The following is a 57,671-nucleotide window of genomic DNA, read 5'->3' on the forward strand; positions in this document are numbered from 1 at the left end:
GCTCTGGCTTTTGATCTGGCTTTTAACACTCAGGTCGGCTCTCAGGCCGCCGTGCTAATGCCGGAGTGAGGGAACGCCGAGCCACAGCGAGGCGCCGACAGGCGGGGCAGAGCGCTTTGGTTACTTTGCCGCTTTTGTACGGACCGCAACAACGGATATGTACACAAAGTGCTTCACCTACAGCACCCACTGCTGACCCAGTGTTGCTACAGACGCACCCCCACCCCCAAAAAACCCACAACCCCCTGCCCCCGTTGGCCCAAGCCCCCATGGCATGCCCGTTGCAGTCCCAATCCCCAAAGGTCCCCGCACCCAACACGACTGAACCGGAGCACCCATGACCACTGAATTCTTCTGGCGCCTGCCGCTGGGCACCGACGGCCCCCAACTCACCACCGACAAACACAACCGCGGCAACCCCACCTACCGCCCCGGCAACATAGCACCAGGCCGCCTGCCCAACGGCCAACCCGACGACTTCACCTACATCGACTACATCGCTCAGGTCGCCAAAGCCGCCGAACTCGCCGGCTTCGAAGGCGCCCTGCTGCCCACCGGCCCCGAACCATGGATCGTCGCCGCCGCCCTGGCCCGAGAAACCCGGCGCATCAAATTCCTGATCGCCTTCCAGGCCACCTGGACCCTGCCCGCCTACGCCGCCCAACAAGCTGCGATCCTGCAAAACCTCAGCCGTGGCCGCGTAGAGTGGAACATCATCACCGGCGGCAACCCCGCCAGCCAGCGCGCCAACGGTGACTTCCTCGAACACGACCTGCGCTACAAGCGCACCGGCGAATTCCTCGACATCATCCAGGGCCTCTGGGAGCACGAAAAATTCTCCTACAACGGTGATATCTACCAACTGGAAAACGGCGCTCTGCCCCACGGCCTGCACCACGAACGCAAGCCCGGCGTGTACTTCTCCGGTTTCTCCGACGCCGCCCTCGACGTCGCCGCCAAACACGCCGACGTGTACCTGAACTGGGCCGAACCCATCGACAAGCTCAAGCCACACATCGAGCGCGTACGCGAATTGGCCGACAAACAAGGCCGCACCGTGCGCTTCGGCCTGCGGGTAGACCTGTTCGCCCGGGAGACCGAGGAGCAAGCCTGGAAAGACCTGCGTCGCCAGTTCGACAAGCTCGAAGGCAAGAGCAGCCAGGTCGCCAAGGGCTTTACCAGCGGCTCGGATTCGGTCGGCGGCGCGCGCCAGACCGCGTACCACCAGAACGTCGACCGCTTCGACGACCTGATCATCGGTCCCAACCTGTGGGCCGGTTTCGCCAAAGCCAAACCGGGTCCGACCGTGGGCCTGGTCGGCAGCCACCAGAACATCGCCGAGCGCCTGGTGGAATACCGCGACGCCGGCTTCTCGACCTTCATCCTCGCCGGCAATCCACACCTGGAAGAAGCGTTGCGCATTGGCCAGGAAGTCCTGCCGCTTGTGCACCAACGCCCGGCGATCCAACCTCTGAAAGCCAGCGCCTGAACGCTGTGGGAGAACTCCTGATGACCCAACCTCTCGATACGCTCTGGTACACCCGCTGCCCCGTGCCCACCGGCCTGGGCATTGCAGTGCAAAAAGGCTGGCTGCAAGACACCGTCGGTGCCCTGGGCACCGAGGTGCAGTCGCTGCGCGAGTCCGATGACAAGGCGGTGCGCGAATCGCACTTCGATCACACCCTGCGCAATTCGGTACGCCATGGCGGCAATATCCCGGCGATCTGGGCCCGCGCCCAGGGCCGGGAAACCCGAGTGATCGGCCTGTCGTGGGCAGATGAAGTGCAACTGATCCTGACCCGCCAGGACAGCGGCATCAAAACCGTCAAGGACCTCAAGGGCCGTACTTTCGGCTTGCCGGACTGGGCCGGCGCACAGATCGACTTCACCCGCGCCCAGGCCCTGCGCGGGCTGGAAAACGCGTTGTCACTGGAAGGCCTGAAAGTCGGCGACGTGAAGCTGAAGAACTTCCGCTACGGCGGCACCTTCAGCGATACCCCGGTGCGCAATATCGCCGGTACGCCAGTCACGCAAAAAGTAAGCGAACGCAACCTGGAGCTGATAGGCCTGCTGCGCGGTGAAGTCGATGCGATCTTCCTCAAGGGCGCCCACGCCGCCCAACAGGCTCATGATTTCGGCCTGCACACGGTGATCGACACCGGCTCGCACCCGGACCCGCTGATCCGCAGCAACAACGGCACGCCGCGCACCCTGGCGGTGGACCTGAACCTGCTGGAATACCACTTCGACGTAGCCACCGGCATTCTTGACTCGGTCCTGCGCGCCGAGCAATGGGCCCACACCCACTCGGAGGAAACCCGGCGCTACCTGGCCCAGGAAACCAACAGCAGTGAGTATTGGGTCACCGCCGCCTACGGCAACGACGCCCACTTGCGCCTGCGCACCGAACTGGATGAACAGGCAATTGCCGCGCTGCAGGACTTCACGCATTTCCTGCACCGCTGGCGCTTTATCCCGAAAAGCTTCGACGTGCGTGAATGGATTGATGCACGGCCGCTGGAAGCACTCTTGAACGGCAAAACCGCGCTGGCAGGCTAACCCCTGTAGGAGCCGGCTTGCCGGCGATGACGGCCTTCAATGGGGTATTGACCTTTCGGGCCTCATCGCCGGCAAGCCGGGCTCCTGCAAAGGTTTCCTATTTCATGGATTTGAACGAAGACCCTTATGAGCAAACCACTCGATACTCTCTGGTACACCCACAGCCCGGTTCCCACCGGTCTTGGCATTGCTGTGCAGTCCGGTCGCCTGGCCGAGGCGTTCCTGCCTTTTGGCACCAATATCCAGTCGTTGCGCGAGTCCACGGAACGGGAAGTTCGCGAGGCGCATTACGACCATCACCTGAAAAACTCGGTGCGCCACGGCGGTAATATCCCGGCGATCTGGGCCTACGCCAGTGGCGTGGAAACCCGGGTGTTGGGTTTGTCGTGGAGCGACGAGGTGCAGTTGATCCTGACCACCGCCGAGAGCGGTGTGCGCAGCGTGCGCGACTTGAAAAACCGGCGCTTCGGCCTGCCGAAATGGGCCAACGTGCAGATCGACTTCACCCGTGCCCAGGCCCTGCGCGGCCTGGAAAACGCCCTCAAGCTCGAAGGCCTGGAAGTCTCGGACGTAGAGCTGGTGGACTACCCGTACGGCGGCACCTACAGCGACAACCAGGTGCAATACGTCTACGGCTCCCCGGCGAGCCTGGGGGTGAGCCGCTTCAGCCGCCGCAACAACGAACTGATCGGCCTGCTGCGCGGTGATATCGACGCGATCTTCCTCAAGGGTGCCCACGCCGTGCACCTGGCCAACGAGTTCGGCCTGCATGTAGTGGTGGACACCGGTTCGCACCCGGACCCGCTGATCCGCTCCAACAACGGCACGCCACGCACCCTGACGGTGGACATCAACCTGCTGCAGGAGCACTTCGACGCCAGCGTGAAAATCGTCGACACCGTGCTGCGCACCGAGCAATGGGCCTGGGCCAATCCGGACGAGACCCGGCGCTTCCTGGCACAGGAACTCAACACCAGCGAGTACTGGGTAACCGCGGCCTACGGCGAAGATGCCCATCGTCGGCTGCGTACCACGCTCGATTCGCGCTCCATCGAAGCCTTGCAGGATTTCACCGATTTCCTGCATCGCTGGAACTTCATTCCACGGCGCTTCGATGTGCGCGACTGGATTGATTTCAGCGTGCTGGAAAAGGTCATCGGCTCCACCTCCCGCGTGGCTGTTTGACCTCCCCCACGTAGCAGCTGTCGAGCCCAGGCGAGGCTGCGTTTGCGGTGTGTCAGATACACCGTTTACGCAGCCTCGCCGGGGCTCGACAGCTGCTACGGCAACACCTCCCCTGCTGCTCCAGCAGCACCCTCCAAGCAACTTCTGCTGAATCTTCGACAGGCTTTTCAAGCGGCCTTCGGCTGCGCTTTCAATTGTTCGAAAACGTCCTCTTCTTGAATTTTTTATTCGTTATATATCAATATCTTACAACCATGTATCGTCCCTGAAATCTGCTTGGCACGATCTCTGCTCTAGCCCCTTCAAGGAAACTTTTCCGGGGGAGATTTCATGCACACACTTAATCCAATCACCAAGGGCCTGTGGCTCGCTTTACTGCTGGCAGGCGGCACCGCCAGCGAACATCTGCTGGCCGCCGACGCTGCCGAAAACGACGCCGGCAAAACCGAACCGTCGCTGAAGACCGTGACCGTGACCGCACAACACCGGGAAGAAACCCTGCAAGAGGTTCCGGTCGCGGTGTCGGCGGTACAAGGCACCAGCATCATTGCCGACGGCGTGCGGTCGATGGGCGATATCACCACCTTCATTCCCAACGCCTCGGCGAAAAACCCCGACGGCGACGGGCGCCCGCGCTGGTACATCCGTGGCCTGGGCACCGGCGACACCGGCGCGGCCACTGTGTACCCGGTGGGCATCTACGCCGATGACGTGTACCTGAACGCACCGATTGCCGGTGGCGGTCCGCTCTTTGACCTCGAACGCATCGAGATCCTGCGCGGTCCCCAAGGCACGCTGTATGGCAAGAACACCACGGCCGGCGCGGTGAATATCATCTCGAAGAAACCGACCTTCGACACCGACGGCTATGGCACGATCGGTTTTGGCAGCAAGAACGAACGCATCGTCAACGGCGCCATCGGCGGCACCCTGGTTCCGGAAAAACTCGCGGCGCGGATCTCGCTGTACTCCGAGGAACGCGACGGTTTCCAGAAAAACCTGATCGACGATCACACCTACGGCGACGTCAACAAAAAGGCCGTGCGCCTGCAATTCTTCGCCCAGCTCAACCCGGACCTAGACGCGCTGTGGAAGATCCACAGCCGCGAGTTCAAGGGCGACGGCGCCAACGGTGCGCTGACCCTCGGCCGCTACTACAACGTGGGCTACACCCGCCCCGCCGGGCGCAATATTGCGCTGAACGTGGACGACGACTCCAAGCTCAACCATGACGGTACTTCGCTGACCCTCAACTGGCACCTGGGCGACTACACCCTCACGTCCATCAGCGCCTACGACTACATCCGCGGCCAGTCCAGTGGCGATGCCGACTACACGCCCTACGAGGTCAACGGCACCTCTACCGCCGACAACAAATACACCCAGTACTCCCAGGAAATCCGCCTGGCCTCGCCCCAGCAGGAAACCCTGCGCTGGTTGGCCGGCGCGCACTATTTCCATGAAGACCTGGACAGCAGCGCCGGACGCTTTATCGCCCCGGGCCCGACACCCAATGGCACCGGCTCGAACCAGGTCAACGGCGCGACGGACTTTCGCGACCTCAATTACAACCACACCACCGACAGCTACGCGCTGTTCGGCAACCTGACCTACGACCTCACCGACAACTTCAGCGTGACCGGTGGCCTGCGCTGGACCCAGGAAAAGAAAGACATCGACCTCAACCTCACTCAGTTGACGCGCGCCACCGCCAATGGCCCGCTGATTCCCCTGGGCGGCGTCGGTACCAACGGCAACCGCCAGGAAGACAAGACCTGGGAAGCCTGGACCTATGACCTGACCCCGGAATACCGGATCAACGACAACGTGCGGGTGTTCTTCCGCTATGCCCACGGCTTCCGCTCGGGCGGCTTCAACACCGGGCTGTCCACCAGCCTGTCGCAGCTGACCACGGTGGACCCGGAACAACTCGATGCCTACGAATTCGGCGTGAAGTCCGAGTGGTTCAACCATCGCCTGACGGCCAACGCGAACATCTTCTACTACGACTACTCGGACATTCAGGTCAACCTGCTGACCGTCAACAACGGCGTACTGACCACCGCGCTGACCAACGGCGCCAAGGGCAAGGTCAAGGGCGCCGAGCTGGAACTGGAAGGCCAACCCACCGACTACCTGCACCTGCGGGCGGCGATTTCGTTCCTGGATACCGAATACACCGACTTCAAAAACACCAACCCCAACACCGGTGCGGTCACGGGTGACTACAGCGGCAACAGCTTCGTGCGCTCGCCGCGCAACGTGGTGTCGCTGGGTGGCGACTACACCATCCCGCTGGAAATCGGCGGCAAGCTGGTGGCCGGTGCCGACGTGAGTTTTCGCGACAAGGAATACTTCCTCGCCGACCGCCAGAGCAGCGCCGACAAGGACTTGAGCCAGCCGCACTACACCTTGGCCAACAGCCGCCTGACCTGGTACAGCGCCGACGAAAAACTCAGCGTCACCGGGTTTGTGAACAACCTCACCGACCGCCGCTATCAGGTGCATGGCCGGCCGAACGGCGGGCTGGGGCAGTACGTGATCACTTACGGCGACCCACGCACCGTGGGGCTGAGCGTGACCAGCCGCTTCTAACTTCAGCCGCCGGACACTATTCACCAAACGCCGGAGATCAAATGTGGGAGCTGGCTTGCCTGCGATAGCGGTGGGTCAGCCAACCATTATGTGGCTGTGCCGCCATCATCGCAGGCAAGCCCGCTCCCACAGTTGACCTTCTTTGTTTGAGCCATAGCACCCGGCCGCCCTCGTCAACACGCTTCGAAAGGACCTTTCTATGTTCCAACGTACTCCGTTGGCCGGCGCTATCGCGCTGGTCATGGGCAGCCTTGCCGTGCCTGCTGTAGCCGCCGATGCGCAGCCCACTGCCAAGACCGACAAGCTCGACACCGTGGTGGTACTCGGCACCCGCCGCAGCGACGTCACCGCGCTGCAAAGCGCCGCACCGGTAGATGTGCTGAGCGGCGAGCAATTGCAGCAAACCGGCGCTGCCGACCTGTCCGGCGCACTGACCGCACTGTCGCCGTCCTTCAGCTTCCCGCAGTCGCCCCAGGGTGCATTTGCCGGTTCCATCGCCCAGGGCGCCTCGCTGCGCGGCCTGGCTTCCGACCAGGTGCTGGTATTGGTGGATGGCAAGCGCCGCCACACCAGCGCCAACATCACCCGCCAGAGCCTGGCCAACGGTCGTGGCGCGGCAGCGGTGGACTTGAGCCTGATCCCGTTGAGCGCGATCGACCACGTGGAGATCCTGCGTGACGGCGCCGCCGCTCAATACGGCTCCGATGCGATTGCCGGGGTGATCAACATCGTGCTCAAGCAAAAGGACGACGGCGGCAACGTCGGCTACCGTTTCGGTGGCTACAACAAGGGCGATGGCATGCAGCGCAAGTACAGCGGCTGGAAAGGCTTCGAACTGCCGAATGACGGTTTCCTGACTTTGAGTTTCGATGCCGGCAGCCAGGACCCGGCCAGCGACACCAACCCGGACAACCGAATCTTTTATCGCGGCGACACCAGCGTGAACACGCCGCGCGAGCAGAACAACCGCTATCGCACCTGGAACTGGGGCTCCAACAGTGTCTCCGACCAGTACAACTTCCTGGCCAACGGCGAGATGGGTGTGGGCGAAGGATTGACCGCCTACGGGTTCGCCACCTATTCCCACAAGAACACCGACTCCACCGGTTTTTTTGACCCGCCCACCGCGCTGTACAACAACTACGGCAGCGTTTCCTTGCAGCGTTATCCGGACGGCCGTTTGCCGATCACGCGCTACACCCTGGAAGACTATGCCGCCACCGGTGGCCTGCGGTACGAAAACGAGCAACTGGGCAAGTTCGACCTGGCGCTTAACCACGGCACCAACATCGTCAAGTCCACCGACTACAACGCGATCAACCCCAGTTGGGGCACCAACAGCCCGGCGACGATCTACACCGGCGAGCGCAAGAACGACCAGACCAACGTGACCCTGGATTGGGTGCGGGACTTCCCCACCGACTTGCTGTTCAAGCCGCTGACCGTCTCCGCAGGCCTGGCCTGGCGCCAGGAAAATTACCAGTTGAGCGCAGGCGCGCCGGCCGCCTCGCAGAACGGCCCGCTGTTCAACACCGTTGACCCGGTGACCGGACGCCGGCTCACCGGGTATTACTCGGGTATCACCCCGGTGGATGCCGACTCGCTGCAACGCAAGGTGCTGGGCGCGTATCTGGATGTCGAAGGCCAGGTCACCGAGAAGTTCCAGGCCGGTGTCGCAGTGCGTACCGAGCACTATTCGGACTTTGGCGACACCACCAACGGCAAGCTGTCGCTGCGCTACGACTTCACCCCGCAGATCGCGGCACGGGCCAGCGCCAGCACCGGCTATCGCGCACCGTCCCTGGCGCAGAGCGGCATGTCGTCGTTCAGTGTGCAGGTAGTGGAACAGCCGCCGGGCAGCGGCAACTACGTCGAGGTGCAGCAGCGCACCTTGCGCGCCAACAGCCCGGAAGCCCAGGCCCTGGGCGGCACACAGCTCAAGCCCGAGGAGTCGACCAACTACTCGCTGGGCCTGGTCTGGCAACCGCTGGACAACGCATCGGTGACGGTGGATGCCTACCGCATCAACATCAACAACCGCATTACCCTTTCCGACCAATTGCCGGCCTCGGTGGTCTCGCCGATCTTCGCCGGGACGCCTTACGCCAATATCCAGAGCGCGGCGTTCTACACCAACATCGCCGACACCCGCACCGACGGTATCGAACTGACCGGCAACTACAAACTCGACCTGCAGCAATGGGGCCGGGTGAACTTCAACGCCGGCTATGCGCGTAATCGCACGCAAATCACCGACCTGCGCAACGTCGGCAACATCGCGGGCAACCAGATCATCGGCCGCACCACCCAAGGCCTGATCGAGCACGGCACCCCGGACTACAAGCTGACCCTCAGCGCCAACTGGGCCTATGAAAAGTGGGGAGTCACCGTGGCCCAGCGCCGTTATGGCGAATGGAAAAGCCTCAACGCCGCCAACCCGAACCTCGACCAGACCTTCAGCCCGCAATGGGTCACCGACCTGGACGTGTCCTACAACCTTGGCAAGGGGATCAAGCTTTCAGCCGGTGCGACGAACCTGTTCAACACTCACCCGGACAAGGCTTCCGGCGCGCAGTTGTACGGTGTGCCGATCTACTCGATCACCAGTCCTGAAGGCGCCCAGGGTGCGTTCTACTACACCAGTGTGAGCTACGACTTCTGAGGTAATTGCTGATGGGGTGTTGCTGCAGCAGCACCCCATTGTTGGCCAGGCATCATTCGGGCATTCGGATGTACACCCATCCATTGTGGGAGCTGGCTTGCCTGCGATGACGGTGGATCAGCCAGCTTCAATGTTTACTGGCCACCGTCATCGCAGGCACGCCAGCTCCCACATTTGGCCTTCATTGTTCTCCCCTGTTGTGTTCACTGGCACATGTCTTGCGATAGCCCCCGGGTACTTCGCTGAAATAAGACCCGCCATGCGCCCTTACCGATTGCTCACTGCCCTGACCTGGCTCATCTCGCCGCTGGCCCTGCTCGCCACCTGGACGCTGGTGGCGCACCTCGGGATCTTCCCGCGCAACCTGCTGGTACCGCCGGCCCAGGTCCTGCAAACCTTTGAAGAACTGCTCGCCAGCGGCGAACTCGCTGAACACCTGGGCAACAGCCTGTCCCGGCTCGGTCTGGGCTTTGGCATTGGCTCGCTGTGCGGCCTGGCCTTCGGGGTGCTGATGGCCCTGTCAAAGAACGTCGAGGTGTATTGCGCCCCGCTGTTCCACACCTTGCGCCAGATCCCCAGCATCGCGCTGATCCCGATGTTCGTGCTGCTGTTCGGCATTGATGAAACCTTCAAGATCATCATCGTCGCCAAGACCGCATTTTTCCCGGTGGCCCTGGCCGCCAGCGAAGGCGTCAAGGGCATTCCCCGCAGCTACTTCGAAGTGGCCGACGTGTATCGCCTGCGCTGGCCGACCTTCGTCTGGCGCATCGCCCTGCCCGCTGCCGCGCCGCCGATCATCACCGGTTTTCGTATCAGCCTGACCCGCGCCTGGGTGGTGCTGGTGGCCACCGAACTGCTGGCGGCCGACAGCGGCCTGGGGCAGATGATCGAGATGGCCCGGCAGATGCTGCGCATCGACGTGGTGATGGTGGGTGTGGTGGTCACCGGGCTGATTGGTTTTGCCCTCGACTTTGGCTTTCGTTCACTGGAACAGCGGCTGTTTCGCTGGCAGACCCGCTAGGAGCCCGGCATGACCCTCTTGAAAAAATCCCGCGGCCTGTTGCTGCCGCTGCTGTTGATCCTCGCCTGGGAATACGCCTCGCGCCAGGACGCGGCCGGCGCCTACGCCTTTGTGCCGCTGTCGGCGATCGGCTCGGCGTTGCTGGAAATGCTCGGTAACGGCGAGTTGCTGGTCAACCTGCTGGCCAGCCTGGCCCGCACCAGTGGCGGCCTGGCCCTGGGCATCCTGTTCGGCGTGGTGCTGGGGGTGCTGATGGCGCTGTCGAGTGTGGCCAACCGTTTGATCGGCCCGCTGTTCCATTCGATTCGCCAGGTGCCGATGCTGGGCTGGATCCCGTTGATTGCCATGTGGTTCGGCAACGGCGAGTTCTCCAAGGTGCTGATCGTCAGCCTCGCGGCGTTCTACCCGATGGTGCTCAACACCTACCAGGGCTTCAGCCATGTGGAGCGGCGTTATCGTGAAGTCGGCCAGGTGCTGGTGCTCAGCCCGGTGCAGCAGTTCGTGCACGTGCTGTTGCCGGCGGCGTTGCCGAGCATCGCCACCGGCGTGTTGCATGCCCTCGCCTTCGCCTGGGTTACGGCGATCGGCAGTGAGCTGTTCCTGTCCTCCGGCGCCGGCCTGGGCAACCTGATGATGAATGCCGAGGCTGGCTCGCGCATGGAAGTGATCGTGCTCAGCGTGCTGTGCATCGGCCTGCTGGGCTACCTGATGAACCTGCTGTTTACCCGCCTCAGCCGCCACGTGCTGCGCTGGCGCAATATTCGTTGAAGGCCATGAACATGAACGCAATCGCCCACCACGCCCTCCACACCGCCGTGCAGACCGGCGCCCTGCAGATTCGCGGCCTGAACAAGGCCTATCGGATCGAAGGCAAGCCGCTGCCGGTGTTGCACAACATCAACCTCGACGTGCGGCCAGGGGAGTTTGTTAGCATCGTCGGCGCCAGCGGCTGCGGCAAATCCACCTTGCTGCGCCTGATTGTCGGGCTGGAGGCCGAGTACGAAGGCGATATCCTGCTGGACGGCCAGCGCATCGCCGCCACCAGCCTGGAGCGCGGCATTGTGTTCCAGGATCACCGCCTGTTCCCGTGGATGACCGTCAGCCAGAACATCGCCCTGGCCCTGAAAAACCACAACCTGCCCCAGTCCGAAAAGGATCGGCAAGTGGCCGAACATATCGCTCTGGTCAACCTCACCGGCTTTGAAAACGCCTACCCGCACCAGCTCTCCGGCGGCATGGCGCAACGTGCTGCAATCGCCCGGGCACTGATCAATAAACCCAAGGTACTGTTGCTCGATGAACCACTGGGCGCCCTCGACGCCCTGACCCGTGTGCACCTGCAGCGGGAGCTGCAACGGATCTGGGTGCAACAGCGCTGCACGGTGATCATGGTCACCCATGACATCGAAGAGGCGCTGTACCTGGGTGACCGGGTGATCGTGATGGACGCCCACCCGGGGCGGATCAAGCATGAAATCCGGGTGGACTTGCCACATCCGAGGGAGCGCAGTTCGCCGGTCTTGCAGGGCTACAAGGACCGGTTGCTGGAAGAGCTGGTCGGGCACTGAAGACAGTGGGCATGCCGAGCTTTACATTTTGTATAGTTATGGATATTTTATCCAAACAGCAAATGCAATGCGCTCGTGCACGGTTCATTTTCAGAGGTCCTTTCCATGCAACTGTCTTCGTACCATGACGTGATCAAAGCCGCCGAACGCCTGGAGGGCTTCGCCAACCGCACGCCGGTGTTCACCTCGCGCACCCTCGATGCCGAGACCGGCGCCCAGGTGTTCATCAAATGCGAAAACCTGCAACGCACCGGTTCATTCAAGTTTCGCGGTGCGTTCAATGCGCTTTCCCGGTTTGACGAGGCGCAGCGCAAGGCCGGTGTAGTGGCGTTTTCCTCGGGCAATCACGCCCAAGGCATCGCACTGGCCGCCCGCCTGTTGCAGATGCCGGCCACCATCGTAATGCCCACCGACGCCCCGGCTGCCAAGGTCGCCGCCACCCGGGAATACGGCGCGACCGTGGTGTTCTACGACCGTATCACCGAAGACCGCGAGCAGATCGGCCGCACCCTGGCCGAGCAGCACGGCATGACGTTGATCCCCTCCTACGACCACCCGGACGTGCTGGCCGGCCAGGGCACTGCCGCCAAGGAGTTGCTGGAATTCACCGGCCCACTGGATGCCTTGTTTGTCGGCCTGGGCGGTGGCGGTATGCTCTCCGGTACGGCATTGGCCACCCGTGCCTTGTCACCTGATTGCCTGCTGTACGGGGTCGAGCCCGAAGCCGGGAATGACGGTCAGCGCTCCTTCCAGACCGGCAGCATCGTGCACATCGACACGCCCGCGACCATCGCAGACGGCGCCCAGACCCAGCACCTTGGCAATCACACCTTCCCGATCATCCGCGAGAACGTGAATGACATCCTTACGGTCTCGGACGCCGAGTTAGTGGAGTCGATGAGGTTCTTCATGCAACGCATGAAGATGGTCGTGGAGCCCACCGGTTGCCTCGGCCTTGCGGCCTTGCGCAACCTCAAGCAGCAGTTCCGGGGCCAGCGCGTGGGCATCATCGTGACCGGTGGCAACGTCGATATCGAGAAGTACGCGAGCCTGCTAAAGGGCTAAAACCTCTAACAAGAAAATACTGTGGCGAGCGTGCTTGCCACATGGCTTCCTGCTGCCTGCAATTTCTGCCGCCTATAAAAAATGCCCGGGTGTTCCCTGAGCGTTAACAACAAGAGGTGCTTATGAAAAATCGTTACCTGGCCCGGGCCATTGTGATTGCGATCATCCTTGGCGTGCTGGTGGGGGCCGTGCTGCATGCCCAACTGGACGCCGACACCGCCAAGACCATCGCGGGTTACTTCAGCATGGTCACCGACGTGTTTTTGCGCCTGATCAAGATGGTCATCGCGCCGCTGGTGCTGGCGACGTTGATCAGTGGCGTGGCGAGCATGGCCGACAGCGGTTCCATCGGCCGTGTCGGGTTGAAGGCGATGACCTGGTTTTTGATTGCGTCCGTGGTATCGCTGCTGATCGGTTTGACATTGGCCAATCTGTTTCAGCCAGGCGCGGGGCTCAACCTGAGTGTGGCGGCCAACGGCAACAGCGGTTTGAACACCGCCAGCTTCAACCTGTCGGGTTTTTTGTCCCATGTATTCCCCCGCAGCATCGTCGAGGCCATGGGCAACAATGAGGTGCTGCAAATCGTGGTGTTTTCGTTGTTCTTCGGCGCAGCGCTGGCGTTCGTCAAGGGCAGCGCCAGGTCGCCGATCCTGCACGTGCTGGAAGAACTGACCCAGGTGATGTTCCGCATCACCGAATACGTGATGGTGATCGCGCCGCTGGCGGTGTTTGCCGCAATTGCCGCCACCATCAGCCTGTACGGGCTGGGGATGGTGGGCAGCTTTGGCAAGTTGATCGCGCAATTCTACCTGGGCCTGGCGGTACTGTGGCTGGTGATCAGCGGCGTGGGTTACCTGGCGCTGGGCGCACGTTTCAAACAGCTGTTGCAGTTGCTGCGCAGCCCGGTTTTGCTGGCGTTCTCCACCGCCAGCAGCGAGGCGGCCTACCCCAAGACCATCGCCGCCCTGGACAGCTTCGGCTCGCCCAAGCGCATCAACAGTTTTGTGCTGCCCCTGGGTTACTCGTTCAACCTCGACGGTTCGATGATGTACCAGGCGTTTATCGTGATGTTCATCGCCCAGGCCTATGGCATCGAAATGAGCTTCGGCCATCAGGTAATGATCCTGCTGACCTTGCTCGTCATCAGCAAAGGCACCGCCGGCGTGGCGCGCGGCTCACTGGTGGTGCTCGCGGCGGGCCTGCCGATGGTCGGCCTGCCGGAAGCCGGTTTGCTGCTGATCCTCGCCGTGGACCCGATCCTCGACATGGGCCGTACCGCCACCAACGTGTTCGGCTGCGGCGTGGCCACGGCGGTGATTGGCCACGGTGCCACCGATGAACAACCTGCTCCCCTTCCCTCCCTTGCTTGAGAACTGCCGATCATGAAGATTCACCACACAGCCACTGCCTCCCAGCCTGCCGGGCACTACTCCCAGGCCGTGAGCCATCAGGGCACGCTGTACATCTCCGGTCAATTGCCGGTGAGCCCTGACGGGCGTCATAACCTCGAGGCTTCGTTTGCCGAACAGGCTCAAGTGGCCCTGGACAATCTGTTGGCGATTTTGAAGGCCGCAGGCGGCTCACCCGCAGACCTGGTGAAAGTCACGGTGTACGTGGTGGGGGTAAAACACTGGCCTGAATTTGATGGCTTGTACGCCGCTGCGCTGGGGGATCACCGCCCCGCCCGCGCGGTGGTGCCGGTGCCGGAACTGCACCACGGCTATCTGATTGAAATCGAAGCCGTGGCGCGCTCGGCATAGGTCATTTGGCGTAGGTGTAGACCGCCGCCCGCGAGACCCCAAGGTGTGAGGCAACCGTTTCCATGGCACGCCGGATGTCCATCACGCCGGCTTCTTTCAGCTCTTGCATCAGCAGGCGCCGGTCGGCGGCCTTGAGGGCACGTGGGGTGGTCGCCAGGCGTGCGGCGAACTGGTCGATGCGCGCACGTATGGCGTCGGCACCGGACGGGTCGAGAGACTCGGCGGGCCGGTCGCCGCTGACCGAGCCGAACTGTTCCAGCATGCCCTGCAAGCCACGGAACAACGAGAGGTCGACGTTCATGCACAAGGCCGCCACGTACTTGCCGGTGGAGTCCTTGATGCCGATGGAAGTGCTCTTGACCTGACGCCCGTCGGCGAACTGGTTCTGGTAGTTGGCGATCACCTGCGGGTACTCGGGATCGGCAATCCGCGCCAGGCCCAGCTCGGTGGCCGGGTCACCCGGCTGGCGCCCGGAGAGGTTGTTGTGGATGGCCATGATTGCGTGCTGCGGGTCGCGCAGGTCGTGCAGCACGACCTCGCAAAACGGGCTGAAGGTCTTGCTCAGGCCTTCGGCAATCTGTTCGAGTTGGCTGATCAAGGCCGCTTGTTCGGGAGTGTGTTTTTTCATTCAGACAACATATCCAGTACTGGATAGACCGTCAATTTACCTTTTGGAGTGTGCACGATGGAAACCCCGACAGCTTTGCTGGATGTGACCCGGATGCAGCGCAATATCCTGCGTATGCAGCAGCGTGCCGATGACTTGGGTGTGAGCTTGCGGCCCCATGTGAAGACCCATAAATGTGCCGAGGTGGTGGCGGCGCAAATCGCTGCCGGGGCCACGGGGATTACGGTTTCGACGTTGAAGGAGGCCGAGTATTTTTTCGACCTCGGCATTCGGGACGTTCTGTATGCGGTGGCGATGGCGCCGCATAAATTGCCTCAGGCGTTGGCGTTGCGTCGTCAGGGGTGTGCGCTGACGCTGATCACCGACAGCCTTGCCGGGGCCCGGGCGATTGTCGAGTTTGGTGCGCTGCAGGGTGAGGTTTTTGCGGTGCTGATTGAGATTGACTGTGATGGGCACCGGTCCGGGGTGAAGCCTCAGGATCCGCTGTTGCTGGAGATCGCCAGGCTGCTGTATGGCGGCGGGATGCTTGCCGGGGTGTTGACTCATGCCGGGGAAAGTTACGGGCTGGATACGCCTGAGGCGTTGCGGGCGATTGCCGAGCAGGAACGGGCGCGCTGTGTTGCAGCGGCCGAGGTGATTCGGGGGGCGGGGTTGCCTTGCTTGCAGGTGAGTGTGGGTTCGACGCCCACGGCGCTGTCGGCGGTGAGCCTGGAGGGTGTGACTGAGCTGCGGGCTGGGGTTTATGCGTTTTTTGATTTGGTGATGCATAACGTTGGGGTGTGCCGCATTAATGAGCTGGCGTTGAGTGTGCTGACTACGGTGATCGGGCATCAGGTGGAAAAGGGCTGGATCATTACCGACGCGGGGTGGATGGCGATGAGTCGGGATCGTGGGACGCAGTCGCAGAAGCGGGATTTTGGTTATGGGCAGGTGTGTACCGAGGGTGGCGAGGTGATTGAGGGGTTGCTGGTGGGCAGCGCGAATCAGGAGCATGGGGTGGCTTGGTTCGACGGGGTGGCGGTGGATGTGGTTGAGCGGTTTCCGCTGGGGACGCGGCTGAGGGTTTTGCCTAACCATGCGTGTGCTACGGGGACGCAGTTCGGCAGCTATGGCGCGCTGCTGGAGAATGGTGAGGTGCAGGTTTGGGAGCGGTTGCGGGGGTGGTAGATCCAAGGCCTCAAACGAGAGCGGGAAAAGTCTTCGTTGTCAGAATGTCGGATCAGCGTCAGGACTTGCGCAGATCGAAGAGGTCTTAAACGCTGGTATTGTGGTTACTGGACCTCAGTGTGTGAAGTGATAGCCGGTCCCAACAGGCCATGAAGCAATTCGCCCAGCGTATTGAGGTCCTCCCCAACACCCAGCGCCACGACGCCAACCCCGTATGTATCCCTGTACTGTGTGGTTTCCAATGAAGGTACTCCGCCCTTTTTTGGTACGAGTAACAACGTGCAATCAGGACCCCGGTCTTGCCAGCGCAAACTGTCCCGATAGATATGCGCGGATTGCATTGCATCCAGTACGCCATAGCGGCTGGCTCGATACTTCGCATCCAGCACCAAAAAACGCTTCTGACCATGGGCCTCAAGGGTGATGACAATATCCGGGAAACGCTGCCGCGAAATACTGGCGAAGCCCCGGTTGGGTTTTTTATCGAATGCCGGGCAGCGGACCTGAAGCCATACATTGAGCTCGATATTGGGTGCGATTGCGTTGAAGGCAATGCATTCAGCTTTGTTCGAAACGCAATCCCTTTGCCAGACCATGTGTGAATAGCGCGCTTGCAAGGTTTTGACCACTTGGAGGTAACACCACCGTTCGTAGACTTCCCAGGTAGGACTCATCCAATGCCTTTCTTCGCTCAACTCACCACCCACCCCATTACGCAGAGCGTGCCAGCCCACCCGATAAGCGCTTGCGTACAGTGGGTGCGCCGAAATAGCGTTCAACCCGGCCGATGAAATATGCGCCGTCTTTATTGATGTAAAGGGCTCACTGCGCGCAATTCGTCGCAGGTCATGCTGTAGGCGATTCAGGTACGCCATACGGCGCGCGAGCCTTGGCACCAGTAACGAACGAGCACCGTCCTGTTCCTTCTGCTCACTGAGCCGACTTAACCCCGCGATCACTTGCCCCGCGCGCCGAGCCACAGCGCGCAGAACCGCGCAGAGCGTCTGGTTCGCAGCATTATCAAGGTCGTTGAATACCGTCGAAACGTCAAAGGCAATGGGCCCGGGAGTACCGAAGTTGCTGGATTGCCCGTTCAACACCGGCAACATTGCAGGATTGCGCATAGCCTTGTGCACAGAGTATCGGTCCAGCCGTCTGACCTTGTTCAACCCCTGAATTGTCCGCTCTCGGCGCAGCCTCGTCAGTGGGCTTTTGGTCACCCTACGCATAGCCTTCAAAAATGCGTCGCCATAACAACGCAAGCGCGCGTATTGCAGATGCACATTCGTCACTTCACCTTGCACGCCGATCTGGCTTTTCGTGTATTCGGTACCCATCAACAAACTTGGGTCGAAAGCCTGGATGTCGGCGATCATCCGCTCAAACGAAGCCTGTTCGAGTTTTTCGCCTTGTGGCGCTACAGACAGGCGATAAAGAGCGACAACGTTGCCGCTGACATCTGTGAGCTCAGCAGCGACTTCCCCCGCATAGAAGCCTGGCTCCCACACCCAGGCCATCTGTTGCTCATGCCGGCCGGCCGCCAGAGCGACGTCATCGACAAATAACTGGCCTGCCCCTTCGGGGATCAGAAAGACATAACGACCCTGCTCATGGAACCCTGAACACAGCTGATCCGGGCTGATGCTGAATAAGCGACCTGAGTGGTCAACGCAGACAATCTGCCCCATGCTTAACGCCAGAACCGGGCAGAACCCAGGTACTGGAGGTCTTCCAGCAACTCATGCATCTTGGCCTGCGATTGCGTAAGTTCATTCTGTTTGAGTACTACCTGCACTGCAGCAAACGCCCGTTGGATACGGGGCGAGTCCTCACCGCGCAGTTTGGGTAATACTTTGGAATAGATAGCCTGGTCCAACGCACTTTCAAAGTCGATAACGTTCCAGCGCAACGCCTCGCGGATATAGCCCATTACATCGCTGATCGTGCGCCAGCCGAAATGCAGCCTGACGGGACGAAGTGCTGCGACCAGATCCTTGAGTGCCTGCTGGACTTTGTGGGTCTGCTCGCTGGAAAGCGGACTATTTTTCCAACCAGGAAAGGCGTCCACGTCAATATCCCAGAACTCAATCACGCAGGCACGATCAAGCACCTTGTCGCTGAGTCCATGGGTGGTTTCGTCCATATTGACGGTACCGATGATAAAGAGGTTCGCGGGGTAGTCGAGGCTGGCTGGAATCCCATTAATCTCGACGCCTTGGGCGTGCAACTCGATCCGGTCACCGGTTTCCATTGCCGACAACAGCGGTGCGAGGTACTGCTCGGGGTGCGACAGATTCATTTCGTCCAGGACCACAGTGTAGGCACGGTCTGGATCTGCACTGGCACACAACAGAAAATCAAGGAGCGCCGTCCGCACATAGACTTCATTATTAATCGGGTTAATGTATCCCAACAAGCAAGACGGATCGTGCCAACCCGGTTGTACCGCAACGGTCAGCAAACCCTGCGCGGGATCTTTTTCCCCGTGCCGTAAGCCCAATGCATAACCTCGGGCCAGCAGTGTTTTCCCAGCACCGCTCAACCCCGTCAATACGGCAAGATGACGACGGTGATGGCTCCACAGGCCGGCATCGAGCTGGCCTATGAGTTCAGGGCGCAAGACAATGTTGTCGTCGAAACTCTCAAGAATCTCTCCCAGTTTCGGACGGTTGATATAGCCTTGGTAGTCGGGCGAGGTTTCTTGTGGCACCAGTACCGGGTCCCCTCCGAGCAAACCTGGAACCCAATGAATACGTTCGGCCCAAGTCAATCCACGCTCGGTCAACTGCAAGGTCTTGTCGGAGGCCAACTCAACAAGCTTCAGGCTGCGCAACCAGTTGATCAGTGAGCTCGGAACAAAGTTGCTGGTCCAGCCTGGATTGACCTTTTGTAGTTCCAGCGCCAGGGCCTTTACAGTCAAAGGTTCCTGCATCAATAGATAGAGCATGTTGTCGAAACCGAGAATACGCGTTAACAACCAATCGCAGAAATCATCCGGGTCGCCAGACTCAAGGAAACTTTCGCCTCTTGGCGTCAGGTAAAGGTTGTCTCCGTCAGGCCGCAATACACCCCACTCCGCAATCAACGCATTGATTTGAGTGTTGAGGGTGCCGGTTACATGGCCGGGGTTAATTGAATGCATGTGCTCACGGAAATCTTCGCGCGTGCAGCCTTCACGAGCAAACTCGATCATTGAACGAATGGTTGATGAGCCGCCACCAATAGCCAACATGCCACGGCGCCGACGATCTGCAGGTAATGGGTTGAGGCGCTCCTCTCCGGTAGCCAGGTCTGATACCTCCGTCGCCTCCAACTCCGCCTTTTGGACGTGATTGACGTACAACAACCAAGGCACGGTCATATGCTCAACAAAAAATTGCGTCAGCCCTGGGCCAGGATCGTCAAGAACCCCCTTCAATCGCGCCATTACCCAGCGTTGCTCCGACAGGCCATGCCCCAGGGGACCGTCAAACCCCATCGCGATAGCCAGCTCGTGGAGCTTTCGGAAATTGGTAATAGTCGTGAAGTATTCAGGACAAATAGCCGCGAGCAACCGACATAACTTCAGCAAAGGCCGGCGCTTGACCTTGAGCTCTACCAAGGCAAGTACCTGTGACCAAGTGGAATCAATCAACATCTCCACGGCATCAGGGAGCAACACTCGATAGGTTGACTTTAGCTGCCATAAGACCTCGGCGATTTGCCCATCGGCTGCCACCAATGAAATGTCGACACTGCCCATGCCTGTGGCTGAAATAGCCCGGCTGTCCCAAAGCATTCGCTGAAATGCCTCACTGGTGAACTCATCGTGATCCGACTCGCGCACTTTTTCGAGCAAGACCATCAGTCGATTACGCCACTCCTGATTTCCAGGTTGGGTGCGCGTTTGCTCAAGCGCGCTTTTACAAGCGGCTTTCAGCTGGGTGTCATCTTTCAAATCCAACAACATTGGCTTAGCTCTCCGAAGCCACTAGGTCTTTTTACGGCTGAACGGGCGTGAATCGTTAAAGCACAAAGCGTCCGTCTCAGACTTGCAAACTGAAACCAGCAGGAGGACAAATAAGCGTCACCATTTTGTCGGCCTTTCTACGGTAATCATCACCCGCCCACACGTATGCCTTGATCCAGATTGTCATGCTGTCGTATTGGAAACGGATACAACTCTGATCATCAAGGTACATGTTGGAACGTGCGACCTGTTCCTCACGCTCAAATACAGTAATTACCAAGCCAACGCGGTAGTCCTTGCACGCATCCTGTTGAGCTTTGGCGCTACGCATATCCGCAGTTGAGAACCGGTAAAACTCGTTGCGCTCCAAGTCCAGCTCAGTGCGCACGGCGTCACGTTCCTGACTGTAAGGATGGCTGTGAAAGTCTCCGAGAAAACGCAGTTCCGGAAAGAATGATTCGACGAAGGTATTTTTCAAGGTATAGGCATCGTCGCGGGCAGTAACGGAATCCCCCGTGCGGTGAGCGGCAGTCGATACATTTGCCTGGCTGATACGGTACACGGTCTCGTTCATACTGGTTGAGCTGAGATGGCCCCACAGATAACCAAAGGTCTCCAACTTGATCCCGGTACCGTCCAGATCGGCAGAGTGATCAACGCGGTAAGCCTCCAGCGCAGAAGTGGCAATCGTAAAAAAGGCTTGTTCGGACAGTGATACCAGGCAATTGGACATGGATCTACTCGTGTCAGTCGGTGAGATCGACACAAGGGAGGCGTGAAAAAACTCCCGCTACATGACCATCCTTGTGTCGAGCATTGCGCAATGGCCATAGAAGCCATCCAGGGGCGATAAGGTAACCGATCACCGAGCGAAGACAAAGCCATTTGCCACTATCACACACCGCAAGCAACTTAACCCAACCAGCCTAGCTCAGATACAGCACGTGGCCTGATATATGATGGGTACTCGACCGATCAGGAAATGACCAATGCTGCCGATTCGCACCCCGTTGATCCTGCACCCCGGCTTGTCCACCGCTACCCGGCGGGTCTGGCTGAAGCTCGAGAACCTGCAACCCTGTGGCTCGTTCAAGTTGCGCGGCATGACCACGCTGTGCGCCTACGCGGCGAGCCAGGGCAAGACCACGGTGGTATGCCCCTCCGGCGGCAATGCCGGGCTGGCCACGGCCTTCGCGGCGCGCGGCCTGGGGTTACAGGCGCGGATCGTGGTGCCGACCACCACCCCCGAAGCCACCCGCGCACGCATCCGCCAGGCCGGGGCCGAGGTGGTGGTGCACGGTGATCTGTGGGATCAATCCAATGAGCTGGCGCTGCAACTCTCAAAAGCACCCGAGGCGCTGTATGTGCCGGCCTTTGATCACCCGCTGTTGTGGGAAGGCCACAGCAGCATGATCGATGAGATTCTTGAGGACTGCCCTCAGGTGGGCGCCATCGTGACCTCGGTGGGCGGCGGTGGACTGCTCGCGGGCGTTCTGACGGGCCTGGAGCGTCATGGGCGGTTCGGCTGCAAGGTGATTGCGTGTGAAACGGCGGGCGCGGCTTCGTTTGCTGCTGCCGTAGAGGCTGGAAAGCCCGTGCGGCTGGCGAAGATCGATACCGTGGCCAAGTCGTTGGCCGCGACCCAGGTGGCGGCGTGGCCGGTGCAGCATATCGGCAGGTTTGCCCATCAATGCGTGGTGTTGAGTGATGCCGACGCGATGATGGGCGTGGCGCGGTACGCCGATGATTTACGCCAGTTGGTGGAACCGGCATGTGGGGTTTCGTTGGCCGTGGCGTATCTGGAGCATGGGGCGATTGCCGGGATTGAGGATGTGGTGGTGATTGTGTGTGGTGGGGTAAGCATCAGTGCCGAAACGGTTGCCCAGTGGCAAAACACGGTCTCTCTATGATCGTTCCCACGCTCCGCGTGGGAACGCCGCCCTGGACGCTCCGCGTCTGCTCTTGAAGTCGTGACGCGGAGCGTCACAGGATGCATTCCCACGCAGAGCGTGGGAACGATCAATTCAGGCATCCTGCAGGATCAGATCCGCACCCTTCTCCGCCACCATCAACACCGCCGCATGGGTATTGCCCGAGGTCACGTTGGGGAAAATCGACGCATCGACAATCCGCAGTCCTTGCATCCCGTGCACCTTCAGGCGCTTGTCCACCACCGACACCAGCGGGTCCGAGCCCATGGCGCATGAGCCACACAGGTGATAGATCGAGCCGCTGTTCTCGCGGAAGTACTGCAGCATCTGCTCATCGGTTTGCACCGCCGGCCCCGGCAACACCTCGGCCACCGTCACGCCCTTGAGCGCCGGCGCCTGCATGATCTTGCGCATCAGCCGGCTGCCCTGGATCACCTCGTCGATGTCCTTTTGGGTGCTCAGGTAGTTGGGGTCGATCAAGGCCGCGTCCCGTGGGTTTTTCGAGGCGATGCGGATCGTCCCGCGGCTGGTAGGCCGGCACGGGTTGAAGCACAGCAGGAAGCCTGAATACGGCTCGGGCTTGAGGCTGGCCTTGTTGTTTTTCGGGATCTGGTACGACAGCGGGTTGAAGTACAGCTGCAGGTTCGGATGCGCCTGTTCAGCATTACCGCGAAAGAACCCGCCGGCCTGGTTGACGCTCATGGCCAGCGCGCCCTTGCGGGTCAGCAGGTATTTGAGGCCGAGTTTGAACTGGCCAAACAGCGAACTGAGCTGGTCGTTCAGGGTCGGGATATTGGCCTTGTAGTAATAGCTGGCGCAGAGGTGGTCCTGCAGGTTCTGCCCCACTGCAGGCAGGTCCTTGACCAGCGGGATGTTGTGTTCGGCGAGCAATTGCTTGTCCGCCACACCCGACAGTTGCAGGATCTTCGGCGTATCCACCGCCCCGGCGCACAGGATCACCTCCTTGCGCGCGCTGAAGGTGCGGACCACGCCGTGCTGGGTCACGCTGATGCCGGTGGCGCGCTGCTGATCGTCGAACAGCACGCGGTCTACCAGCGCATGCAACTCCACGGTCAGGTTCGGCCTACCCAACGCCGGGTGCAGGTGCGCAAAGCTGCTGGAGCAGCGCTCACCGTTGCGGGTGTTGACGTCGTAGAGGCCCGCACCTTCGAAGTTCGGCCCGTTGAAGTCATCGCTCAGGCCATAGCCCAATTGCTCGCAGCCCTTGAGAAATACATCGCAGATGGCATGGGTCTGGCCCTTCATCGGGGTGATGCTGATGGGGCCGCTGCTGCCGTGGTATTCGGTGTCGCCCAGGGGGTGATTTTCCAGCTTGCGGAAGTACGGCAGCACGTCCTTGAAGCCCCAGCCGTCGTTGCCATTGGCCGCCCAGTCATCGAAATCATGGGCCTGGCCGCGCACGTAGATCATGGCGTTGATCGAGCCGGAACCGCCCTGCACCTTCCCCCGCGGGGCATAGATGGCACGGTCGGCCAGCTGTTTTTGCGGCTGGCTGTAGTACATCCAGTTGAAGGTCGGGTTGTAGTACATCTTGGCGAAACCGACCGGGATCTTGAACCACCAGGAGCTGTCCTTGCCGCCGGCTTCCAGCAGCAATACCGAATGCTCGCCCGAGGCGGAGAGTCGGTTGGCCAGGACGCAACCTGCGGCGCCGGCGCCGGCGATGATGTAGTCGTATGTCATTCACGGTTACCGCATAAGTCGTTTTTTTTAGCCCTTGGCGGGCGAAGTGTCTTTCACGTCAGCAGGCGTGGGCGCCATTTGCAGGTGCAGCCGCTCGCCGGTGTACGGCGTGTGCTTGCGCACCACGTCCATGTTCAGCTCCACCCCAAGGCCCGGCTCGGTGGACGGGATGATGTAGCCGTCCTCCCATTGCAGCGGCTTGGTCAGCACTTCGGCATGGAAACCGCCCCAGGTCATGATGCTTTCCTGGATCAGGAAATTCGGCGTGCACGTGGCCAACTGGAAACTCGCCGCTGCGCCGATCGGTCCGTTGTACAGGTGCGGGGCGATCTGCGCGTAGTAGGCCTCGGCCATGCTTGCGATTTTCTTGGCTTCCAGCAGGCCGCCGCAGCGGGCCACGTTCATTTGCAGGATCGATGCTCCACCGGCCTGCAAGAGCTTGAAGAACTCGTACTTGGTGGTCAGGCGCTCGCCGGTGGCGATGGGAATGCTGGTCTTGGCCGCGACCTGGGCCATGGCCTCTTCCTGGCCTGGTGGCACCGGTTCTTCGAACCACAGCGGGTCGTATTTCTCCAGGCGCTTGGCCAGGCGAATCGCCGACGAGGGCACCATCTGCCCGTGGGTGCCGAACAGCAGGTCGCACTTGTCGCCCACCGCCTCGCGAATCTTGCGGCAGAAGGTTTCGCAGCGTTCCAGCACTTCCAGGGAGATCTGGTGGCCGGAGTACGCGGTGTACGGGCCTGCCGGGTCGAACTTCACGGCGGTGAAGCCCTTGTTCATGTTCTCGATCGCGCATTCGGCGGCCAGGTCCGGGTCGTCGTAGTCGTACTCGCCCTTGCTGTTGACCGGGTACAGGTAGGTGTAGGAACGCAGGCGTTCGTTGACCTTGCCCCCCAGCAACTCATAGACCGGTTTGTTGGCGGCCTTGCCGATGATGTCCCAGCAGGCCATTTCCAAGCCGCTGACCACCCCCATCATGGTCAGATCGGGGCGCTGGGTGAAACCGCTGGAGTACGCCTGGCGGAAGAAGCGCTCGATGTGGTGCGGGTCGTGGTTGAGCAGGTAGCGCTCGAACACGTCCTCGATGATCGGCAGCATGGCCTTGGGGCCGAAGGTGGCGGCGTAGATCTCGCCCACGCCTTCGATGCCGCAGTCGGTTTTCAGTTTGACGAACAGCCAATACATGCCGCCGATGTGCGGTGGCGGTACGGCGACAATATGGGTTTCAAGGGCGACGATTTTCATCTCAGGCACCTGTCTGGTTGAATTTTTTACGATTGATCCGGGCGCGCAAGGTCAGGGCCGCGAGGGTCCCGAGCACGCCGATGAAGGCGATGTAGCCGAAGTACAGGTTGTAGCCGACCTGCCCCGGGTATGTGTCGGTGAGGTAGCCATTGATCAGCGGGATAAAGGTGTCCGGCAGGTAACCCACCACCGAGACGATGCCGATGGCCAGGCCGGTGATGCGCAGCGGGATGTCGCAGCTGTCGAGGATCGCCCAGTACAGGCCGCGAATCGCGTAGGTCATCAGGCCGATAAAGATCACCGTGCCGATCAGCAAGCCGAGGCTGCCAATGGCCGGGAACACGATCAGGCCGACCATCGCCAGGGTCACCAGCATCAGCGCGACGATCAGCACCGAGATGTTCGAAAACTTGTCCCCCAGCCAGCCGCCGCCGATCCCGCCGATGGGTCGCATCCACAACTTGATGGTGGTGATGGTGCCGGCCATCACGGCGGTCATGCCGCTGCCTTGCAGGTAATCGGAGAAGCTGTAGGTGGCCCAGAACATGTGGTAACCGCAGAACACGATGGCGGTCACCAGCCACAGCTCGGGGATTTTCACCAGGGTGGTGAGGTCGGCGATCAGGTTGAACTTGCCCTTCTCCACCGCCGCAGTTTCGGCCATGGACTTGGGGTCCTTGAGCAGCACCAGCACACAACCAATGGCGATACACACGAACGAATACAGGTACACAACGTGCTTGAAGCCTTCGGCCGCAGTTTGGCTGCGGGTCTCGGTGGCGTAGGCGAACAGCCCCAGGGCCACGGTCGCCAGCAAGGCTTCCACCAGGCCACGGCCGCCGTCGAGGATGCCGAAGAAACGGCCCTGCTCACTGTGATGGGCGATCATCTTCACCCGCTTGAGCACCGAAGCCCAGAAGGTCAGGCCGGTGGTCAGGCCCCAGCAGCCGAAGATGATCATCAGGCCGGTCATCGACGGCACAGTGGAGTACCAGATACCCAGGGCCCCGGTGGCCACCAGCGAAAAGAAGATCAGGAAGCGTGGCGGCAGGCGATCGGCCAACCAGCCGCTCGGCAGGTAGCTGAGCAGGAAGATCGTACCGAGCATCGAGTACAGATAACCCAGCTGGCTGTGGTTGATCTGGAACACCTCGAGCATGGTGGTCTGGTAGACCTGGCGCAGGTAGAGGATCGGGTAGATCGCCCCGGCAGCCAATACCAGCAACATCAATTGGAAGTAGCGACTGGCTTTGTCGCTTTTAGCCGCGGACACGGCATCGAAACCCTGGGCAACGGGTGCAGGCTTGGACATCTTGTAGACCTCGGGCACCCACTGTGCAGGTGCCCCGATAATTGTTTTTATTGAGGTGAAGCCGGTGGTCGGTGAATCAGTACTTCATGACCACCAAACGGGTCTGGGTGAATTCAAGCATCCCGTGCTTGCCGTCATCGCCGCCCAGCCCTGAGCGTTTCCAGCCGGCGTGGAAACCCTGGTAAGGGTCGGCCGGGGTGCGATTGACGTACAACTCGCCGGCCTCGATGGCGTTGGCGACTTTCATGGCCGTGCGGTAGTTCTCGGTATAGAGCACCGACGACAGGCCGAACTGGTGATCGTTGGCCATAGCCAGCGCTTCGTCGATATCGCGGTACTTGAGCACCGGCAGCACCGGGCCGAAGATTTCTTCCTGGATGATTTCCATGTCCTGGCGGCAGGCGCTGAGCAGCGTCGGCGGGTAGAAATGGCCCGGGCCGTCGGGGAGTACGCCGCCTGTTTCCAGTACAGCACCGTCGGCGATGGCGCGCTCGACCATGGCGTGAATATTCTGCCGGGAGCTGGCGTTGACCAGTGGGCCCATCAGGCCCGCATCCGTGGCACGGTCACCGAATTTGACGGCGCTGATCTTGGCCTTGAGCAGGGCCAGGAATCGGTCATAGACGCTTTCCTGCACATACACCCGCTCGACGGCCGTGCACAGTTGGCCGCAGTGGGTGGTCTTGGAAGCGATGATGTCGCTGGCGGCTTTTTCCAGGTCGGCGTCGGCCTCGATGATCGCCGGGGTCTTGCCGCCCAGCTCCAGGGACGGCTTGGCGATGTTGGCCTTGCAGTAGTCGAGCACGATGCGCCCGGCGTTGACGCTGCCGGTCAGGGTGATCAGGCCCACGGCCTTGTGGGTGCACAGGGCGGCGGCGGTGGCGTGGTCCATGGTCAGGATGTTGATCACGCCGGCCGGCATGCCCGACTGCTCGACGGCGCGGGCGATTTCAAAGGCGGACAACGGCGTGTTGTTGCTCGGGCGCACCACCACGGTGTTTCCGGCAATCAGCGCCGGGGCGATTTTGCGCAGCAGGGTATAGACCGGGTAGTTGAACGGAATCAGGCAAGCCACGACGCCAATGGGCTCGCGTTGCAGGAACAGGTTTTCGTCCGGGGTGTCGCTGGGGATGATTTCGCCTTCGATGCGGCGCGCCCATTCGGCGTGGTAGCGGGTGATCTGGGCGGCGTAGCGCGCTTCGTTGCTGGCGTCGTCGAGGCTTTTGCCGGATTCGCTGGCCAGCGCCCGGCCTATGCTTTCAGCGCAGGTTTCGAGGGCGGCGGCGAAAGCCCGCAGGTGTTCGGCGCGCTGGATGCTGGTGAGCTTGCCCCAGGTTTTCTGTGCGCTGGCGGCGGCATCGACGGCCGCAATGGCTTCATCAGGGGTGGCGGCGGACACCCGGCCTACCTGGGCCTCGGTCGCGGGGTTGTAGACCGCGATTTGGGCGGTGCTGGCAGGTTCGGCGAAGTGGCCGTTGTAAAAGTTGCGCTCGATTTGCATATGGTTTTTTGCCCAATCGTTGTTGTTTTGCGAGTGACTTGCAGTTTTGTCATTGGGCGGGGGTTGGACAAACGATTTATTGACGGGGGTAACGTGCGAAAAATGCAGGTTAGTGGCTGATCCGTATTAATGACCCGGGTCTGAGTCTGTATTGTTCTACCCATACTTCCTACAGTGCCGCCCACTTGGAACCGTGGGAGGACTAAGCATGCAACCACCATCAACCGCACAGGCCTACAACTACAAGGTCGTGCGTCAATTCGTCATTGCAACTATCGTCTGGGGCGTGGTCGGCATGGCCATGGGCGTGTGGATCGCCTCGCAACTGGTGTGGCCCGAGATGAACCTCGACCTGCCGTGGACCACCTTCGGCCGCCTGCGCCCGCTGCACACCAGCCTGGTGATTTTCGGCTTTGCCGGCAGCGCGCAATTCGCCGCCAGCTACTACGCAGTACAGCGCACCTGCCAGGTACGGCTGTACTCGGACAAGCTCGCTGCCTTTACCTTTTGGGGCTGGCAGTCGGTGATCGTGATCATGCTGGTCAGCCTGCCACTGGGTTACACCACCACCAAGGAATACGCCGAGATCGAGTTCAGCGGCGCGGTGTGGATGACCGTGGTGTGGGTGGCCTATGCGATCGTGTTTTTCACCACTGTGGTGCAGCGCAAGACCCAGCACATCTACGTCGGCAACTGGTTCTTCGGTGCATTTATCGTGGTGATCGCCATGCTGCACGTGGTCAATCACCTGTCGATCCCGGTGGACTGGTTCAAGTCCTACCCGGTGTATTCCGGGGCCACCGACGCGATGGTGCAGTGGTGGTACGGGCACAACGCCGTGGGGTTCTTCCTGACCACCGGTTTCCTGGGGATGATGTACTACTTCGTGCCGAAGCAGGTCGGGCGGCCGGTGTATTCCTATCGCCTGTCCATCGTGCACTTCTGGGCGCTGATCACCCTGTACATCTGGGCCGGTCCGCACCACCTGCACTACACCGCGCTGCCGGACTGGGCGCAGTCGCTGGGGATGGCGATGTCGCTGATCCTGCTGGCGCCGAGCTGGGGCGGGATGATCAACGGCATGATGACGCTTTCCGGGGCCTGGCATAAATTGCGCACCGACCCGATCCTGCGCTTCCTGGTGCTGTCGCTGGCGTTCTACGGGATGTCGACCTTTGAAGGGCCGATGATGGCGATCAAAACCGTCAACGCCCTCTCCCATTACACCGACTGGACCATCGGCCACGTCCACGCCGGCGCCCTGGGCTGGGTGGCGATGATCACATTTGGCTCGCTGTACCACATGATCCCGAAAATCTTCGGGCGCGCGCAGATGCACAGTGTGGGGCTGATCAATATGCACTTCTGGCTGGCGACCATTGGCACGGTGCTGTACATCGCGTCGATGTGGGTCAACGGCATCACCCAGGGCCTGATGTGGCGGGCGGTGAACGATGACGGCACCCTCACCTACTCGTTTGTGGAAGCGTTACAGGCCAGCCATCCGGGATTTGTGGTGCGATTCGTCGGCGGGGTGTTCTTCCTCAGCGGCATGTTGCTGATGGCGTACAACACCTGGCGCACGGTGCGAGTGGCGGATTTGAAGGTGGCGCAGCTTGACGCGCAGATCGCCTGATGTGGGAGATAGCGCTGAACCTGGCGGCGGTGATCAGTCTGTATGGCGCGGTGGAGTATTGCCTGCGGGGCCAGTCGAAGGAGAGCCTGGATGAGGCCAGCCTGATGCCGTTCGCCGATGACCCGGAAGTGGCGCGGCGGGTGGAGCGGGCCACGGGCAAGCGGGTCAACGCGGTGGCGCCTGAGGAAACAAAGCAGGACTGGGGCAATATAGAGATCTAATTGTGGGAGCGGGCTTGCTCGCGAAAGCGGTGGTTCAGTCAACATATACAGCGACTGACACACCGCTTTCGCGAGCAAGCCCGCTCCCACACAAGCACCACATTGAGCGACTAGCCGCGTTCGCGGGGAATCAGGCTCTGCAACTGCAACGCCAGGAAGTTGGCATCGAAGCCGAACGTATCCGGGTCTTTCAAACCGTTGGTTTTCTTCCACAGCCAGTCGTTTTTCCCCGGCAGCAATACCAGGGAAATGCTGCCGTAGCGGGCGGCGGTCAAGCCCATCACCGACAGCGAAATCAAACCGCCGGCGCCCATCACATCCGGCACGAACTCCACCGGTTTGCCGGCGATATGGATGGTCAGTTTCTCGGTCTTGAAGGTGGAGGTCTCCACCGGCACGCTGGGGCCGGAAGCCACGTACGCCTCGCGCTGCACTTCCAGCAAACCGACCGTCTTCACAGGCGCAAGCCACTGCTCGATCTGGCCGAACAACTCGCCGATCTTCTGCGCCCAATGGGCCGACTGCACTTCGAACTGCTGTTTCTTGTGGGCTTCGCTGTCGGCGTAATGACGCAGCATCTCGCCCAGTTGTTGTACATCGTCCATTGCCGTGTTCCTTGGGTGACCCATGTTGCGAGCCTTGATCATGGCAGATGCCGCACACCGGCGTATGACTAAAGCGCAGCGCGCGGGTAATGTGGTGCCCTCGCCCGTCCAATTCAGGAGCATCGCATGCGCACCATCGGCCTTATCGGCGGCATGAGCTGGGAGTCCAGCGCCGAGTATTACCGCATCATCAACCAGAACGTGCGCGACCAGCTCGGGCCGCTGCGCTCGGCACAACTGTTGATGTACAGCGTCGACTTCGGCCCGGTGGAGCAGGCCCAGCACGCCGGGCGCTGGGACGACGCGGCGCTGATCCTCGAAGACGCCGCCCGCCGCCTGCAAGCCGGGGGCGCCGAGTGCATCGTGCTGTGTACCAACACCATGCACCTGGTAGCGCCGCAGATTGAAGCGGCGGTGTCGATACCGTTTCTGCATATTGCAGACGCTGCCGGCGCGGCGGCCGTGGAAGCTGGCACCCTGAGCGTTGGCCTGCTGGGTACCGCATTTACCATGGAGCAGGAGTTTCTCAAGTCACGCCTGGCGGCGCAGGGGCTGACCGTGCTGGTGCCGGACGCTGAAGAGCGCCAGGCCGTGCACCGGATCATTTACGAAGAGTTGTGCGTCGGGGTGATCAGCGACGCATCGCGCGAGGTGTACCAGCGGGTGATCGAGTCTTTGGCCGCCCGTGGCGCCCAGGCCATCATCCTCGGCTGTACGGAAATCAGCCTGTTGATCAAGCCGCAGCACAGCGACCTGCCCTTGCTGGACACCACCGAGCTGCATGCGCAGGCTGCGGTGGCGTTTGCGTTGCAGGACGACTAGGCCGGCTTGCGGATGCGCGCCATGGTCAGCGTGTCGACGAATGCGCCGTCACGCACGGCGTAGTCGCGCAGCAGGCCTTCGGTCTCGAAGCCGAACTTGTGGTACAGCCGGTGGGCGGCTTCGTTGTCGGCGTACACCGTGAGTTCCACCCGGTGCAGGTTCATCCAGTTATCCGCCACCTCCAGCGCCGCGCCCAGCAGCCGGGAGCCCACGCCCTTGCCCTGCCAGGCGGTGGCGACGCCCATGCCGAATGAACCGACGTGGCTGCGGCGCACACGGGAATATTGCTCAAGCCCCAGGTTGCCGATCACCTCATCCGCATGCACGGCCACCAGTTGTAGCCGCCGTTCATCCCCGGGTGCCAGGCGTGCGCGCCAGGCTTCAACCGACTGGAAAGGCATTTGCAGCACCTGACGGCATACAGCCGGGTCGTTGTAGAGCGCAGCGACGCCTTCAAGGTGGGCCTCGGTGAAGCGCGTGATAACGATTTTGGGTTCAGGTGTGTGCATGGTGTTTCATCCTTTGAAAACACATGGCGGGCCAGTGTAGGCGGCAAAGCCTCAGAATGGCGAGCCCAGCACCGCAATTACCGGGGCCGCGCAGCAACCAGTTTCCAAACCCGGGCGATGTCCGAGGCGCGTTCGCGCAACAGGCGCGGCGCCTCGCTGCAGGCCTGCTCCAGGGTAGTCGGGCCTGACGGCAAGGCGAACGCGGCGTCCACGCCATGGGCGTACATCTGCTCATAGCCATCACCCAAGGTGCCGGCGATCACGATCACCGGCACGTTGTGCTGTTTGGCGATCCGCGCAACGCCAAACGGGGTTTTGCCCCGCAGGGTCTGGGCGTCGAAGCGGCCTTCGCCAGTGATCACCAGGTCGGCGCCACGCACGGCCTTTTCGAGACCCACCAACTCGGCGACCACTTCAACACCCGCACGAAACTGTGCGCCAAGGAACGCCTTGGCGGCAAAACCCAGGCCACCGGCGGCGCCGCTGCCGGGTTCGTCGCGTACATCTTTGGGCAAGACCTTGGCGCAGTGATCGGCGAAATGGCCGAGGGCGGCATCCAGTTGCTCGACTTGCTGGGGATTGGCACCTTTTTGCGGGCCGAAAATCGCCGAGGCACCGTGGGGGCCGCACAGTGGGTTGTTCACGTCGGCGGCAATTTCGAAGCGCACCTGGGCCAGGCGTGGGTCCAGTTGCTCAAGGCTGATGCGCGACAGCTTGGCCAGCGCCAGGCCGCCGAGAGGCAGTGCTGCACCCTGGGCATCAAACAGCTGCACACCCAGGGCGAGCATCGCCCCGGCGCCGCCGTCGTTGGTGGCGCTGCCGCCGATGGCCAGGATGATGCGTTGGGCGCCCGCATCCAGGGCGGCACGGATCAGCTCGCCGGTACCGAAGGTGCTGCTGGAACACGCATCACGTTTTCCCGGCGGCACCCGTTGCAGACCGCTGGCTTCGGCCATTTCGATGATTGCGGTGTGGCTCTCGGCCAACCAGCCCCAATGCGCGTCGACACTGCCGCCCAATGGCCCTTGCACACGGCTGGTGCGCAGCTCGCCCTGGCAGGCGGCGAGTACCGATTCCACCGTGCCCTCACCACCGTCCGCCATCGGGCACTTGATCAGCTCGGCGTCGGGCCACACGCTGGCCAACCCCTCGGCAATGGCATTCGCCACGCCTTCAGCACTCAGGCTGTCCTTGAACGAGTCGGGGGCGATGATGATTTTCATGGGCTTTCTCCGGTTTTTATAACGCCCATGCTGCCAGTTGGCACCGGCAATAACGCCGGTCCATTGCACAAGAGTGGCTGGGGTTTGTTGTTCATTTGGACAAAGCTTGCGGCAATAGCTGCACGCCGAGGTACAACGCGAGCATGCCGTCGAGGGTCAGCGGGTCGACGCCGCTCAGCTCGGCGATGCGTTCCATGCGGTAGCGCAGGCTGTTGCGGTGGATCCCCAGGGCATCGGCGCAGGCTTGGCTTTGGCCGTCGTGGTCGCACCAGCTGCGCAGGGTCGCCAGCAACTGGCCGTTGCTGTCCTTGGCCAGTACCTTGCGCAGCGGGTTGAGCAATTCATCGAGGGCGTCGTCGTTGCGGTGGCGCCAGAGCATGACCGGCAGGCGGTAGCGATTGAGGGTCAGCAACCGCGATTCGGGCAGCACATCACGGCCATAGGCGAGCAGGTCGCCGACTCGCCGGTAACAACGGCGCAGGCCGGCCAGCCCGTCCGCTTGCCCGCCGACGGCGACCCGCAGGATGTTCCAGCCCAGGCCGTCGAGCTTTTCCAGCAGGCGCGGGTTATCGACTTGCACCGAGGCCGGCCGGCACCACAGCAGGGAAAACTGCGCGGAGCTGACGCACCAGCTGTCGGGGTAGCGCGAGGTCAGCCAGGCGCTCAAGGCCTCGGCCGACTGGCCGCTGCCCAGCTCGAACAGGTACGGCGTGCGCGCCAGCTGCGGCTTGAGGCCCAGTTGCTGGGCTTCATCCACCAGGCGCGGCGAATCGCCGGTCTCGGCCAGCAGCAGTGCCAGCAGATCATCGCAGCGCTGGCGCCGCCATTGCTGCTCGGCTTGCTGGTGACGCTGGCTGACCAGCATTTCGGCGGTCATGCGCACCAGTTCGGCATAGGTGCGCAGCAATTCCGGCTCACCGGTAATGCCCAGCACGCCGATCAGGCGCTGGTCGTGCAGCAGCGGCAGGTTGATCCCGGGTTGCACGCCCTTGAGGTGCTTGGCGGTCTGGCCGTCGATTTCCACCACCCGCCCGTTGGCCAGCACCAACTGCGCGCCTTCGTGGCGGGTGTTGATCCGCTCGGGTTCGCCGCTGCCCAGGATCAGGCCCTGGCTGTCCATGACGTTGACGTTATAGGGCAGGATCGCCATGGTGCGATTGACGATATCCTGCGCCAGGTCATGATCCAGCTCGAACATGGGGCTAAATTCCTGAAAAAACCGGTTGTTCATAGGCACAGCGCAAACCATGCTTCACTGTGCGCGAGCACAAAGACAGCACCCCTTGAGGTGGCCGAGACTCGTTGGGCGATCAACGTTACCCTCGCATCGCGAAAAATCATAATAAAGAGAGACTGCCATGTCACAGAGCGCCGCTGTTACCCAGGCCACCGATGACGATAAAAACGCCGTATACAAGCGCATCACCCTGCGCCTGATCCCCTTCATTTTCATCTGCTACCTGTTCAACTACCTCGACCGCGTCAACGTCGGCTTTGCCAAGTTGCAGATGCTCGACGACCTGAAATTCAGCGAGACCGTGTACGGCCTCGGTGCCGGGATCTTCTTTATCGGCTACGTGCTGTGCGGCGTGCCGAGCAACCTGGCGCTGACCAAATTCGGTCCACGGCGCTGGATTGCGCTGATGATGATCGTCTGGGGCGCCCTGTCCACCTGCCTGTTGTTCGTTACCACACCGACGCACTTCTACGGCTTGCGCCTGCTGACCGGCGCCGCTGAAGCCGGGTTCTTCCCGGGCGTGGTGCTGTACCTCTCGCAGTGGTTCCCGACCTTCCGCCGTGGGCGGATCATGGCGCTGTTCATGTCGGCGATTCCGGTATCCGGCCTGCTCGGCAGCCCGTTCTCCGGCTGGATCCTCAACCACTTCGCCGCCGGCCAGGGCGGGCTTGCGGGCTGGCAGTGGATGTTCCTGCTGCAAGGCGTGCCGACGGTGATCCTCGGCGCCCTCGCCTACTTCCTGCTCAGCGACAGCTTTGCCAACGCCAAGTGGCTCACGCCCCATGAGCGCGCGGTGCTGGAAGCCGACCAGGCGACCGACCTGGCCAACAAGCCGAAGACCACCAGCGACTCGCTGCTGGAAGTGTTCAAGAACCCGGCGATCTGGGCGTTCGGCCTGATCTACTTCTGCATCCAGAGCGGTGTGTACGCCATCAACTTCTGGCTGCCATCGATCATCAAGAACATGGGCTTCAGCGATAACCTGGTGATTGGCTGGTTGAGTGCGATCCCGTACCTGCTGGCGGCGGTGTTCATGCTGCTGGTGGGCCGCTCTGCCGACTTGCGCAAGGAGCGTCGCTGGCACCTGGTGGTGCCGATGCTGATGGGCGCGATCGGGCTGGTGATTGCGGTGAACTTTGCAACCACGCCGGCCATTGCGATCCTCGGCCTGACCATCGCCACCATGGGCGCCCTCACCGGCCTGCCGATGTTCTGGCCGGTGCCAACCGCGATGCTCAGCGCAGGTGCGGCAGCAGGTGGCTTGGCGTTGATCAACTCCATGGGCCAGATGGCGGGGTTCCTCAGCCCGTATATCGTCGGGTTTGTGAAAGATGCCACCGGGTCTACGGACCTGGCGCTGTACCTGCTGGCGGCGGTGATCGTCGCGGGCAGTGTGTTGGCGTTGCGCATGACGCGCACACTCAAGGCTTGAATCAGCGCTGACCGGTGCCGCGATATCGAGGGCGGCGCCGGTCATCTATCTGCTCATATAAAGGCGTGTTTTTATAGGCAAACAACTGCCTGACAGCCGTATTAACCTCTACGCCCATTCCAGGTAACAAATAGGCTACAACCTTTACCCAGCCTTTACTTTCGTACTCCATCATCCCGTCCGAAACCGCTGTCTGAAGCCTATGCCCGGGGATATTATCAAGACCGGTTCGGTGCATACGTAGAGGACTTATCATGATCAGTCGACTCTCAAAAATGAAAGTAGCCATGTTGCTCATTGCCACCCTCGCCATCGCAGGGCAAGCAGAAGCCCGTGGAGGATATGGCTATGGCTGGGGTCACGGTTATGGGTACGGGCATGGCGGTGGTTGGGGCTGGGGTGGCCCGGCTTTGCTGGGTGCGGTTGTCGGCGGTCTCGTAGTGGGTTCGGTGGTCGCCAACTCCCAGCCTCCGGTCTATGTGCAGCAGCAACCGGTTTACGTGCAACCGCAGCCGGTGTACATCCAACAGCCGCCACCGGTCTATTACCAGGCGCCGCCTCCAGGCTATTACTACCCGCCACAACCGGTTCCGGTGCCACGTTATTAAGCACGGCCCTATTACTGATAATGCAGGTCCCGCCTGAAAGCGGGACCTTTTTTATTCAGCTGCCTTTAGAGTAATCCGCCGCCGTCGACATCAATCACGCTACCGGTGATAAACCCGTTCTCCATCGCCAACACATACCCGGCAGCCACTTCTTCGGCCTGCCCCACGCGCCCCACCGGCAACGCCCCGCCCGCCTTGGCAAACATTGCCAGTCGCTGCTCATCGGACAACCCGGCATACGCCTCGGTGTCGATCACCCCCGGGCTGACCACATTGACCCGCCGTGGCGCCAGTTCCTTGGCCAGTTGCTTGCCCAGCGCTTCGGTCGCCGCATTGATGCCGGTCTTGATGAATTGCCCCGCAACCGTTTTGCGCCCCAACTGCCCCGACGTCAGGGTGATGCTGCCGCGCTCGGCGAGAAATGGCAGCGCCGACTGGATCGCCCGCAGCGAACCCCAGAGCTTCACGTTGAAGTTGTCTTGCGCCAGGTTCAGGTCGGTCTCGATCAGGGCCTTGGCCTGCACCGCAGGCCCTGCGGTGTAGACCAGATGGTCAAACTGCCCCACGGTTTCGAACAAGCGCTGTAATGAGGCTGCGTCGGTCACGTCCACCTGCTCGCTGCGCACCCCGTTCTCCACGGTTGAAGACAAGCGCCGCCCGGCCAGCACCACATGGGCACCGCGTGCCACGGCCTGCTTGGCCACCTCGGCACCGATGCCGCTGCTGCCGCCAATGACGATGATGGTTTTGCCGTTGAGGGGAGATGTCATGGGGAAATACCTGGCTGAGAAAATGAGCTTTCATCTTCCCAGCTTGGCAATCGTTGAAAAATCCCGGTAAAACGACAAGATCTTTAAAGGATTTTTACAAATTAGCTCAATCCTCGACCTTGAAGTGTTCGTACGCACCGCCGACACCGGCAGCCTGTCGGCAGCCGCCCGCAGCCTCAGCCTGACCCCGGCCGCAGCGAGCATTGCCCTCAAGCGCCTGGAAACCCGCCTGGGCATCCGGCTGCTGGCGCGTTCCACCCGCAGCATGCGCCTGACCGAAGAAGGCCGGCGCTACCTCGACAGTGTGCGCGTGGCCCTGGAGGCGCTGTCGGAAGGCGAACAGGCGGTCAAGCAGCAAGGCCAGAGCCTGAGCGGGTTACTGCAATTGGCCGCGCCCTCGGATTTCGGGCGCAATGTGCTGCTGGGCTGGCTGGATGAGTTCAAGCTCGAACACCCGAACGTGCGCCTTCAGTTGCTGCTCAATGACAGCAATGCCGACCTGTTCCGCGAAACCGTCGACATCGCCCTGCGCTTCGGCGTACCACGGGACTCCAGCCTGGTCGCGTTGCCGGTGGTGCCCGACCACACGCGGGTGGCGTGCGCCAGCCCCGACTACCTCGCGCGCCACGGTACGCCACGCCTCCCCCAGGACCTGGCACAACACAGCACGCTGCGCTATATGCGCCAGGGTCGGGCGAACAACACCTGGTACTTTCGCCAGGGCGAGGTGCTGCAGGAAGTCGAGGTCGGCGGCGACTACCTCAGTGATGACGGCGAGATCGTGCGGCGCTGGGCATTGGCCGGGCACGGCATCGCCTATAAAGCGCGGCTGGATGTAGCGCGCGATATCAAGGCCGGGCGCCTGGTGCCGTTGCTCACCGATTGGCAAGGCGAACCGACCCCGTTCAATCTGATGTGTCCCCATCGGTTGCAGGTGTCGGAGCGGGTCAAGGTACTGCACCGCTTCCTGCAACTGCGCTGCGCCGAACTATTGCCGCAATAACCGTCGCGGGGCTTGTTCCAGAGCCTTGCTCTCTGGTATTGGATAGGGCCTGTCTCCCCCTTTTGAGGTGTTCACGATGATTTACCGCACACTGGGCCAGTCCGGGTTGAAGGTCAGCGCACTGACCCTGGGCAGCATGATGTTTGGCGAGCAGACCAACACCGAGGACTCGCTGCGCATCATCGACAAGGCCTGGGATCAAGGCATCAACTTTATCGACACCGCCGACGTCTACACCGGCGGGCGCTCCGAGGAAATCGTCGGCGAAGCCATCGCCCGCCAGCGCCAGGATTGGGTGCTGGCTTCGAAAGTCGGCATCGGCCCGGCGGATGGCCTGCCGAACCGCAGCGGCCTGAGTCGCAAGCGGATTTTCAATGCGCTGGAAGCCAGCCTGACGCGCCTCGACACCGATTACCTGGACATCTATTACCTGCACCGCGAAGACCACAACACGCCACTGGAAGTCACGATTTCAGCGATTGGCGACTTGATCCGCGAGGGCAAGATCCGCCACTGGGGCCTGTCCAACTATCGCGGCTGGCGGATCGCTGAAGTGATCCGCGTGGCCGAGCGCCTCGGGGTGGACAAACCGATCATCAGCCAGCCGCTGTACAACATCGTCAACCGCCAGGCCGAGGTGGAGCAGATCACCGCCGCCGCCGCGTATGGCCTGGGCGTGGTGCCTTACAGCCCGCTGGCCCGTGGCGTGCTCAGCGGCAAATATGCGCCGGACGTTACGCCTGAAGCCGGCAGCCGTGCCGGGCGCCAGGACAAGCGCATCCTGGAAACCGAATGGCGCGTTGAATCCCTGCGCATCGCCCAGCAGATCCAGCAATACACCCAGGGCCGTGGCGTGGGGATTGTCGAGTTCGCGATTGCCTGGGTCCTGAACAACTCGGCGGTCAGTTCGGCGATTGTCGGGCCGCGCACCGAGGCGCAGTGGGATGCCTACACCGGCGCGCTGGAGGTGAAGATCACGGCGGAGGACGAAGCGTTCATCGACTCGCTGGTCACGCCAGGGCATGCGTCGACGCCAGGGTTCAATGATGTGAGCCACTTTGTGTCGGGGCGAGTTGCCCGGCCATAAGTCCCTTTTATGGGGGGACCTGAGAAATCCTCCCATAAACCGCTCCAAAACAGAGCAAACATCTCACCTCAAAAGCACTATATTCCCTCCCTGAAATCCCCCCTTCTTTTGTATCAATCGGCTTTCGTGAGGACAGTGTGTCTAAAGGTGTTGTGTTATCGGTCTTGGCCTCGGTGTTGTTTGCCGTGATGTATTACTTCACGTCGCTGCTTACGCCCTTGAGCGGCCTGGAGATCTTCGGCTGGCGCATGTTGTTGACGGTGCCCTGCATGACCGTGTTCATGATTGTCAGCGGCGAGTGGCGACGGGTGTGGGAACTGGTTCGGCTGGTTGCGGCCAAACCCGCGCTGATCGGCGGGGTCGTGGTGTCTTCGGCGCTGCTGGGGGTGCAGTTGTGGCTGTTCATGTGGGCGCCGCTCAACGGTCGCAGCCTGGATGTATCGCTGGGCTATTTCCTGCTGCCATTGACGATGGTGCTGACCGGTCGGCTGGTGTATGGCGAACAATTGTCACGCCTGCAAAAGATTGCGGTGTTCTTCGCCGGTGCTGGTGTGCTGAACGAGTTGTATCAGGTGGGCGGATTCTCCTGGGCAACCCTGGTAGTGATCATCGGCTACCCGGTTTACTTCGTACTGCGCAAACGCCTGAAGACCGACCACCTCGGCGGGCTGTGGCTCGATATGGCGCTGATGTTGCCGGTGGCACTGTGGTTCGTGCAAAGCGGCGAACAGGGTTTTGCCGTGCTCGACGCCCACAAGGGCTTGTACGCCTTGATCCCGATGTTGGGCTTGATCAGTGCGTCGGCGCTGGTGTGCTACGTCGTCGCCAGCCGCTTGTTGGCCTTCAGCCTGTTCGGGCTGCTCAGCTATGTAGAACCGGTGCTGCTGCTCGGCGTGGCCTTGTTGTTGGGCGAAAGCATCAAGGCGGGGGAATGGCTGACGTATCTTCCGATCTGGCTCGCGGTGATGGTGCTGGTGTTTGAAGGCTTCAAGCATTTGGTGCGTCAGCAGAAGGCCTGACAGCGCTTTTTTTTGCTGCCATTTCGAGCATTACAGCCGTTTGCGACAACCCCCCTCGGATGGCCCCGTAATACGGAATCCTGCCTTGGATTTCGTCGCCTATTTGCGTCAGTGCGGCGTCCATTTGCGCCTTTTCAACGCCAAACAGCTTACCGAGCCGGTTGCCATGGTTGAGTTCAAGCAAGGTGCCGGTGACGGGGTTTTTGACGATTTTTTCGATGGACTGCGCCACATCCTCAGGCACGCCCAGTGCGATCAAGGCCGTCCCAATGCCTGAACCCGGATTCTTCAGTTGGCGGATGAACTCGTCGAACAGCCCCCATAAATCGTTGGCACCTACATTATCCAGGCTGACACTGACGACCGTTTTCAAGTATTGCTCTCGCGAGACAGGCGACAGCGGCTGGTCATTGTTCAGGCCGTTTTTCACAAAGTAGAAGTTGCCCTTGTTACCTCCTCCATGGAAGTTGCCGTAGGCATCGTACTGATAGAGTACGGTTTCTCCGTCCGGACGTGTGCCTGCGAAAGTCACCCGGCCATCACGGGTCTCAACTTTCAGGTAGGTCCCCGTCAGCCCGTTGACCGGTACCGGCGGCACGCTTGTGTGCTTGTCCAGGCGATTGAAGATATCGCCCTTTTCGTAGCCAAAAGGCCCGACCACGGCATTGATATCGCCTGCTGCGAAGCGCGTCATCGTGTCTTTTACCCGCTTTGTCTGATCGGCAGGTGCATTGCGGGAAAAATGCCCGGCAAATACATCCAACTTGTCAGGGTCGGTGGCGACCTCTTTGAGCCAGGCGTTCATTTCTCCAAGGTTATTGAATTCGAAGAACGAATTGCCCTCAACGTCAGGAATATACAACAGGACATTCGTTCCGGTTTCAGAGGCGGGTACGCGTTTGACCACCAGAATGTCGCTCGACTGGATCCCGTCCACCGCGAACGTGCAGACCTGCGCACCGACGGTTGATGAGGTACCCGGGGCCAATACGGCATTGGCCAGTTCGACGCCTGCGGCGGTCAGCTCGCCCTGCGCACTGCTCCATTCCACGTTCGAGGAAAACGTCACGCGGGCGACAGTGGCAGGACTTAATGGGGAGGGAACAGTTGGGGCCAAGGGACTGATGGCCGGTTCGTCGTTGACGGCTGCTGCCTGATTCAAACCTGGAGGTGGACTACCGGTGTGCGCAATGACTGTCATACATGAACCTCAACTGGGCATATGACACTGAGTAACGCTGGCAGTGAATTCCGTTCCTGGCCGCTGGCAACCGCCTATGTCCCGATGTTTCTGCCGGGCAACAAAAAGCCCGGCCAGGTGCAATCCCGGTCGGGCTTTTTTGTGTATCGCCCAGGCGATCAGTCAGCGGTCAACACACCACGACGCACTTGGTCGCGCTCGATGGATTCGAACAGCGCCTTGAAGTTGCCTTCACCAAAGCCGTCGTCACCCTTACGCTGGATGAACTCGAAAAACACCGGGCCCATCAGGGTTTCCGAGAAGATCTGCAGCAGCAGGCGCTTGTCCCCCGCCACTGACGAGCCGTCCAGCAGGATGCCCCGTGCCTGCAGTTGATCCACCGGCTCGCCGTGGTTCGGCAGGCGGCCTTCGAGCATCTCGTAGTAGGTGTCTGGCGGCGCGGTCATGAAGCGCATGCCGATCTTCTTCAACGCATCCCAGGTCTTGACCAGGTCATCGGTGAGGAAGGCAACGTGCTGGATGCCCTCGCCGTTGAACTGCATCAGGAACTCTTCGATCTGCCCGGCACCCTTGGACGATTCTTCGTTCAGCGGGATGCGGATCATGCCGTCCGGGGCGCTCATGGCCTTGGAGGTCAGGCCGGTGTATTCGCCCTTGATGTCGAAATAGCGCGCCTCACGGAAATTGAACAGCTTCTCGTAGAAGTTCGCCCAGTAGGCCATGCGGCCGCGGTACACGTTGTGGGTCAAGTGGTCGATGACCTTGAGGCCCGCGCCCACCGGGTTGCGCTCGACACCTTCGAGGTACACGAAGTCGATGTCATAGATCGAGCTGCCTTCACCAAAGCGGTCGATCAGGTACAGCGGCGCGCCGCCAATGCCCTTGATCGCCGGCAGGTTCAACTCCATCGGGCCGGTTTCGATATGGATAGGCTGGGCGCCCAGTTCCAGGGCCCGGTTGTAGGCCTGTTGCGAGTCCTTGACGCGAAACGCCATGCCGCACACCGACGGGCCGTGCTCGGCCGCAAAGTAGGAGGCGATGCTGTTGGGTTCGTTGTTGAGGATCAGGTTGATCTCGCCCTGCCGGTACAGGTGTACGTTCTTGGAACGGTGGGTCGCGACCTTGGTGAAGCCCATGATCTCGAAGATCGGCTCCAGGGTGCCCGGGGTTGGCGATGCGAATTCGATGAACTCAAAGCCCATCAGGCCCATTGGGTTTTCGTACAGGTCTGCCATTTTCGGTGCCTCATCATCATTCTTGTAATTAACAAATGTTTATTTGCGAGCAAGGATGAGGTCAGCGGGTGGCGCACAGGAGATACCCCGCACGCTGCGGGCGAGGAAGTCACCAAAGATGAGGGGGGACCCGAGTAGCTTCATGGTTACATCAGTCTCTGACGGGCGAGGCTTGCGTTAGCGCAAGTCCTTATTCTTGTATGCGTAAATCGATTCTACACAGCGTAAACAGATTTGTCCGTACTCTTATCAAATCCCCATTGCCCTGGCCCGCGCAAGGGGTTTGTTGCACAGATAGATGCCCAGCAGGATGACCGCCCCACCCAGCAGCATCGGCACGGTCAGTTGCTCGCCAAGCAGCAATGCGCCGCAGATCACTGCCGTCAGCGGATTGAGGGCGATAAATACACCCGCACGGGTGGCGCCGATGCGGCGCAGGCCATCGTAGTAGCCGATGTAGGCCAGTGCCGAGCCCAGCACGCCCAGGTACAGCAAACTCATCAGTTGGGGCAGATCAATCCGGCCCAATGCGGCCACCGTTAGTCGGCCCGTCACCAGCGTGGTGATCGTCAGCATCAGCGTGCCCAGCAGGATCGACCAGGTCACGGTTTGCAACGGCCCCAGGCGCTGGTTCAGACCCCGGGAAAACAGCGAGTACACGCCCCACCCCACCACGCAGCCGAAAATCAGCAGGTCACCGACCCACGCATCTGCCGTGCCCTGCAGCAACTGCGGGTTGCGACTGACGATCACCAGCCCTGCGCCACCCAGGCACAGCGCGATCCCCACCAGCTTGAAGCAGCCCAGGCGTTCCTTGAACATCAGCAAAGAGGCCAGGCCAATCACTGCCGGGTTCAGCGCCACGATCAACGACGCCCGGGACGCATTGATGTAATGCAGGCCGTAGAAAAAACACAGGTTGTAGAAAAAGATCCCGAAAAAGCCCAGCACCATCAATTGCATCCATTGCGCGGTGGTCGGACGCACCAGGCGAATACGCGCGACGACCAGGAAGGCCAGCAGCGCCAGGCTGGCCAGTGCAAAGCGCACGGTCGCCGCCAACAGTGGGTCCAGGCCTGCCGCCAGATAGCGCCCGGCAACGAAGGTGCCGCCCCAGATCATGGTCACGGCCGCCAGCTTCAGATATGTCAGACGGTCAGGGCTCGGGTTCATCAGATTTCTACTCACAAGACACGGGATTGGCTTATTGTTTGGCTAATCCCCGATCATCGTAAAATGAGTAAATACTCATGACCCTTACCCAACTGGAAATCTTTTCCCTGGTGGCCGAACTGCAAGGTTTCACCAGCGCCGCCAATCGCCTGGGCATCAGCCAATCGGCGGTGTCCCATGCGATCAAATCCCTGGAGCAGGAACTGGGTGTGGAGTTGATCCGACGTCATCAGTCCCAGGTCGAACTCAGCGATATCGGCCAACAACTGCTGTTGCGCGCCCGGGCCATGCTCGGGTTGGCCAACACGCTGCAACAGGAAGCCGCCGATGCCCGCGGGATGAAGCGCGGCACGCTGCGCATCGGCTCGTTCGGGCCGACCTCATCGATTCGCTTGTTGCCCGCGATCCTGCAGCATTTTCGCGAGCAGCATCCGGGCATCGAGGTGCATGTCGACGAAGGCCCCGATCGCCAGGTGACGCAGTGGCTGGAAGAGCGGCGCGTCGACGTTGGGTTTGTGGTGCTGCCTGAAGAGCGCTTCGATACGTTCCCGTTGATTGAGGACCAACTGGTCGCGCTGCTGCCCTTGGGGCATCACTTGGGCGCGCAGCCAAGTGTCAGCCTGAAAGCGCTGTGCGGTGAACCTTTTATCCTGACCCAGGCCGGTTCGGCCGAACTGGTCTCAAGGCTGTTCGTCGGTGCAGGGTTGCAGCCGGATGTGCGTTACCGCTGCTCACAGCTGCTCAGCACCCTGGACACCGTGCGCCGGGGCGACGGCGTGACCATTGTCGCCGAGTTGTCGCTGCCTGAATCCACGCAGGCGGATTACCTGATCAAACCGCTCAAGCCTGCCGTCAAACGCCAGGTGGGGCTGGCGGTACTGGACCGTCGGCAGTCCTCCCCGGCAACCCTGGCATTTATTCAACTGGCCACACGGTTGAAGCTTTATTGAACATGCACAGACGCCTGCCGCCATCTATCATGGCCAATACCAATACGCTTTGTTGGAAGGCCACCGAGGTTGTCCCGACCGCATTTGAGCGTCCTATTGCCCTCTCCCGCTACAGGCTGCGCAAATGCCACTGACCGTCAAAGGCCCCCGAAAGGCCTCCACTCGCCACCTGATCACCCTGCTCAGTGGCGCGCTGCCCATTTTGCTGGGTGTGCTTATCCTGTATTGGCAAGCCGGGCGCACCCTCGAGCACAGCACCGCGCAAACCGCCCAGGAGGCCGTGCGCCAGTTTGACCTGATGCTCGACAACACCGCCCTCGCCGCCCAGGATCTGCTGCCACTGGCCGGCCATGAATGTGATAACCCGACTCAACTGAAGCTGCGGGAACAGGTCACCCGCCGGCCGTTCGTGCGCGCCACCACCTTGTCCTGGCAGCGCAACATCTATTGCAGCTCGTTGTTTGGTGGCAACTACCAGTCCCCGGTCAACCCTGAGGACTACGTCGGCGGCCGTCTCTGGCTGATGAAAGGCAACCCGGTGACACCCGACACCGCATTGCTGGTGTATCGCCTCACCGAGGGTGACCGGGGGGCCTTCGCCTCCATTGATGGCTACCACTTGACCAACGCGTTGCGCCTGATCAGCCGATATACCGACCTGGTGTTGCAGGTGGGGCCTAACTGGCTGGCGGCGGATGGCAAGGTGCACAGCACAGCGCTGCCGACATTTTCCGTCGCGCATCATCATCTCGACTCCACGCGGTATACCTACAGCGTGGAAGCCGGGATGCCGGAGGGTGAAACCTGGCGCTACATGCAGGCACGGTATCCCGCGCTGTTCGTTCTGGTGGTGTTTTTCGGCGTGCTGGCAGGCATCCTCGCCCACTGGCTGCAAAAGCGCTCATCGGCACCGACCCTGGAACTGCAACGGGCCCTGGGCGCCAATGAATTTGTGCCCTATTACCAGCCAGTGGTGCGTGGCGACAACATCCGGCAGTGGGCCGGCTGTGAAGTGCTGATGCGCTGGAATCATCCCAGGGAAGGCCTGGTGCGCCCGGACCTGTTCATTCCCCTGGCCGAACATTCGGGCCTGATCGTACCGATGACCCGCGCCCTGATGCGCCAGACCGCCGCACAGTTGGCGCCCCACACCGCGCAGTTTGCCGACAATTTTCACGTGGGCATCAACATTACCGCTCGCCATTGTCACGACCTGGAGCTGGTGGAAGACTGCCGGGAGTTCCTCGCTGCCTTCCCGCCGGGCAAGGTGATCCTGGTCCTGGAGTTGACCGAGCGCGAGTTGATCGAGCCCACGGATATCACCCGCCAGCTGTTCCAGGCGCTGCATGAAATGGGGGTAATGATCGCGATCGACGACTTTGGCACCGGCCACTCCAGCCTGGGTTATTTGCGCAACTTCAATGTCGATTACTTGAAGATAGATCAAAGCTTCGTGGCAATGATCGGTGTTGATGCACTCTCACGGCATATACTCGACAGCATCATTGAACTGTCTGCCAAGCTGGACCTGGGCATCGTTGCCGAAGGCGTCGAAACACAAGAACAATGCGACTATCTGGCGGCCCAAGGCGTTGATTTCTTGCAAGGCTACCTGTTTGGCAAGCCTGTACCTTGCGACGAGTTCATTAGATTCCTGAACAGCCATTGAATAGCCAGCCACTTCAACGGAAATATTGTTATTTATACAAAAGACATGATTTACTCATGACTGATTAACTACTACAATTTTTCCTGCCTGTGCTGAATTGGCAGGAAGGCCACTTTCATTGAGTCGCCTTAAGGCTCTTGGCTTATCGCTTTGTTTGCAGTAGATATCAGCCAAATACACTATTGGAGTATAGATTTTGTCCAGACTCGCCGAATTTCGCGCAGCAGAAAAAGCCCTTCAAGAGCAGCTTGCCCAGCTGGAATCCCTGAAGAACGATGCTGGTTTGAAGAAAGAAATCGAATTCGAAGAAAAGCTGCAAGGGCTGATGAAGACCTACGGCAAAAGCCTGCGCGACATCATCTCCATCCTGGATCCTAACCCGGGCAAGTCCGGCGCTTCCGTCGCTGCCGCACCCAAACAGCGCCGTGCCCGCGTCGTCAAGGTTTACCACAACCCGCACACGGGTGAACTGATCGAAACCAAGGGCGGCAACCATCGCGGCCTGAAGGCGTGGAAAGAACAGTACGGCGCAGCCACAGTAGACTCCTGGCTTCGCGGCTAATGCTTTGCGGCTAGTACAAACGCACTAAGAAAAGCCCTGCACATGCAGGGCTTTTTTGTTTACAGGCATCGATAGTGAAACAAATCAGGACGCTGGCACTTTCAAAAACGAACTTTAAAAAACATTTCACTTTGTTCAAATCGACTTATTTGTCCCGATGCCTACAACGCTCAAAGTTTAAGGCTGTCACGCACCGAACTGACTTCATCCTTGCTTGATTCGTAAGCGTCGGCCTGGCCTGCGTATGAAAAAACATAGGCCTTATCGGTATCGACAGCCCCCACCAACGTTTGCGACAGCACATGCCGACCGTTCTCGGTGATTACACAGGTAGTTTCCAATGCCTCAAGCCGGCTCAATGTTGTGGGGTGCATCTTGGTGCACACACTTTGATAACCACCCTGGGCAAAGTCCTTCTGGATGGATTTGCGCATTTCCAGCAGCACACCTTGCAGGTTGACCGTATGCCCCGCTTCGATTGGCGTGCCCGTCAACTCCATGACCATCAAGGTCGCGCCATTCTCATCATTCTTTATGGCCCGCTGGCGGGACACCGCCGACGGTTGCGCCGGGGCCTGGTCGTCGGGCGCCACTTCCTCTACCTGCCAGCCGCTGGGCCAATGAATTTCCGGGTCAGCCGCCCATGCAGCGGTGCTGCCCAGCAACAGGCCCAGGGTACTCAACAACGGTGCGCGAAATCCGGTCATTACGAAAAACACTCAAGGTTCAAGCGACAAAGTTTGGGCCCCTGCACCCGCTGGCCGCAAGGGTTGCGTGACCTTTTTCATTTGGCGCAACCGGCAGGGCTGCGTATCATGGACCGGCTGCACGGATGCCAGCCGCAAGCCAAGGGATGCTCCAACCGGAGCCACGTTTGCCCCATTTTTCTCTGGAGGGCCCATGAGCCTGCACGAACTGAACGCTTTCCCGGGCGTCACCGCCCAGCCTGACGCCGCCACCACGAACTTCGTATTCAACCACACCATGCTGCGGGTCAAGGACATCACCAAGTCGCTGGATTTCTACACCCGCGTACTGGGTTTTTCCCTGGTTGAAAAACGTGACTTCCCGGAAGCCGAATTCAGCCTGTACTTCCTGGCCCTGGTCGACAAGGCCCAGATCCCGGCCGACGCTGCCGCCCGCACCCAGTGGATGAAGTCGATCCCGGGCATCCTCGAACTGACCCACAACCACGGCACCGAAAACGACGCGGACTTTGCCTACCACAACGGCAACACCGACCCGCGTGGCTTTGGCCATATCTGCATCTCGGTGCCGGACATCGTTGCTGCCTGCGCGCGCTTTGAAGAACTGGGCTGCGACTTCCAGAAGCGCCTGAGTGACGGCCGCATGAAAAGCCTGGCCTTCGTGAAAGACCCGGATGCGTACTGGGTTGAAATCATTCAGCCAACGCCGCTGTAAGGTTCCGCCGGCAATAAAAAACCCCATGATCACTCATGGGGTTTTTCATTTCCGGGCCGGAATTTACGCCGGGGCGGAAGTGCGGATCAGGTGATCGAAAGCACTCAGGGAAGCCTTGGCGCCCTCGCCTACTGCAATCACGATCTGCTTGTACGGCACAGTCGTTACGTCACCGGCGGCAAAAACACCTGGCAGCGAAGTCTCACCACGTGCATCGACGATGATCTCGCCACGTGGAGTCAATTCCACAGTGCCTTTGAGCCAGTCGGTGTTGGGCAGCAAACCGATCTGTACAAAGATGCCTTCCAGGTCGATAGTCTTGAATTCGCCACTGTCGCGATCCTTGTAGGCCAGGCCGGTAACTTTCTGGCCATCCCCCTTGACCTCACTGGTCAGCGCGCTGGTAATCACGTCAACGTTCGGCAGGCTGTACAGCTTGCGCTGCAACACGGCGTCGGCGCGCAACTTGCTGTCAAACTCAAGCAAGGTCACGTGGCTGACGATACCGGCCAGGTCGATGGCTGCTTCAACGCCGGAGTTACCGCCGCCGATCACCGCCACGCGCTTGCCCTTGAACAGCGGGCCGTCGCAGTGCGGGCAGAAGCACACGCCCTTGGCCTTGTATTTCTGCTCACCCGGTACACCCATTTCACGCCAGCGGGCACCGGTGGCCAGGATCACGGTCTTGGACTTGAGGGTCGCACCGCTTTCGAAACGGATTTCGTGCAGCTCACCGTTGTTTTTCGCCGGGATCAGCGCAGTAGCACGCTGCAGGTTCATGATGTCCACGTCGTACTGACGCACGTGGGCCTCCAGGGCGCTGGCGAGTTTCGGCCCTTCGGTTTCCTGTACCGAGATAAAGTTCTCGATCGACATGGTGTCCAGCACCTGCCCGCCGAAGCGCTCGGCTGCAACACCGGTACGGATGCCTTTACGTGCAGCGTAGATAGCCGCTGCCGAACCCGCTGGGCCACCGCCGACGACAAGTACGTCGAACGCATCTTTGGCGCTGATTTTCTCGGCGGCTTTTTCGATACCGCTGGTGTCGAGCTTGGCGAGGATTTCTTCCAGGCCCATGCGGCCCTGGCCGAAGTTCACACCATTCAAGTAAACGCTGGGCACGGCCATGATCTGACGATCATCGACTTCTGCCTGGAACAGCGCACCGTCGATGGCGACGTGGCGGATGTTCGGGTTCAGTACTGCCATCAGGTTCAGCGCCTGGACCACGTCCGGGCAGTTCTGGCACGACAGCGAGAAGTAAGTCTCGAAGCTGAACTCGCCTTTAAGGGCGCGAATCTGTTCAATCACTTCGACACTGGCCTTCGAGGGGTGGCCGCCGACTTGCAGCAGCGCCAACACCAGCGAAGTGAATTCATGGCCCATTGGGATGCCGGCAAAACGCAGGCTGATATCGGCACCCGGGCGGTTGATGGAGAACGATGGCTTGCGCGCATCATTGCCATCGCTTTTCAGGGTAATCAGCGTCGAAAGGCTGGCTACATCCTGCAAGAGGGCAAGCATTTCCTGGGATTTCGCACCGTCATCGAGGGAGGCGACGATCTCGATCGGCTGGGTGACCCGTTCCAGGTATGACTTCAACTGAGCTTTAAGATTGGCGTCCAACATACGGGCGATTTCCTATTAATTCGGTTTATTGCAGACAAAAAAACGCCCGAGCGACTCTCGCCCGGGCGTTTCGAGGGCGGATGCAGCTTACTTAGGTGCGGTAACCCGCCCTTGGCATTTCACAGACTTAGATCTTGCCGACCAGGTCCAGGGACGGAGCCAGGGTGGCCTCGCCTTCTTTCCACTTGGCTGGGCAGACTTCGCCCGGGTGAGCAGCAACGTACTGGGCCGCCTTGATTTTGCGCAGCAGCTCGGAAGCGTCACGGCCAACGCCGCCATCGTTCAGTTCAACGATTTTGATCTGGCCTTCAGGGTTGATCACGAAGGTGCCACGGTCTGCCAGGCCAGCTTCTTCGATCAGCACGTCGAAGTTGCGGGAGATGGTCAGGGTCGGGTCGCCGATCATGGTGTACTGGATTTTGCCAATGGCTGGCGAGGTGTTGTGCCAGGCAGCGTGGGCAAAGTGGGTGTCGGTGGAAACGCTGTAGATTTCGACGCCCAGTTTCTGGAATTCGGCGTAGTTGTCAGCCAGGTCTTCCAGTTCGGTTGGGCAGACGAAGGTGAAGTCGGCTGGGTAGAAGAACACGACAGACCATTTGCCTTTCAGGTCAGCATCAGTCACGTCTACGAAGTTGCCGTTTTTGTAGGCGGTAGCTTTGAACGGTTTTACTTGGCTGTTGATGATAGGCATCGTTGACTCTCCGTCAGGTTTGTAGAAGGGCTTAGTAAGTTGATGAGGTGAATCCTACCCACTCTCCCGGCCGATGGCTCATTGGCAAACCTGATGCTGACGATTGGTTTTCACTATCAAGAGACTGTATTAATAGAAGAAACCTTGAATCACTCGAGGGATGCCCGGGTCATGCCGAGAAAGGGCGTCGCTTCAACATAGCGCATGGCCGATTTCATGTCTTTCCAGCCGACGTAAGTCATCAACGACTTCAAGTCCCAGCCACTGCGATGAGCCCAGGTAGCGAAGCCCCGGCGCAGGGAGTGGCTGGTGTACTGATCGGCCGCAATCCCGGCGCGCTCCAGCGCCTGGCGCAACAGCGGGATCACGCTGTTGGCGTGCAAGCCCTCCTCGCCCAGGTTGCCCCAGCGATCAATGCCGCGAAACACCGGGCCGCGCACCAGCGCTGAAGCGCTGAGCCATTCGCTATAGGCTTGCACCGGGCACAGCCGCAACAGCGCCGGCGTCTGGTAGGTGCGGCCGATATTTTCCCGATCACTTTTGCTGCGCGGTAGATACAGGGTGATGCCCGAACCGGGCACCGCCTGCACGTGCTCGATATTCAACCGGCATAACTCATCGCTGCGAAAGCCACGCCAGAAACCCAGCAGGATCAACGCCGCGTCACGCTTGGCCCGCAGCCATCGAGGATGGTCTTCTGCGCGCCGGGCGTCGTGGCCTTCCTGTTCGAGGAACTGGATGACCTGCTCCAGGTGCTGCAGTTGCAATGGCTCCGCCTGTTTTTCCTGAGCCGGGTGCAGGGCGCGAATGCCTTTCAGGACTTTGCGCACCACTGGCGCCTTGGTCGGATCAGGAAACCCCTGGCTGGTGTGCCACTGGGCCAGCGCCGATAAACGCAGCTTCAACGTGTTGACCGACAGCACGCCCGCATGCGCCACCAGATAGCGCGCCACGCTGTCGCTGGTCGCCGGCAGGAATCCACCCCAATTCACCTCGAAATGCTCGATTGCCGCTCGATAGCTGCGGCGGGTGTTATCGCGGGTGGCCGCATTCAGATAACGGTCCAGCTCACTCATGCCTGTACTGCCATTGGCTGTTGTCCATTTCAAAACCTGTATCACACGGGATAATACGCCAATATCCCATCTGATAAATCATCAATTTGGGCTTTAAAACAATCGTGATATAGTACGTATATACATACTACGTACCACAGTACCAAATCAACGGAGACTCCATGGCTCGCGGCGGCATCAATAAAGCAGTAGTTCAAACGGCACGCCTGGCGATCCTTGCCCGTGGCGAAAACCCGAGCATCGATGCAGTACGCATCGAGATGGGCAATACCGGCTCGAAAACCACGATTCATCGCTATCTGAAGGAGCTGGAAGAAAGCGAAACCCGCCAGACCATCACCGAAGCGCCCATTGACGACGAATTGGGTGAACTGGTGGCGCGACTGGCCCAGCGCTTGAAGGAGAAGGCCCAGGAGCCTATCGACCTGGCCCTGTCGCAGTTCCAGCAACAGAAAACCGCCCTGCTCGCCCAGGTTGAGGAGCTGGAAGCGGCCCACTCCCAGCTCAAGCAGCAGTTCGATATCCAGTCCGCCGCCCTGGCCGATGAAAGCGCGGCCTTGCAAAGCACTCGCTCCAGCCTGCAAACCGAGCAAACCCGCAACGCCGGGCTGAGCCAGGCGTGCAGCGATTACGAGTTGCGGATCAACGACAAGGACGAGCAGATTCGCTCACTGGAAGAGAAGCACCTGCATGCCCGGGACGCCCTGGAGCATTACCGCAATGCGATCAAGGACCAGCGTGAGCAGGAACAGCGTCGCCATGAAGGCCAGTTGCAGCAGGTCCAGGCAGAGCTGCGCCAGGCCCAGCAGAGCGCGATGGTGCGCCAGGATGAAATCACTCAGTTGCACCGCGATAACGAGCGCCTGCTGATCGAGCATCGGGTGACCGTGAAGGAATTGAGCGCACTGCAGGAACAGGCTCGCCAGGACCGCGAACAGCAGCGTCAATTGAGCGAGCAAGTGAGCGTGATCGACAGCGAGCGTACCCTGTTGCAGGAGCGCTTGCGGGTTGCCCAACTGGAGAATCAGGCGCGCCAGGAAGCGCTGGCCGAGCATCAGAAGGCCAACAAAACCCTGGAACTGGACCTGGTCAAGGCCCAGGCCAGTATTGATGCGCTGCGCCTGGCAGCCGCCGTTGCGACGGCGCCGGAAGCAACTAACGAGGGCTGATTACTGCGCCACTGGCGTGCGCATGGTGACGAACTCTTCCGCCGCCGTTGGGTGCACGCCGATGGTTTCATCGAAATGCTGCTTGGTCGCGCCCGCCTTGAGCGCGATCGCCAGGCCCTGCACGATCTCGCCAGCGTCGGGGCCGACCATGTGGCAACCCAGGACCTTGTCGGTCTCGGCGTCGACCACCAGCTTCATCAGGGTCTTTTCCTGGCAGTCGGTCAGGGTCAGTTTCATCGGCCGGAAGCGGCTTTCGAACACCTGCACCTTGTGCCCGTCTTCACGGGCCTGCTCTTCGCTGAGGCCCACGGTGCCGATATTCGGCAGGCTGAACACCGCCGTCGGGATCATCGCGTAGTCCACCGGACGATATTGCTCAGGCTTGAACAAGCGACGTGCCACGGCCATGCCTTCAGCCAGGGCCACTGGCGTCAGTTGCACGCGGCCGATCACATCACCAATCGCCAGGATCGACGGTTCGGCGGTCTGGTACAGCTCATCCACTTCGACAAAGCCGCGCTTGTCCAACTTGACGCCAGTGTTTTCCAGCCCCAGGTTATCGAGCATCGGGCGTCGGCCGGTGGCGTAGAACACGCAATCGGCTTCCAGCACGCGGCCATCTTTCAAGGTGGCCTTGAGGCTGCCATCGGCCTGCTTGTCGATACGCTCGATGTCGGCGTTGAACTGCAGGTCCAGGCCGCGCTTGGTCAGCTCCTCCTTCAAGTGCGTGCGCACCGAGCCGTCAAAACCGCGCAGGAACAGGTCGCCGCGATACAGCAGCGAAGTCTGTGCGCCCAGGCCATGGAAAATCCCGGCGAACTCGACGGCGATATAGCCACCGCCGACTACCAGCACACGCTTGGGCAGCTCCTTGAGGAAGAACGCCTCATTGGAGCCAATGGCGTGCTCGCGCCCCGGGATGTCCGGGATCTGCGGCCAGCCACCGGTGGCCACCAGAATGTGCTTGGCGGTAAAACGCTCGCCGTTGATTTCTACCTGGTGCGGGTCCACCAGCCGCGCATGCCCTTCGTGCAGGGCCACGCCGCTGTTGACCAGCAGGTTGCGGTAGATGCCATTGAGGCGGTTGATTTCACGATCCTTGTTGGCGATCAGGGTCGCCCAATCGAAATTCGCCTCACCCAGGGACCAGCCAAAACCGCTGGCCTGCTCGAAGTCTTCGGCGAAATGCGCGCCGTATACCAACAGTTTCTTCGGCACGCAGCCCACATTCACGCAGGTACCGCCCAGGTAGCGGCTTTCAGCCACTGCCACTTTGGCGCCAAAACCCGCAGCGAATCGTGCAGCGCGCACACCGCCGGAACCGGCACCAATTACATAAAGGTCAAAATCGTAGGCCATTTCACTCTCCTCGGCAGGACAACAGCATACCTGCTGCCGCGCCAGAGGTCAGCGCCTTACCAGCGATACGTCGCGCTGGCCTGCAACGAACGGGTTGCGCCCCAGTAGCAAAGGAAACCGTTGCTGCAGTAGGCCAGGTATTCCTTGTTGAACAGGTTGCTGGCGTTGAGGGCCAGGCGCCAGTTCTGCACGTCATAGTGCGCCGCGGCATCAAACAGCGTGCGCGATGACACCTCCAGCGTGTTGTCGGCGCTGCCGTAGCTCGGCCCGAAATAGCGCGCACCCGCCGCGAAACCGACGCCCTGCAGCGGGCCGTCGTGGAAGGTGTAGTCCGCCCACAGCGAGGCACTCTTGCCCGGGATGCCGGTCGGGTGTTCGCCCTGGTCGCCGTCATTGGATTTGAGGATGCGCTGGTCCATCCAGGTGTAAAAACCGATCAGGCTGAGGTTCGAGGTGACCTCGGCATGGGCTTCCAGCTCGATGCCGCGGGAGCGGATTTCGCCTTTCTGGGTGGCAAAATTGGGGTCGACATCGTCGGTGGTCAGGACGTTTTGCTGACGCAGGTCGAACACTGCCGCGCTGTACAGGCTGCGGGAGCCCACAGGCTGGTATTTAACGCCGGCTTCGTACTGCTTGCCGGTGGTCGGCACAAATGTCGCGCCCAGCCGGTCAGTGCCCAGTTGCGGCTGGAACGATTCGCTGTAGCTGACATACGGCGCAACGCCGTTATCAAACACGTAGCTCAGGCCCGAACGCCAGGTGAGTTTCTCGTCGTGCTGGCGCGTGTTGCTCAGGTTGGCGCCGGTCAACGCGCTGTCCTGATTGTCGTAGGTACGCGCCCAGTCTTGCCGCACACCGATCAGCCAGCGCCAATGGTCGAAGCTGAGCTGGTCCTGCAGGTACACGCCAAACTGGCTCTGGGTGGTGTATTGGTTGATGGACACCGGCACCCTCGGCAGGGCGCTGAAGTCGGGGTTGTAGATATTGATCGCACTCGGGAAATACTGACCGCCCCGGTTGATGGTCTGCAACAGCCGCTGGAAGTCCGCCCCCATCAGCACAGTGTGCTTGACCGGGCCGGTGCTGAAGTCGGACTGCAACTGGTTATCAAGGGCGAACTGGCCAAGGTGCTCATGATTGACGTTGGCCCAGAGCGGCGCGGTGGCAAGGTTGGCGTCCAGCGGCCCGGTGAGGGAAGTCTGGTAGTAGTCGACGTCATCATGCATATAGCGCAGGTGCTGGCGAAAGCTCCAGGTGTCGTTGAACCGGTGGCTGAACGCGTAGCCCAGGGAAAACTGATTGCGCTTGAAGCGATCGCGGTCCGGGTCGCCCAGGTAATCATCGGGGCGCAAGCGCCCATTCGGGTTGTGCAGCGCGGTGCCATACGCGGGTACCGGGTTGAACAGCCCACCTTCCGGGTCGTATTGATAGTTGGCCAGCAGGGTCAGGCTGGTGTCGTCGTCGATGTTCCAGGTGATGGCCGGCGCGATGGCGATGCGCTGGTCCTTGATGTGATCGGTCTGGGTATCGGCCATGCGGCCCAGCCCGGTCAGCCGATAGGTCACATCGCCCTGCTCGTCCAGGCGCCCGCCAAAATCGAAGCCGGCCTGATAGCGGTTGTCATTGCCCACGCTCATTTGCAACACGTGCAGTGGCTCATCCGTCGGCCGCTTGCTCTGCATGTCCACCAGGCCGCCCGGCCCGCTCTGGCCGTACAGCACGGAAGCTGGCCCGCGCAGCACGTCGATGCGCTCCAGAAACCAAGGGTCGACCCGAGGCGTAGCGAACCAGGTCGTGCGATTGAGCTTGAGCCCGTCGAGGTAGGAGTCGGCATCGAAGCCGCGAATGCTCAACTGGTCAAACCGCAGGTCGTTATCCTGGGAGTAAACCCCTGGTGTGTAGCGCAATGCCTGGTCGACGGTTTGCGCCGCCTGGTCATCCATCTGCTGGCGGCTGACCACCGAGATCGATTGCGGCGTCTCCACGATCGGCGCGCCGGTTTTGGTGCCCACGGTGGTGTTGCGCGCCACATAGCCTGGCACCACGCCCTCTGCCGGCTCGGCCTCGGCGGCTGTCACCGCGGTGTCCTTCAACACGATGGGCGCGTCATCGGCCCACACAACAGGAGCAAGCGCCAACACCACCAGCGCCAGCCTGGAAAGGTAAAACGGAGGAGAAGACAACGCACCGGACATGACGATTCCTTGAAAAGTCTTTTTGTTAATCGTTCTTATTTAATATTGAATCGCGTTAAAGATCCGGTCATTCTTCTACGCGCACGGGTCAATTAATGACCGTTCCAACCTACATCTCAGGAATCATTCTTGATTGGACAACATCTGGCGTAAACGCTTTGGGGCGCCCGCTCGCAGCACCAGCGAGGAATTGCGGGTTCGGGCCCATGACTATGTCGATGGCGCACGGGAGATTTGGCACAGCCATGAATATGGCCAACTGGTGCACGCCACCCAAGGCGTGATCCGGGTGCTGACCCGCATGGGCGCCTGGACCGTCCCGCCGGCATGCGGCTTTTGGATTGCGCCGGGTGTCGACCATGAATTGCACATGGTCGGTGAGGTTGCGATGCGCGCACTGTACGTGGAAAGCGATCAATTACCCACGGCGTGGCAATCCTGCCGATTGATCAGGGTGGAGCCGCTGCTGCGGGAGCTGATTCTGGGCATGCTCGCACCCGACGCCCACACTGCCCTGCTCACGCCATTGCTGCTGCACCAGTTGATATCCGCGACTGAAACCGAAGGCTGCAGCCTGCCATTGCCCCGGGACAAACGCGTGCTCAGTGTGTGTGAAATGCTTCTGGAAGACCCGGCGAACCCGGCCACCCTGGAAGACTGGAGTGAATCCATCGGCGCCAGCGTGCGCACCCTGCGCCGGCGGTTTCGGGATGAAACCGGGCTGAGCTTCAACCAATGGCGCCAGCAGCTACGGATTGCCGAAGCCGTTTGCCAGTTAGCCCAGGGCCGACCATTGGGGGCTATTGCACGGGACATGGGCTATGCCAACGGCAATGCGTTTGGTGCAATGTTCAAGCGGGTACTGGGCGAAGCCCCCAGCCGCTATTTGGGCAAGGCATAAAAAAACCTGCGGTCTTTCGACTCGCAGGCTTTTTCAACGGGCTGGCAACGATGAATCAGTAAGCCTTGCCAGTCTTGTAGAAGTGCTCGTAGCAGAAGTTGGTCGCTTCGATGTAGCCTTCAGCGCCACCGCAGTCAAAACGACGACCCTTGAACTTGTAGGCAATCACGCAACCGTCTTTTGCCTGCTTCAGCAGGGCGTCGGTGATCTGGATCTCGCCACCCTTGCCTGGCTCGGTTTCTTCGATCAGCTTGAAGATATCAGGGGTCAGGATGTAGCGGCCGATGATCGCCAGGTTCGACGGAGCATCTTCCGGCGCTGGCTTTTCAACCATGTCGCGTACGCGGATCAGGCCATCACCGATATCGTCGCCGGCAATCACGCCGTACTTGTTGGTTTCCTGAGGATCGACCTC

At 60.7% G+C, this 57,671-nt stretch carries 50 protein-coding genes (1 of these 50 running past the window's edge); 27 read left to right on the plus strand and 23 right to left on the minus strand.

Annotated features, from left to right (window positions below):
• The first annotated feature begins 337 nt into the window (after positions 1-337).
• From HX807_RS05930 to HX807_RS05980, 11 genes are all read left to right on the plus strand, one after another.
• Positions 338-1,489: an LLM class flavin-dependent oxidoreductase gene (locus HX807_RS05930; RefSeq protein WP_008430513.1), complete on the plus strand. Its 1,152-nt coding sequence runs from the start codon at positions 338-340 to the stop codon at positions 1,487-1,489.
• Positions 1,490-1,509: 20 nt separating this feature from the next.
• Positions 1,510-2,559, plus strand: coding sequence for an ABC transporter substrate-binding protein (locus tag HX807_RS05935; RefSeq protein ID WP_177049485.1), 1,050 nt, complete (start codon positions 1,510-1,512; stop codon positions 2,557-2,559).
• A gap of 126 nt (positions 2,560-2,685) precedes the next feature.
• Entirely contained in the window at positions 2,686-3,744 is a 1,059-nt protein-coding gene (locus tag HX807_RS05940) for an ABC transporter substrate-binding protein (RefSeq protein WP_003212534.1), read from the plus strand.
• Positions 3,745-4,074: 330 nt separating this feature from the next.
• Positions 4,075-6,339, plus strand: coding sequence for a TonB-dependent receptor (locus HX807_RS05945; protein WP_087693871.1), 2,265 nt, complete (start codon positions 4,075-4,077; stop codon positions 6,337-6,339).
• A gap of 199 nt (positions 6,340-6,538) precedes the next feature.
• Complete coding sequence (locus HX807_RS05950; protein ID WP_003212536.1) at positions 6,539-9,001, plus strand: TonB-dependent siderophore receptor; 2,463 nt, start codon at positions 6,539-6,541, stop codon at positions 8,999-9,001.
• A 259-nt stretch (positions 9,002-9,260) separates the two neighbouring features.
• The gene (locus HX807_RS05955; RefSeq protein ID WP_008430524.1) at positions 9,261-10,022 is read left to right on the plus strand and encodes an ABC transporter permease; all 762 of its coding nucleotides are present in this window, start codon (positions 9,261-9,263) and stop codon (positions 10,020-10,022) included.
• A 9-nt stretch (positions 10,023-10,031) separates the two neighbouring features.
• Positions 10,032-10,790: an ABC transporter permease gene (locus tag HX807_RS05960; RefSeq protein WP_177027867.1), complete on the plus strand. Its 759-nt coding sequence runs from the start codon at positions 10,032-10,034 to the stop codon at positions 10,788-10,790.
• 11 nt (positions 10,791-10,801) lie between these two features.
• Complete coding sequence (locus HX807_RS05965) at positions 10,802-11,590, plus strand: ABC transporter ATP-binding protein (protein WP_023658820.1); 789 nt, start codon at positions 10,802-10,804, stop codon at positions 11,588-11,590.
• 105 nt (positions 11,591-11,695) lie between these two features.
• Positions 11,696-12,655: a threo-3-hydroxy-L-aspartate ammonia-lyase gene (locus tag HX807_RS05970; protein WP_003212540.1), complete on the plus strand. Its 960-nt coding sequence runs from the start codon at positions 11,696-11,698 to the stop codon at positions 12,653-12,655.
• A 122-nt stretch (positions 12,656-12,777) separates the two neighbouring features.
• A complete protein-coding gene (locus HX807_RS05975; RefSeq protein ID WP_008430531.1) occupies positions 12,778-14,025 on the plus strand; it encodes a dicarboxylate/amino acid:cation symporter in 1,248 nt (415 codons plus the stop codon).
• A gap of 12 nt (positions 14,026-14,037) precedes the next feature.
• The gene (locus HX807_RS05980; protein WP_008430534.1) at positions 14,038-14,415 is read left to right on the plus strand and encodes a RidA family protein; all 378 of its coding nucleotides are present in this window, start codon (positions 14,038-14,040) and stop codon (positions 14,413-14,415) included.
• A 1-nt stretch (position 14,416) separates the two neighbouring features.
• Here HX807_RS05980 and HX807_RS05985 read toward each other — a convergent pair whose 3' ends face one another.
• Complete coding sequence (locus HX807_RS05985; RefSeq protein ID WP_003212543.1) at positions 14,417-15,043, minus strand: transcriptional regulator; 627 nt, start codon at positions 15,041-15,043, stop codon at positions 14,417-14,419.
• A 57-nt stretch (positions 15,044-15,100) separates the two neighbouring features.
• Here HX807_RS05985 and HX807_RS05990 point away from each other — a divergent pair, with 57 nt between their 5' ends.
• Positions 15,101-16,210 (plus strand): alanine racemase, encoded by a 1,110-nt coding sequence (locus tag HX807_RS05990; protein WP_177049486.1) that lies wholly within the window; start codon positions 15,101-15,103, stop codon positions 16,208-16,210.
• A gap of 104 nt (positions 16,211-16,314) precedes the next feature.
• Here HX807_RS05990 and HX807_RS05995 read toward each other — a convergent pair whose 3' ends face one another.
• The 3 genes from HX807_RS05995 to HX807_RS06005 form a co-directional block, all read right to left on the minus strand.
• Complete coding sequence (locus tag HX807_RS05995; protein ID WP_177049488.1) at positions 16,315-17,898, minus strand: nuclease domain-containing protein; 1,584 nt, start codon at positions 17,896-17,898, stop codon at positions 16,315-16,317.
• Between the two features lie 2 nt (positions 17,899-17,900).
• The gene (locus HX807_RS06000; protein WP_177039959.1) at positions 17,901-20,159 is read right to left on the minus strand and encodes an McrB family protein; all 2,259 of its coding nucleotides are present in this window, start codon (positions 20,157-20,159) and stop codon (positions 17,901-17,903) included.
• Positions 20,160-20,235: 76 nt separating this feature from the next.
• Positions 20,236-20,892, minus strand: a complete 657-nt coding sequence (locus HX807_RS06005; protein WP_177049490.1) for a hypothetical protein — start codon at positions 20,890-20,892, stop codon at positions 20,236-20,238.
• 256 nt (positions 20,893-21,148) lie between these two features.
• On the opposite strand from HX807_RS06005, the gene HX807_RS06010 reads away from it, so the two are divergent.
• Positions 21,149-22,069 (plus strand): pyridoxal-phosphate dependent enzyme, encoded by a 921-nt coding sequence (locus tag HX807_RS06010; RefSeq protein ID WP_177049492.1) that lies wholly within the window; start codon positions 21,149-21,151, stop codon positions 22,067-22,069.
• 114 nt (positions 22,070-22,183) lie between these two features.
• Here HX807_RS06010 and HX807_RS06015 read toward each other — a convergent pair whose 3' ends face one another.
• The 4 genes from HX807_RS06015 to aldA form a co-directional block, all read right to left on the minus strand.
• Complete coding sequence (locus HX807_RS06015; protein ID WP_177049494.1) at positions 22,184-23,794, minus strand: GMC family oxidoreductase; 1,611 nt, start codon at positions 23,792-23,794, stop codon at positions 22,184-22,186.
• A 27-nt stretch (positions 23,795-23,821) separates the two neighbouring features.
• On the minus strand, positions 23,822-25,039 hold the full coding sequence (locus HX807_RS06020) for a mandelate racemase/muconate lactonizing enzyme family protein (protein ID WP_008432553.1): 1,218 nt from the start codon (positions 25,037-25,039) through the stop codon (positions 23,822-23,824).
• A 1-nt stretch (position 25,040) separates the two neighbouring features.
• Positions 25,041-26,351, minus strand: a complete 1,311-nt coding sequence (locus HX807_RS06025; protein WP_008432552.1) for a nitrate/nitrite transporter — start codon at positions 26,349-26,351, stop codon at positions 25,041-25,043.
• A gap of 76 nt (positions 26,352-26,427) precedes the next feature.
• Complete coding sequence (gene aldA, locus HX807_RS06030) at positions 26,428-27,852, minus strand: aldehyde dehydrogenase (RefSeq protein WP_177049496.1); 1,425 nt, start codon at positions 27,850-27,852, stop codon at positions 26,428-26,430.
• A gap of 208 nt (positions 27,853-28,060) precedes the next feature.
• Here aldA and ccoN point away from each other — a divergent pair, with 208 nt between their 5' ends.
• Together ccoN and HX807_RS06040 are read left to right on the plus strand one after the other, a co-directional pair.
• On the plus strand, positions 28,061-29,488 hold the full coding sequence (gene ccoN, locus HX807_RS06035) for a cytochrome-c oxidase, cbb3-type subunit I (protein ID WP_008432550.1): 1,428 nt from the start codon (positions 28,061-28,063) through the stop codon (positions 29,486-29,488).
• Complete coding sequence (locus HX807_RS06040) at positions 29,488-29,709, plus strand: cbb3-type cytochrome c oxidase subunit 3 (protein ID WP_008432549.1); 222 nt, start codon at positions 29,488-29,490, stop codon at positions 29,707-29,709. Before ccoN ends, HX807_RS06040 begins: the two co-directional genes overlap by 1 nt.
• 110 nt (positions 29,710-29,819) lie before the next feature.
• Here HX807_RS06040 and HX807_RS06045 read toward each other — a convergent pair whose 3' ends face one another.
• Positions 29,820-30,314, minus strand: a complete 495-nt coding sequence (locus tag HX807_RS06045) for a hypothetical protein (protein WP_003212554.1) — start codon at positions 30,312-30,314, stop codon at positions 29,820-29,822.
• Positions 30,315-30,440: 126 nt separating this feature from the next.
• Between HX807_RS06045 and HX807_RS06050 the strand changes: the two genes are divergently transcribed.
• The gene (locus tag HX807_RS06050; protein WP_008432548.1) at positions 30,441-31,136 is read left to right on the plus strand and encodes an aspartate/glutamate racemase family protein; all 696 of its coding nucleotides are present in this window, start codon (positions 30,441-30,443) and stop codon (positions 31,134-31,136) included.
• Here HX807_RS06050 and HX807_RS06055 read toward each other — a convergent pair.
• From HX807_RS06055 to HX807_RS06065, 3 genes are all read right to left on the minus strand, one after another.
• Positions 31,133-31,645 (minus strand): GNAT family N-acetyltransferase, encoded by a 513-nt coding sequence (locus tag HX807_RS06055; RefSeq protein WP_177049498.1) that lies wholly within the window; start codon positions 31,643-31,645, stop codon positions 31,133-31,135. The genes HX807_RS06050 and HX807_RS06055 overlap by 4 nt on opposite strands.
• 77 nt (positions 31,646-31,722) lie before the next feature.
• Positions 31,723-32,868: a glycerate kinase gene (locus HX807_RS06060; RefSeq protein WP_177049500.1), complete on the minus strand. Its 1,146-nt coding sequence runs from the start codon at positions 32,866-32,868 to the stop codon at positions 31,723-31,725.
• Positions 32,869-32,959: 91 nt separating this feature from the next.
• A complete protein-coding gene (locus tag HX807_RS06065; protein ID WP_003212558.1) occupies positions 32,960-34,066 on the minus strand; it encodes a sugar diacid recognition domain-containing protein in 1,107 nt (368 codons plus the stop codon).
• 160 nt (positions 34,067-34,226) lie between these two features.
• Between HX807_RS06065 and HX807_RS06070 the strand changes: the two genes are divergently transcribed.
• Together HX807_RS06070 and HX807_RS06080 are read left to right on the plus strand one after the other, a co-directional pair.
• Positions 34,227-35,537, plus strand: coding sequence for an MFS transporter (locus HX807_RS06070; RefSeq protein ID WP_003212559.1), 1,311 nt, complete (start codon positions 34,227-34,229; stop codon positions 35,535-35,537).
• A gap of 254 nt (positions 35,538-35,791) precedes the next feature.
• Positions 35,792-36,145 (plus strand): hypothetical protein, encoded by a 354-nt coding sequence (locus HX807_RS06080; protein WP_023658819.1) that lies wholly within the window; start codon positions 35,792-35,794, stop codon positions 36,143-36,145.
• 65 nt (positions 36,146-36,210) lie between these two features.
• Here HX807_RS06080 and HX807_RS06085 read toward each other — a convergent pair whose 3' ends face one another.
• Complete coding sequence (locus tag HX807_RS06085; protein ID WP_177049502.1) at positions 36,211-36,915, minus strand: SDR family oxidoreductase; 705 nt, start codon at positions 36,913-36,915, stop codon at positions 36,211-36,213.
• Positions 36,916-37,015: 100 nt separating this feature from the next.
• Between HX807_RS06085 and HX807_RS06090 the strand changes: the two genes are divergently transcribed.
• From HX807_RS06090 to rarD, 3 genes are all read left to right on the plus strand, one after another.
• On the plus strand, positions 37,016-37,918 hold the full coding sequence (locus HX807_RS06090; protein ID WP_008432540.1) for a LysR family transcriptional regulator: 903 nt from the start codon (positions 37,016-37,018) through the stop codon (positions 37,916-37,918).
• Between the two features lie 76 nt (positions 37,919-37,994).
• Positions 37,995-39,005 (plus strand): aldo/keto reductase, encoded by a 1,011-nt coding sequence (locus HX807_RS06095; protein WP_008432538.1) that lies wholly within the window; start codon positions 37,995-37,997, stop codon positions 39,003-39,005.
• 137 nt (positions 39,006-39,142) lie between these two features.
• Positions 39,143-40,024: an EamA family transporter RarD gene (rarD, locus tag HX807_RS06100; RefSeq protein WP_023658818.1), complete on the plus strand. Its 882-nt coding sequence runs from the start codon at positions 39,143-39,145 to the stop codon at positions 40,022-40,024.
• Here the strand turns inward: rarD and HX807_RS06105 are convergent.
• From HX807_RS06105 to HX807_RS06115, 3 genes are all read right to left on the minus strand, one after another.
• Complete coding sequence (locus HX807_RS06105; RefSeq protein WP_256343949.1) at positions 39,993-41,225, minus strand: dermonecrotic toxin domain-containing protein; 1,233 nt, start codon at positions 41,223-41,225, stop codon at positions 39,993-39,995. The genes rarD and HX807_RS06105 overlap by 32 nt on opposite strands.
• A 158-nt stretch (positions 41,226-41,383) precedes the next feature.
• Positions 41,384-42,460 (minus strand): 4-hydroxyphenylpyruvate dioxygenase, encoded by a 1,077-nt coding sequence (gene hppD, locus HX807_RS06110; RefSeq protein WP_003212566.1) that lies wholly within the window; start codon positions 42,458-42,460, stop codon positions 41,384-41,386.
• 249 nt (positions 42,461-42,709) lie between these two features.
• A complete protein-coding gene (locus HX807_RS06115) occupies positions 42,710-43,633 on the minus strand; it encodes a DMT family transporter (protein ID WP_177049504.1) in 924 nt (307 codons plus the stop codon).
• A gap of 77 nt (positions 43,634-43,710) precedes the next feature.
• On the opposite strand from HX807_RS06115, the gene HX807_RS06120 reads away from it, so the two are divergent.
• The 3 genes from HX807_RS06120 (at position 43,711) to HX807_RS06130 (ending at position 46,814) form a co-directional block, all read left to right on the plus strand.
• On the plus strand, positions 43,711-44,583 hold the full coding sequence (locus tag HX807_RS06120) for a LysR family transcriptional regulator (protein WP_003212568.1): 873 nt from the start codon (positions 43,711-43,713) through the stop codon (positions 44,581-44,583).
• Positions 44,584-44,707: 124 nt separating this feature from the next.
• Positions 44,708-46,252 carry an EAL domain-containing protein gene (locus HX807_RS06125; protein WP_177049505.1) on the plus strand — a complete coding sequence of 515 codons (1,545 nt, stop codon included), beginning with the start codon at positions 44,708-44,710 and terminating at the stop codon, positions 46,250-46,252.
• 196 nt (positions 46,253-46,448) lie between these two features.
• Positions 46,449-46,814, plus strand: coding sequence for a histone-like nucleoid-structuring protein, MvaT/MvaU family (locus HX807_RS06130; RefSeq protein WP_003212570.1), 366 nt, complete (start codon positions 46,449-46,451; stop codon positions 46,812-46,814).
• 170 nt (positions 46,815-46,984) lie between these two features.
• Here HX807_RS06130 and HX807_RS06135 read toward each other — a convergent pair whose 3' ends face one another.
• On the minus strand, positions 46,985-47,521 hold the full coding sequence (locus HX807_RS06135; protein WP_008432526.1) for a DUF4946 domain-containing protein: 537 nt from the start codon (positions 47,519-47,521) through the stop codon (positions 46,985-46,987).
• Positions 47,522-47,714: 193 nt separating this feature from the next.
• On the opposite strand from HX807_RS06135, the gene gloA reads away from it, so the two are divergent.
• Complete coding sequence (gloA, locus tag HX807_RS06140) at positions 47,715-48,236, plus strand: lactoylglutathione lyase (RefSeq protein WP_177049506.1); 522 nt, start codon at positions 47,715-47,717, stop codon at positions 48,234-48,236.
• 63 nt (positions 48,237-48,299) lie between these two features.
• On the opposite strand, the gene ahpF is transcribed toward gloA, so the two are convergent.
• The 3 genes from ahpF to HX807_RS06155 form a co-directional block, all read right to left on the minus strand.
• Complete coding sequence (ahpF, locus tag HX807_RS06145; protein ID WP_177049507.1) at positions 48,300-49,865, minus strand: alkyl hydroperoxide reductase subunit F; 1,566 nt, start codon at positions 49,863-49,865, stop codon at positions 48,300-48,302.
• Positions 49,866-49,992: 127 nt separating this feature from the next.
• Positions 49,993-50,556 carry an alkyl hydroperoxide reductase subunit C gene (ahpC, locus tag HX807_RS06150; protein ID WP_003173835.1) on the minus strand — a complete coding sequence of 188 codons (564 nt, stop codon included), beginning with the start codon at positions 50,554-50,556 and terminating at the stop codon, positions 49,993-49,995.
• Positions 50,557-50,705: 149 nt separating this feature from the next.
• Complete coding sequence (locus tag HX807_RS06155) at positions 50,706-51,632, minus strand: site-specific integrase (protein ID WP_008432517.1); 927 nt, start codon at positions 51,630-51,632, stop codon at positions 50,706-50,708.
• A gap of 161 nt (positions 51,633-51,793) precedes the next feature.
• Between HX807_RS06155 and HX807_RS06160 the strand changes: the two genes are divergently transcribed.
• Positions 51,794-52,801: a DNA-binding protein gene (locus HX807_RS06160; protein ID WP_177049508.1), complete on the plus strand. Its 1,008-nt coding sequence runs from the start codon at positions 51,794-51,796 to the stop codon at positions 52,799-52,801.
• Here the strand turns inward: HX807_RS06160 and gorA are convergent, their stop codons facing one another.
• Positions 52,802-54,160, minus strand: coding sequence for a glutathione-disulfide reductase (gene gorA, locus HX807_RS06165; RefSeq protein WP_177049509.1), 1,359 nt, complete (start codon positions 54,158-54,160; stop codon positions 52,802-52,804).
• A gap of 56 nt (positions 54,161-54,216) precedes the next feature.
• The gene (locus HX807_RS06170; protein WP_102604911.1) at positions 54,217-56,355 is read right to left on the minus strand and encodes a TonB-dependent siderophore receptor; all 2,139 of its coding nucleotides are present in this window, start codon (positions 56,353-56,355) and stop codon (positions 54,217-54,219) included.
• A 133-nt stretch (positions 56,356-56,488) separates the two neighbouring features.
• Here HX807_RS06170 and HX807_RS06175 point away from each other — a divergent pair, with 133 nt between their 5' ends.
• The gene (locus HX807_RS06175; protein WP_177049510.1) at positions 56,489-57,256 is read left to right on the plus strand and encodes a helix-turn-helix domain-containing protein; all 768 of its coding nucleotides are present in this window, start codon (positions 56,489-56,491) and stop codon (positions 57,254-57,256) included.
• Between the two features lie 55 nt (positions 57,257-57,311).
• Here HX807_RS06175 and galU read toward each other — a convergent pair whose 3' ends face one another.
• Positions 57,312-57,671, minus strand: partial view of a UTP--glucose-1-phosphate uridylyltransferase GalU gene (gene galU, locus HX807_RS06180; RefSeq protein ID WP_003212579.1) — the 3' portion only. 480 nt of this gene lie beyond the right edge of the window; 360 of the gene's 840 nt are visible here — the last part of the coding sequence; its start codon lies off the right edge, out of view; it ends in the stop codon at positions 57,312-57,314.

The organism is Pseudomonas sp. D8002 (genome assembly GCF_013385695.1).
Classification (GTDB): domain Bacteria; phylum Pseudomonadota; class Gammaproteobacteria; order Pseudomonadales; family Pseudomonadaceae; genus Aquipseudomonas.

What these genes read in the sequence shown, in the direction of transcription:
- ahpF (WP_177049507.1), bottom strand. Translation starts at nt 49,865, where the DNA reads ATGTTGGACGCCAATCTTAAAGCTCAGTTGAAGTCATACCTGGAACGG.
- HX807_RS06125 (WP_177049505.1), top strand. Translation starts at nt 44,708, where the DNA reads ATGCCACTGACCGTCAAAGGCCCCCGAAAGGCCTCCACTCGCCACCTG.
- HX807_RS05950 (WP_003212536.1), top strand. Translation starts at nt 6,539, where the DNA reads ATGTTCCAACGTACTCCGTTGGCCGGCGCTATCGCGCTGGTCATGGGC.
- HX807_RS05940 (WP_003212534.1), top strand. Translation starts at nt 2,686, where the DNA reads ATGAGCAAACCACTCGATACTCTCTGGTACACCCACAGCCCGGTTCCC.
- HX807_RS05935 (WP_177049485.1), top strand. Translation starts at nt 1,510, where the DNA reads ATGACCCAACCTCTCGATACGCTCTGGTACACCCGCTGCCCCGTGCCC.
- HX807_RS06135 (WP_008432526.1), bottom strand. Translation starts at nt 47,521, where the DNA reads ATGACCGGATTTCGCGCACCGTTGTTGAGTACCCTGGGCCTGTTGCTG.
- HX807_RS06055 (WP_177049498.1), bottom strand. Translation starts at nt 31,645, where the DNA reads ATGCACACACCTGAACCCAAAATCGTTATCACGCGCTTCACCGAGGCC.
- HX807_RS05955 (WP_008430524.1), top strand. Translation starts at nt 9,261, where the DNA reads ATGCGCCCTTACCGATTGCTCACTGCCCTGACCTGGCTCATCTCGCCG.
- aldA (WP_177049496.1), bottom strand. Translation starts at nt 27,852, where the DNA reads ATGCAAATCGAGCGCAACTTTTACAACGGCCACTTCGCCGAACCTGCC.
- gorA (WP_177049509.1), bottom strand. Translation starts at nt 54,160, where the DNA reads ATGGCCTACGATTTTGACCTTTATGTAATTGGTGCCGGTTCCGGCGGT.
- HX807_RS06160 (WP_177049508.1), top strand. Translation starts at nt 51,794, where the DNA reads ATGGCTCGCGGCGGCATCAATAAAGCAGTAGTTCAAACGGCACGCCTG.
- ahpC (WP_003173835.1), bottom strand. Translation starts at nt 50,556, where the DNA reads ATGCCTATCATCAACAGCCAAGTAAAACCGTTCAAAGCTACCGCCTAC.
- HX807_RS06080 (WP_023658819.1), top strand. Translation starts at nt 35,792, where the DNA reads ATGATCAGTCGACTCTCAAAAATGAAAGTAGCCATGTTGCTCATTGCC.
- HX807_RS05965 (WP_023658820.1), top strand. Translation starts at nt 10,802, where the DNA reads ATGAACGCAATCGCCCACCACGCCCTCCACACCGCCGTGCAGACCGGC.
- HX807_RS05970 (WP_003212540.1), top strand. Translation starts at nt 11,696, where the DNA reads ATGCAACTGTCTTCGTACCATGACGTGATCAAAGCCGCCGAACGCCTG.
- HX807_RS05975 (WP_008430531.1), top strand. Translation starts at nt 12,778, where the DNA reads ATGAAAAATCGTTACCTGGCCCGGGCCATTGTGATTGCGATCATCCTT.
- HX807_RS06070 (WP_003212559.1), top strand. Translation starts at nt 34,227, where the DNA reads ATGTCACAGAGCGCCGCTGTTACCCAGGCCACCGATGACGATAAAAAC.
- HX807_RS06010 (WP_177049492.1), top strand. Translation starts at nt 21,149, where the DNA reads ATGCTGCCGATTCGCACCCCGTTGATCCTGCACCCCGGCTTGTCCACC.
- HX807_RS06005 (WP_177049490.1), bottom strand. Translation starts at nt 20,892, where the DNA reads ATGTCCAATTGCCTGGTATCACTGTCCGAACAAGCCTTTTTTACGATT.
- hppD (WP_003212566.1), bottom strand. Translation starts at nt 42,460, where the DNA reads ATGGCAGACCTGTACGAAAACCCAATGGGCCTGATGGGCTTTGAGTTC.
- HX807_RS06155 (WP_008432517.1), bottom strand. Translation starts at nt 51,632, where the DNA reads ATGAGTGAGCTGGACCGTTATCTGAATGCGGCCACCCGCGATAACACC.
- HX807_RS06000 (WP_177039959.1), bottom strand. Translation starts at nt 20,159, where the DNA reads ATGTTGTTGGATTTGAAAGATGACACCCAGCTGAAAGCCGCTTGTAAA.
- HX807_RS06095 (WP_008432538.1), top strand. Translation starts at nt 37,995, where the DNA reads ATGATTTACCGCACACTGGGCCAGTCCGGGTTGAAGGTCAGCGCACTG.
- HX807_RS05990 (WP_177049486.1), top strand. Translation starts at nt 15,101, where the DNA reads ATGGAAACCCCGACAGCTTTGCTGGATGTGACCCGGATGCAGCGCAAT.
- HX807_RS06120 (WP_003212568.1), top strand. Translation starts at nt 43,711, where the DNA reads ATGACCCTTACCCAACTGGAAATCTTTTCCCTGGTGGCCGAACTGCAA.
- gloA (WP_177049506.1), top strand. Translation starts at nt 47,715, where the DNA reads ATGAGCCTGCACGAACTGAACGCTTTCCCGGGCGTCACCGCCCAGCCT.
- HX807_RS06050 (WP_008432548.1), top strand. Translation starts at nt 30,441, where the DNA reads ATGCGCACCATCGGCCTTATCGGCGGCATGAGCTGGGAGTCCAGCGCC.
- HX807_RS06105 (WP_256343949.1), bottom strand. Translation starts at nt 41,225, where the DNA reads ATGACAGTCATTGCGCACACCGGTAGTCCACCTCCAGGTTTGAATCAG.
- HX807_RS05930 (WP_008430513.1), top strand. Translation starts at nt 338, where the DNA reads ATGACCACTGAATTCTTCTGGCGCCTGCCGCTGGGCACCGACGGCCCC.
- HX807_RS05985 (WP_003212543.1), bottom strand. Translation starts at nt 15,043, where the DNA reads ATGAAAAAACACACTCCCGAACAAGCGGCCTTGATCAGCCAACTCGAA.
- HX807_RS06040 (WP_008432549.1), top strand. Translation starts at nt 29,488, where the DNA reads ATGTGGGAGATAGCGCTGAACCTGGCGGCGGTGATCAGTCTGTATGGC.
- HX807_RS05945 (WP_087693871.1), top strand. Translation starts at nt 4,075, where the DNA reads ATGCACACACTTAATCCAATCACCAAGGGCCTGTGGCTCGCTTTACTG.
- HX807_RS05960 (WP_177027867.1), top strand. Translation starts at nt 10,032, where the DNA reads ATGACCCTCTTGAAAAAATCCCGCGGCCTGTTGCTGCCGCTGCTGTTG.
- HX807_RS05980 (WP_008430534.1), top strand. Translation starts at nt 14,038, where the DNA reads ATGAAGATTCACCACACAGCCACTGCCTCCCAGCCTGCCGGGCACTAC.
- HX807_RS06065 (WP_003212558.1), bottom strand. Translation starts at nt 34,066, where the DNA reads ATGTTCGAGCTGGATCATGACCTGGCGCAGGATATCGTCAATCGCACC.
- HX807_RS06025 (WP_008432552.1), bottom strand. Translation starts at nt 26,351, where the DNA reads ATGTCCAAGCCTGCACCCGTTGCCCAGGGTTTCGATGCCGTGTCCGCG.
- ccoN (WP_008432550.1), top strand. Translation starts at nt 28,061, where the DNA reads ATGCAACCACCATCAACCGCACAGGCCTACAACTACAAGGTCGTGCGT.
- HX807_RS06085 (WP_177049502.1), bottom strand. Translation starts at nt 36,915, where the DNA reads ATGACATCTCCCCTCAACGGCAAAACCATCATCGTCATTGGCGGCAGC.
- HX807_RS05995 (WP_177049488.1), bottom strand. Translation starts at nt 17,898, where the DNA reads ATGGGGCAGATTGTCTGCGTTGACCACTCAGGTCGCTTATTCAGCATC.
- HX807_RS06020 (WP_008432553.1), bottom strand. Translation starts at nt 25,039, where the DNA reads ATGAAAATCGTCGCCCTTGAAACCCATATTGTCGCCGTACCGCCACCG.
- HX807_RS06060 (WP_177049500.1), bottom strand. Translation starts at nt 32,868, where the DNA reads ATGAAAATCATCATCGCCCCCGACTCGTTCAAGGACAGCCTGAGTGCT.
- HX807_RS06015 (WP_177049494.1), bottom strand. Translation starts at nt 23,794, where the DNA reads ATGACATACGACTACATCATCGCCGGCGCCGGCGCCGCAGGTTGCGTC.
- HX807_RS06115 (WP_177049504.1), bottom strand. Translation starts at nt 43,633, where the DNA reads ATGAACCCGAGCCCTGACCGTCTGACATATCTGAAGCTGGCGGCCGTG.
- HX807_RS06045 (WP_003212554.1), bottom strand. Translation starts at nt 30,314, where the DNA reads ATGGACGATGTACAACAACTGGGCGAGATGCTGCGTCATTACGCCGAC.
- HX807_RS06170 (WP_102604911.1), bottom strand. Translation starts at nt 56,355, where the DNA reads ATGTCCGGTGCGTTGTCTTCTCCTCCGTTTTACCTTTCCAGGCTGGCG.